Genomic DNA, 56,998 nt, shown 5'->3' with positions numbered 1-56,998 from the left:
GGCATCCGGGCCGGGAAGAGCGGCCTCGGTGCTCTTCTGGGCGAGTCCGCCACCCACGTTCAGCCACAGCGCGCCGTAGTTGTACAGCTGGTGGCTGGACGCGACGCGGTAGGTGCCGGTCGGAGCGACGTACATGCTCTCGAACTGCTCACGTGCGGCGCCGACCGCCGTGTCGGGCAGCGGAGTCGCTGCAGGGACGCCGACGCCCGCCTGCACCACGGAGATCGCGGAGGCGGTCGCCGGGTTCACCTGCGTCTGGCCGAAGTACTCGCTCACGGGGCCCGTGACCGAGACGAGGTCGCCGATCGCGAGCGTCGGGGTGAGAGCGTTCAGGAACACGAAGACGCCGTCGGATGCTCCGGGCGTCGCGTCGTTCGCGCCGCCAGAGCCCTGCGTCTGGATCGTGACGCCCTTGTAGCCGCCGGTGCGGTAGTCGGCGGTGACGACGCCCTCGACCGTGACGGTCTTGCCGTTCAGCGGCGAGACGTCGGTCGTGCCCTGGACCTCGGCGATGGTGGCCTTGGTGGGCTGCGTGCCGGGGTCGGTGCCCGGATCGGTGCCGCCGGAGCCCTGCGGCGTGACCGACGCCGAGAGGGTGAAGTCGACGCTGTTGTTGTCGGTGTCCGCGCCGCCGGTGCGGTTCAGCGACTTCACGTCGGTGTTCCCGGCCGGCGCGGTCGCCGCCGCGGTCTCGAAGGTGTTCGAGGTTCCGTAGCCGAGGACGTCGATGACGCCGGCGGCGCCCGCGGTCGAACCGGGGGCGAGGTTCACCGCGGCGGTTCCGTCGACGAGTGCGATCGTGCCGGAGGAGCCGCTCGGGTTGAGGGTGCTGACGGCATCCGCCTTGGGGAGCGCCGCGCCGTTCGCGCCGTTGCTGCCTCCCTGCACGAGGTAGTAGCCGCCGGCCGGGATCGTGCCGGTGAGGGCGGCGACGCCGGAGAAGGCGGCCGTGCCGGTCGCCGAGCGGTACTGCAGCGACTTGCCGTCGAGCGTGATCGGCGCGGAGGTCGGGTTGTAGAGCTCGACGAACTTGTTGGTGAAGGCCGCGCCGGCGCTGCCGCCGGAGAGGTAGGCCTCGTTGATCACCACCCCTGTTCCGTCGGTGCTGGCGAAGGCGGGCGTCGCGACCAGGGAGCCGAGGCTCAGGGCGGCGATGCAGGTCGCAGCGAGAGCGCCGATGCGCCCCCGCTTCCGGTGCGCAGACGAAGCGAGGCCCTCTCGGGCGCCGTCGTCGGGGGCGAAGTTCATTCGGCAGGTCTCCTCGGCATTGCGGATCTCGTATGCGGAGGACTCTTGTGGAGCCTCCGATCGTGCTCGCCGGTCTCCCAGCCAACACATATGTGTGGGAGCTTACGGACGGGCCCGGACATCCTCAACGCTGTTTGCCGATTCGTCATGCATTGCTCATCCGATCGACAAAACCGTTCGGAGAGAGCCCACAATCATCGCGCAGATGCGCGCGAGCGGGTGCGCGGATGCGCGGAGTTCACGCGGATGCCGCGTCTTCGAACTCCTCGACCTCTCGCTCCCAGGCGTCCTTCGCGAGGCGGTACCAGAGGTAGAACGCGAAGCCGGCGAAGATCGCCCACTCGACCGCGTAGAAGATGTTCAGCCAGTTCACCGAGGAGCCCTCCTCCGGCGCCGGCGACGAGATGTCGACCAGTCCGTCGACGGCCGAGATCGACGCGAGATACGGGCGGTACACGCTCAGCTGGTCCACGTCGTGCCAGCGGCTCAGCAGCGCGGCCGGGGACATGCGGTCCAGCCTGTCCGGTTCGTCGCGGGGCGGGACGACCGGCCCTTCATCGGAGATGATGCGCCCTGTGACCGAGACCTCGGAGCCGTCGGCATCCGCTTCCAGATCCGCGACGGCGGCATCGGCCGACTCCCGATCCGGCGCCCAGCCGATCGCGACGGCGATCGACGTGCGCTCGGCGACGCGCAGCTGACCGGTCACCCAGTAGCCCTGCGCGCCGTCGTTGAAGCGGGTCGACACGACGATGAAGTCCTCGGGGATCCAGTGCCCCGTCGTCTTCACGCGCTGCCCCACGAGCGGCTCGTTCAGATACTCCCCCGGCTCCACGACATCCGTGAGCGGACGGACCTGCTCGGTGGCTCCTGGGGCCTGCGGCGACGTGTCGATCGCGCGCCCGAGCTGCCACTGCCCGAGCCAGGCGAACACGCCGGCGACGACGAGGCAGAGCAGCAGCATGCCGATCCAGCGTCCCCGGAGCATCACCTCACGCAGGGTGGGCGGGAACAGCGCAGGGGTGGTCACGGTGAAGCGCGGGCCCTCAGGCCTCGTAGGGCGCCAGGACGACCTCGACCCGCTGGAACTCCTTGAGATCGGAGTATCCGGTGGTCGCCATCGACTTGCGGAGCGCCCCGATGAGGTTCGCCGTGCCGTCCGCCACCGGGGCGGGACCGTACAGGACCTCTTCGAGCGTGCCGATGCCGCCGACCTCGACGCGACGGCCGCGCGGGAGCTTCGGGTGGTGCGCCTCAGGGCCCCAGTGGAACCCGCGGCCGGGAGCATCGGTGGCACGGGCCAGCGCGACGCCGAGCATGACCGCGTCGGCGCCCATGGCGAGAGCCTTGACGATGTCGCCCGACGTGCCGACGCCGCCGTCGGCGATCACGTGCACGTAGCGCCCGCCCGACTCGTCGAGGTAGTCGCGGCGGGCCGCGGCCACGTCGGACACGGCCGTCGCCATCGGGGCGTGGATGCCGAGGGTCGCGCGCGTCGTCGACGCCGCTCCCCCGCCGAACCCGACGAGGACGCCGGCGGCTCCGGTGCGCATGAGGTGCAGGGCCGCCGTGTAGGTCGCGGCGCCGCCGACGATCACGGGGACGTCGAGGTCGTAGATGAACTTCTTGAGGTTGAGCGGCTGGTCGACGCTCGACACGTGCTCTGCCGACACCGTGGTGCCGCGGATCACGAACAGGTCGACGCCGGCGGCGGCGACCGTGTCGTAGAACTCCTGGGTGCGCTGCGGCGTGAGGGAGCCTGCGACGGTGACGCCCGCGTCGCGGATCTCCGCAAGGCGGCGCGTGATGAGCTCGGGCTTGATCGGCTCGGAGTACAGCTCCTGCATCCGCGTCGTCGCGCTCTCGTCGCTCAGACCCGCGATCTCCGCGAGAAGGGGCTCCGGGTCCTCGTAGCGGGTCCAGACCCCTTCGAGGTCGAGCACGCCGAGGCCGCCCAGCTGACCGAGCATGATCGCGGTCTTCGGGCTCACGACCGAGTCCATCGGCGCGCCGAGTACCGGGATCTCGAAGCCGAAGGCGTCGATGGTCCATGCGGTGGACACGTCTTCGGGGTTGCGGGTGCGCCGCGAGGGCACCACCGCGATGTCGTCGAACGTGTACGCGCGTCGCGCGCGCTTTCCTCGGCCGAGATCGATCTCTGTGGTCACCAGACCAGACTACCCGGCACGCGGAGGCATCGACGGCTGGGAGACTGGAGCCGACCCTCAGGGAGGACGCATGAAGACGGATGCCGTGCAGATCGCGGTCGTGGGCGGCGGCGTGATGGGGCTGGCGACGGCGTGGGAACTCGCGCGCCGAGGCCTCAGACCCGTGGTGCTCGAGCGCTTCGCCCGCGGACACCACGAGGGGGCCTCCCACGGAGCCACCCGCAACTTCAACAACGCCTACGACGACGAGCACTACCTCGACCTCCTCGTGCGGGCCCGCGAGGGGTGGGATGCGCTCGGCGCCGTCGACGGCGAACCGCTGCTGCGTCTCCACGGCCTGGTCACCCACGGCCTCCTCGACCTCGACCCGATCGCCCGCCGCCTCGGCGAGCGCGGCATCCACGCCGTGATGCTGTCCGCCGCCGAGGCGACCCGTCGCTGGCCGGGCATGCGCTTCGACGACGACGTGCTGTACTCGCGCGACGCGGGCGTCGCCAGGGCGTCGGCCGCGCTGGTCGAGCTGGAGCGCCGCATCGTCGCCGCGGGCGGAGAGGTGCGGTGGGAGACGCCGGTGCTCCGCATCGACGACACGGATGCCGGGGTGCGGCTGACGCTGCCCTCGGGCACGCTGGACGCCGAGGTCGCCGTGGTCACGGTCGGCGCATGGACATCGCGGATGCTGCCGTCACTCGACCTGCCGCGGCTGACGGTCACGGAGGAGTCCCCCGCGCACTTCGCGCCGACCGGCGACGCCGCGTGGCCCTCGTTCAACCACTACGCGGACCCCGAGCGCCACCCGGCCACGGTGTACGGCATGCCGACGCCCGGTGAGGGCGTGAAGGTCGGTTTCCATCGCGTCGGCGACGTGGTCGACCCCGACGCGCGACCGCACCGCCCCGCCCATGCGGAGGCTCTCGCCGAGTACGTGCGGGAGTGGATGCCCGGCCTCGACCCGGCATCCGCCGCTCCGATCAGCTGCACCTACACCTCGACCGACGACTCGGCGTTCGTGCTCGACCGGCGTGGGCGGATCGTGGTCGGCGCCGGATTCTCCGGGCACGGCTTCAAGTTCGCCCCGGGCGTCGGCGCCGTGCTCGCCGACCTCGCCCTCGACCCGTCGGCGCGCGCAGCATCCCCGTTCCGCCTGCCCGACGGTCGGTGAGGGGTCGAGCAACGTCGAGTGCGTGCGGTCGGATGCCGCGCTTCTCGACCCCTCACCGCGCCCGTCAGCGCGCTCGCAGCACCCGCTTCTCGTCCCAGACCGGGGCGTCGGCCTCGTAGACCTCGCCGTCGGAGCCGAACACCAGGAAACGGTCGAACGAGCGGGCGAACCAGCGGTCGTGGGTCACTGCGAGCACCGTGCCCTCGAACCGCGCGAGAGCATCCTCGAGCGCCTCAGCGGACTCGAGGTCGAGGTTGTCCGTCGGCTCGTCGAGCAGCAGCAGGGTGGCCCCGGAGAGCTCCAGGAGCAGCACCTGGAAGCGCGCCTGCTGACCGCCCGACAGCGACTCGAAGGTCTGCTGGGCCTGCCGCACGAGGCCGTACCGGTCGAGCGCCGAGCTCGCCGCATCCCTCGGCATCCCCGATCTGCGCTCGTCTCCGCGGTGCAGGATCTCCAGCAGGGTGCGTCCGACGAACTCCGGATGCGCGTGCGTCTGCGCGAACAGCCCTGGGACGACGCGCGCGCCGAGCACCGCCTGCCCGGAGTGGGCGACCTCGCTCAGCTGCTCCCCCGTCGACGTCACATGGCCGAGCGTGGGATCGGGGTCGGTGCCCCCTCGGGCGAGCAGCCTCAGGAAGTGCGACTTGCCCGAGCCGTTCGAGCCCAGCACCGCGACCCTGTCGCCGTACCAGACCTCCGCGTCGAAGGGACGCATGAGGCCGGTGAGCTCGAGACCCGTCGCCACGACCGCGCGCTTGCCCGTCCGTGACCCCCGCAGCCGCATGTCGAAGTCCTGCGCCGGCGGGCGCTCCTCCGGAGGCCCCGCCTCCTCGAACTTGCGGAGTCTGGTCTGCGCCGCCTGGTACCTCGACGCGAAGCCGTCGTTCGCCGACGCCTTCACCTTGAGGTTCGCGACCAGGATCCGCAGCTTCTCGTGCTGCTCGTCCCACCGCCTGCGCAGCTCGTCGAGCCGGTCCATGCGGTCGCTCCGCGCCTGGTGGTAGGTCGCGAAGCCGCCTCCGTGCACCCACGCCGTCGCACCGGCGCCGCCCGGTTCGAGCGTGATGAGGCGATCGGCCGCCCGTGCCAGCAGCTCGCGGTCGTGCGACACGAGGAGCACCGTCTTGGGCGTCTGCCGCAGTTGCTCCTCGAGCCAGCGCTTGGCCGGCACGTCGAGGTAGTTGTCCGGCTCGTCGAGGAGCAGCACCTCGTCCGGCCCCCTGAGCAGGGCCTCGAGGGCGAGTCTCTTCTGCTCTCCGCCGGAGAGCGTCGTGAGCTCGCGGTACCGCGCCCGCTCGAAGGGCACGCCGAGCGCCGCGACGGTGCACTGGTCCCACACCGTCTCGTGCTCGTAGCCGCCGGCATCCGCGTACTCGGAGATCGCGGTCGCGTACGCCATCTGCGTGTCGTGCTCGTCGCGTTCGATGAGCGCGTTCTCGGCGGTCTCCAGGGCTTCGGCCGCCGCGCGGATGCGCCGAGGCGCCACGCGCACCAGCAGCTCGTGCACCGTCTGCCCCGGCTCGCCGTGGCCGACGAACTGGTCCATCACGCCGAGCCCGCCGTCGATCGTCACGACGCCGTCATCCGCCGCCTGATCACCGCGGATGATCCGCAGCATCGTCGTCTTGCCTGCGCCGTTCGGTCCGATCAGCGCGCTCGTCGAGCCTGATCCGACCCTGAATGTCGCTTCATCGAGAAGCGGTCTGCCGTCTGGGAGCGTCAATGAGACGCCGGAGACATCGATATACCCCACCGTGCGTGGCCGTCCTTCCGCCCGCATGGCGAGCCGACCAGGCTATCAGGACTCGGGGCGCACGGCGAACCGTCGCGGACGGCGGGTGCGGTGCGGGCGCACCCGTCATCCGCGACGGCTCGGTTCCGCGGCGACGATCAGACGAGAGCGCCCGAGGTCGGCACCGGGTTCGCGAACAGGTCGAGCACGGGGCAGTGCGCGTCGACGACCCGGCGCAGCTCCTCGTACTGCTCGGCCGTGTCGGGACCCGTGATGTCGACCCGCACGCGCACGTCGTGGAACCCCGCACGACCGGACTCGTCGATGCCGAACAGCTTGCGCACGTCGAGGTCGCCCTCGGCCGTGATCTCGATCTCGTCGATCGTGAGCCCGAGCGCCTGGGCGTACAGGCGGAAGACGACGACCTGACAGGAGACGAGCGCGCCCAGGGCGTACTCGACCGGGCTCGCCGCCGCGTCGTCTCCGGCGAGGGCACCCGGCTCGTCGACGAGGAAGCGGTGCTTCCCCGCGCGGATCTCGGTCGCCACGGATCCGATGCCGCGACCTGTGACCTTGTAGGTGAGAGCGGCCGCGCCCGCATCGGCGGCGATGCGCTCGTTCCACGCGGTGCCCGCGGAGGTGAGACGCTGAGCGCGCTCCTCGGCGGTGACGTCGGCGATGATCGAGAGCTGTTCCTGGAGAAGAGTCATGCGGCGAAGGTACCCGCGCACCGTGCGGCGCCGCACGGTCGGCGTCACCCGCGGTCACCCGCCGTCACGGCGCGACACACGGGGGCGGTGCCAGCGTCTCAGCCCAGGCGCAGCGCCTCGGTCCGGGGCGCGAGCGGCAGGGTGATGCGGAACTCCGTGCCGACCCCCTCCTGGCTGCTGACGTCCATCGATCCGCCGTGCGCGAGCACGATGGCACGCGTGATCGTGAGCCCGAGCCCGACGCCCGGCACCGCGTTCCTCGTCGCGCTGGACGCGCGGAAGAAGCGGGTGAAGAGCATGCCCTGCTCGTCCTCGGGGATGCCGATGCCGGTGTCGGCGACCGAGAGCCGGATCACGCCGTCCCCTCGCTCGACCCGCGCCGTCACCCTGCCGCCGCGCGGGGTGAACTTGATCGCGTTGGAGAGCAGGTTGTCGAGCGCCTGCCCGATGCGGCCGGCGTCGGCGTCGAGCCGGAAGGAGGAGTCCACGGGGATCTCCGCGGCGAGCTCGATGCCCTCGCGCTGCGCGTGCGGCCGCGCCGAGGCCACGGCGGAGACGACGAGGGCGCCGATGTCGGCATCCGCCTTCTCCAGAGGGAACCGGCCCGACTCCACCTGCGCGGTGAAGAGGAGGTCTCCGACGAGGTTCAGCAGCCGTTTCGCATTGCGCTCGATCACCGCGACGAACTCGGTCTGGTCGGCGGTCAGCGGCTGCCCCGGGTCGTTCTGCAGCAGATCGAGGAATCCGATGATCGCGCTGAGAGGGGTGCGCAGCTCGTGCGAGATCATCCCCACGAACTCGTCCTTCATGCGGGCGACCTCGACGGCCTTCGTCTCGTCGGTGATGACGAGCAGATACCCTCGTCGCACGCCGGAGCCGTCGCGGTGCGCCGTGACCGTCAGGCGGGCGGGGACCGACGAACCTCCGGCTGTCCTGACATCGAGGTCGGCCTCGACGAACTGGTCGGTGTCGGCCGCTGCGAAGAGGCGCCGCAGCCCCTCGGGGAGCTCGGGGGCGTGATCTGCCGGAGCCGTGGCCGGACAGTCCTCGAACGTCGAGAGCGCGGAGGCGGGGAAGAAGCGATCGACCCGGACGTCGGCCAGCTCCTCCGCGGGGGTCAACCCGAGCAGGCGCACCGCGCCGGGGTTCCATTCGACGATCTTCCCGTCGAGGTCTGTCGCGATGACGGCCTGGGCGGTGATCGACTGCCACAGGCTCTGAAAGGAGTCGAGAAGCGTGCGGTACTGGGCCTCGCTCGCACGGAGCTGCTCGACCATGGCGAGGTTCTCGGCGAGGGCTTCGGTGCGCTCGGCCACCAGACGCTCGGCCTGCGCGATGCGCAGCCGCTGCTGCCGCGACAGCTCGTTGACGAGGGCGCCGACCGCCGCGAAGACGAGGGGCCCGATCACGCCGCGCAGCCACGACACCGTGTCGGGCGGCGGCGAGGTCAGGTACGGCATGAGCAGGGCGATCGAGGTGAAGATCGCCACGATGAACACGTGGCGGATGCCGGGGGCCGCCGCGATCCAGACGACCGGCAGGAGCACGAACGACGAGAACAGGGAGCCCGACCCGCCCGTGCCCGTTCTCAGCAGGCCGATCCCGAGGATGTCGACGATCGGGATGAGAAGCACGACCCAGCCCTCGTGCACATGCCGGATGCTGAGGACGACGGCGAGAGCGGTCGTTGCCATCACGACCGCGACGCCCGCGACTGCGGCGGCGGCGCTGGTGATGGGGAAGCTCGGGATCGTGACCATGAGCACGGCCGCAACGAGGACCGCGATGGTCGTCGGCGCCTGCTTGACGAGCGGCGAGGGGTCGTCGAAGAACCGGCGCCACCCCTTCTCCGTCGTCGTCAGCTCGCTCACCGTCCGATCCTCCCGACGAGCTCGCGGAGATCGGCGCCGATGATCGGCTTCGGGAGCGCGGCGTCCGCCGGCGGGTAGTCCGCCGCGTCGAGGACCGAGCTGATCACGAGGAAGCACTCGGGGAAGCGCCGCTGCACTTGACGCGCGCACTCCTGACCGGAGATGCCGGGGAGAAGCAGGTCGAGGACGGCGATGACGGGCTCGATCTCGTCGAACGCGGCGATGGCGGTCTCGGCGTCCTTCGCCACGAAGACCTCGAACCCCTCGCGCTCCAGGTGCCGGCGCAGCAGTGCCGCCTGATCCTCGCTGTCCTCCACGACGAGCGCCAGACGTCGCGCGCTCATCGGAGGAACAGCTCTCTGACGATCACGATGACGACGACGATGCCCATTGCGATCAGCGCCTGCGGCACCAGCATCCGCTCCTTCTCGGCGTCGCGCGCGATCTCCTCGCGCTCGTCGTGCTCGTTCGGCATCCCGGTCATGAGTCGACCCGCCCGATCTTCTCGGTCTTGATCCAGGTGGCGTCGGCCCGGCGCCACTCCTTGAGATAGGAGTCCACGGTGACCGCGCACAGGAGCGATCCGTACCCGCAGATGTACACGAGCAGTCCGGCGAGGAACCGGCCGCCGGGCAGCGGCTCCACCGCGCGGGCGAGCCAGATGCCGAGCATCGAGATCGGCCCCCAGAGGAAGAAGACCACCGCCCAGGCGAAGCGGGTCTGCTCGGTGAGAGACCCGCCGAGCGCGCGGATCAGCGCGTCGAACGCCCAGGGGAACAGTGCGATCAGCATGAGCAGGAGCGCCCCGAGCCCCGGGAACATGATCGCCTCCCGCCAGGCGTGCCGTGATGTCTTCGGGTCGAGCTGCACCGAGAAGAGGATCGAGAACAGGTAGATGCACGCCGCCGCGATCCACATGAAGCGGAACACGAACTCGGCGATGTCGCTGTGCAGGATCAGGAGCACCAGGAGCGCCGCGGCCGCGAGGAGCATGAACGCGGGGAGCAGCAGGATCGTGAACCACGCGAGCCCGAAGGAGAAGCTGCCGAGCGCGTGCTCCCTGCTCGGCCGGAACCACAGCGAGCGGTAGATCGACGTGAGCTGCACGTTGCCGCGGGCCCAGCGCAGGCGCTGCTTCCAGAGGGCGTCGATGGAGCGCGGCTCCTCGGCGAGCACCCGAGCATGCGGCTCGAACACCGCACGACGGCCCTTGAGCTGGCCCTCGAAGGTGGTCATGGTGTCCTCGGCGAGGGTGCCAGCGGGGATCCGCCCGCCGATGGCCTCGAGGTTGGCCCTGGAGTGCAGCTGCGCGCCGCCCGCGAGGCAGGCCATCGCGCCCAGCACGTTCTGCGTCCGCCGGGCGGAGAGCTGCCCGATGATGTACTCGACCGCGATGAACCGCGTGAGGTAGTTGCGGTCGCGGCTGCCCTCGGCGATGTAGGCGGTCACCGCGCCGACCTTCTCGTCGGCGAGGTGCCGGGTGAGCTTGCGCAGCGAATCCCTCGCGAAGATCACGTCGGCGTCCATGATGAGCACCGCTTCGGTCCACTCGTCGGCGAGCACGACGTCGAGACCGTGGTTCAGGGTGTGGGCCTTGCCCTCTCCCCCGACCTGACGGCGCAGATGGACGACGCGTCCGGGGTGAGCGGCGGCCGTGGCGGCCACGACCTCCGGGGTGTCGTCGTCGGATGCGTCGTCGACGACGAACACGCGCAGGCGCTCGGCCGGGTACTCCAGCTGCAGCAGGCGCTCGATCGCGGGGCCGATGACCCTGCCCTCGTTCCACGCGGGGATCACGACCGCCACGTTCGGGTGGAAGGGCGCCGCCTTCCCGTAGTGGTTCCTGAACGCGTGCAGAGGCAGCGAGAGGAACTGCAGTCCGGTGTTGATGACGGGCAGGGTGCCGACGAGGACGCAGAGGAGGAGCAGGATCACGACGGCGGTCTGCAGCCAGGTCAGGTCGGCGGTCACTCCCACGCCTCCTCTGCCAGCAGACGACGCACCCGCTCGTAGCGCCCGACGGTCGCCGCCTCATGGCTGTCGGTGGAGGCCACGACCCTCGCCCCCGCCGCACGGAGGGCGCGCAGTGTCCGCGGTTCGGGGCATCCCCACTTCTCGTTGACCTCCACGAGCGTGTCCGTCCGCGCCGCGGTCTCGGCCCATGCCGCGAGAGCCTCCCCGCCGAGGTCCTCCTCGGAGAGGTCGATCTTGGGCAGCAGGGAGAAGCAGTGGGCGAGCTGGTTGCCGGGGTGCCTCTCCATGGCCGCGATGAACGACGAGGTGAACTGGTCGAGCACGTCGCGGGGCGCCCATCCGCCGGAGATCCGCTCGCGCACCTCGCTCGGGCTCAGCGGTCCGTCGGCGCCGGGGTACTGATGGTCGGCGATGAGGATGCGGTCGACGCCGGTCGGGAGAACGGGGATGTCGAGGCGCCCGGACGCGTCGAGCACCTTCGCCTCCACGCCGGTGAGCACGGTGAGCCCCTCCGGCACGCGGAGCGCGTTGATCGCGGAGAGGTACTCGGGAACCCAGGTGGTGTCGCGGCGGACGTGGTCGACGAGGCGGAGGGTCGTGAGCCCCGCGGACACGGCCGCGGCGACGTTCTCCTCCGGGGTGGAGACCGCGTCATCCGAGAACGTCGAATGGACGTGATGGTCCCCCCGGAGCAGGGCGTCGCTCACAGCTCCTCCTGGTGCCCCGCGTGATCGGAGACCAGCACCTCGTCGATCTCCACGATGATGTCCTCGAGGAATCTCACGAACGCGACCTCGCGGAACGGCACGCTCGCCGGCAGCTCGCGGCCGAGGAACAGGTCGACGACGAGCGACGGGATGTCGACGCCCGCGGCGATCGTCAGCGGCAGCGCTCCGGGGAACCTCGGGTTGACCTCGAGCAGCATGGCGCGCCCGTCGCGGCCTCGGCGCAGCTGCACGTTGGCGACGCCGACGAGTCCGATCGCCTTCGCGATGGCCGACGCGGTCTCCTCCAGCTCCGGGTCGTGCACCGTGCGGCCGGCGATCGCGACCCCGGAGTCGACGCGGGCCCTGGTGCGCGGCACCGCGGCCACGACCTGCCCCGCGGCATCCGCGATCACGTCGACGGAGTACTCCTCCCCGGGGAGGAAGTCCTGCACGATGAGCCCCTCGTCGACGGGGAGCGCATCGAGCGCCGCCCGGTCGGGGACGAGCCGGATGCCGCGGCTGCCTGCGCCCTGGCGGGGCTTCGCGAAGACGGGGAACTCCCAATCAACGGCCTGCGCCGCGGGGCCTGCGAGCACGGTCCGGGGAGCGCGCCCCGTGTCTGCGCATCTCTCGGCGAGCAGCAGCTTGTCGAGGGAGACGTCCAGCGTGTCGGCGGACGGCGCCGCCAGGACTGCGGGGGCCAGCTCATCGCGGCGCTCGGAGAGGGCGATGAGCTCGACGTCCACGGTCGACACGACCACGTCGATCGCGTCCTCCTCGACCAGTCGCGCGAGGGTCGGCACGAACTCCTCCGCCCTGCCGGGGGGCACCAGTCGCCGCTGCTCGGCGGGGACGAGGTAGAGCCCTGCGGCCCAGCCGTCCATGTCGGCCGCGAAGACGGTCAGCTCCGGGCGCTTCAGGAGCGAGCGGATCACCACCACTCCCGCCGGCCCTCCGGCTCCCGTCACGAGTACACGGGGCATGTCAGCCTTCCTGTCGCACGAATTCGTGGGCGCCCACGAAGGCCGCGGTCTCCCGGACGATCTCCAGCGGCTCGACCGCCAGTCCGCCGCCGAACCGCGACCAGTACCGCGCCGTCGCGCGGACGAAGTCCGGTGCGAGGTAGTCGCGGTTCGCCGTCTGCGAGTCGAAGCACGCCAGCAGACGCAGCTTCTGCTCCACGTATCCGTCGATGCGGACGAACCGCGTCGGACGGAAGTCGATCGTCGATGAGGGGCTCTGGTAGCAGGCGACGGTCCCCACGGCGCGGGTCGCGACGGCAGTCGCCTCGTTCACCGCGCGGTGGTCCTGGTGCCGATCGTGCGGCGAGTGGGTGTACACGATGGTGGGCTGGATCTCCTGGACCACCTCTTCGATGAGGCGCACCGTCGATCCTCCGCCCGACATCTCGGTGTCGACGAGGTCGTGCAGGAACAGCCGGGCGCCGAGGATGTCCGCGGCTGCCAGCGACTCCCGCTGGCGGCTGTCGGCATCCCCTCCCCGTGCTCCGCGCGAGAGCGTGAGGATCGTGATCTCGTCTCCGGCCGCGGCGTGCGCGGCGAGGAGTCCTCCGATGCCGATCTCGACGTCGTCGGGGTGCGCGCCGACGGCGAGCACGACCTCCCTGCGCCGCTCGGCCTCACGCCGGCGACGACCTTCGACGGCCAGGCGCTGGACCGACTCGACGAGGCGGACGTTGTCGAGGGGCTTGGTGAGGAACTCGTCGGCCTGTGCGCGGAGCGCCGAGACCGCGTACTCGACGGACACGTGCGCGGTCATCACCAGCACGGGGATCGCGGGAGCGGAGCGGCGCAGTTCCGCGAGGAGCTCCAGTCCGTTGAGTCCGGGCATCTCGATGTCGGTCACGACCACGTCGGGGCGTATCGTCGCGACGCGTTCGACGGCCTCACGGCCATCGGCGGCGAGGTCGACGATGCAGCCGGCTCGTCGTTCGAGCACGGTCTTGACGAGCAGCGCGACGTCGGGGTCGTCATCGACGACGAGGACGCGAGTGGGGGTCTCGGTTGTCATTCAGCTCTCCTTGGGGAGATTCCCTGCCGTGGGGAACGGCGCTGCATCCTGGTGCCTTCATCACCGTGACGCGGGAAAGGGCGAGCGGGGTATGACGATTCTGGCATACGGGCATATGGGAGGGATGCTCGGCGCGCGAGCCGCTCGCACGAACCGGTGGTGGTCCGTTCCGCGCAGTCGCTACGCTCGGGCTGACGGATTTTCCACCCCAGATCAAGGAGCGATCCATGTCGACCCCGGACCCGCAGAACCAGCCGCCCTCCTCCACGCCGCCGCCCGCTCAGGACGGCGGATTCCCCGCGCCTCCCGCACCCGGCCCGGCCGGGTACGCGGCCCCCGCCGCACCGGCCGCACCGGGGTACTCCGCTCCCGGCTACCCCGCCGCACCCCAGGGCTACCCCGCCACGGCGCCGGTCCCCGGCCGCACCCTGTCGATCGTCGGACTCATCCTCGCCTTCGTCCTGCCGCTCGTCGGCATGATCCTGAGCCTCGTGGCCCGCTCGAAGCTGAAGAAGGCCGGCGCGCCGACGGGTCTCGCGACCGCGGGGTTCTGGGTCGGACTCATCCTCACCATCGTCGAGATCATCGGCTTCATCGTGATCGTGATGCTGTTCTCGAGCCTGTTCTCGATGTGCTCCGACCTCGGCCCCGGAGTGTGGGACGTCAACGGAGTCACCTACACCTGCGGCTGACGCGTCGCTACGAGAAGCGGGGACGGATGCCATGGCATCCGTCCCCGCTTCTCGTCTGTGCGGAGCCTGGGGCTACCAGCGCTCGGCGCCGCGCGGGAGCACGTCGAGCACGTGCGGCAGCTCGCTCGGGAAGCAGGAGCGGAACAGCTCGGTGATCTGGGGGTCGGATCCGTAGTCGTCGACGATGCGGAGCCCGATCATGGTGCTGATGAGCATGCCCTCGGCGAAGAACGCCCTCGCCTCGTCGGCATCGAGCCCCACCTCGTCGCGGAAGAAACGCCAGACCTGTGCGAACCCTCGGCGCGCGGCCGGACCGATCACGGGGTGGCTGCCGAGCAGGTACGAGTGCGCGAGGGTCTGGTGGAGTCCGCGCACCTCGATGAGATCGACGTACGCCTCGCCGATGCGCTTGCCCGCGGGGAGGTCGTCGTCTTCGCGGGCGAGGGCGGCGCGGAACGACGTCAGCAGTCGGGCGAGCGCCTCCTCCACCGCGGCGAGGAAGAGGTTCTCCTTCGAGCCGAAGAGGCGGACGACGTAGGGCTGGCTCACGCCGGCCGCCCGAGCGACCTCGTCGGTCTTCGCGCCTTCGTAGCCACGCGCGCCGAACACCGCGAGCGCCGCCTGGACGATCTGCGCGCGCCGCTCCTCCGAGGAGAGTCGCCTGCCCGAGTCGTCGGAGAGGACGTCGGATGCGGCGGCTGAGGTCATGTCGAAAGGCTATCAGCGAATCACTTGACTTTGTAATCATTCGATTACTACATTGCTTCCAGGACAAGTAATCATTCAATTACAACTGGAGCATCATGTCTCAGCCCACCTCCGCGATCAGGCGTCGCCCGGTCGCGCTCGTCATCGCCGCGGCATCCCTCCCGATGTTCATGGCCACGCTCGACAACCTCGTCATGACCAACGCCCTTCCCGTGCTGCACCAGGAGATGGGCGCGAGCGTCGAGGAGCTGCAGTGGTTCGTCAACGCCTACGCCCTCGCGTTCGCCGGCGCGATCCTCATCGCCTCCGCTCTCGGCGACCGGTTCGGCCGCCGCACCGTCTTCGCGATCGGCATCGCCCTCTTCGGCGTCGGCTCCCTGTTCGCCGCCCTCAGCTCCGACCCCGGCCAGCTCATCTCCGCCCGTGCCGTCCAGGGGCTCGGAGCCGCAGCGGTGATGCCCCTCTCGCTCGCGCTCCTCACCGGGGCCGTCCCCGCATCGCGTCGCCCGCTCGCCATCGGGATCTGGGGCGGCGTCTCCGGACTCGGAGTCGCGGTCGGGCCGCTCGTCGGCGGCGCCATCATGGAGGGCTGGAACTGGCAGGCGATCTTCTGGATCAACATCCCCGTCGCGATCGTCGCCATCCCGCTCGCTCTGCTCGTGCTCCGCAACGACTTCGGCGCCCGCTCCCGCATCGACATCCCCGGAGCCGTGCTCGCGGCATCCGGCGTCCTCGCTCTCGTCCACGCGATCGTGCGCGGCAACGACGACGGCTGGGACTCCCTCGGCGTGATCCTCGAGCTGGTGCTCGGCGCGGTGCTGCTCGTGGCCTTCGTGATCTGGCAGATGCGCGCGAAGGCCCCTCTGGTGCCGCTGCGCCTGTTCCGCGACCGCTCCTTCTCGATCACGAACGTGGTCGGCTTCGCCTTCAGCTTCGGCACCTTCGGCTCGGTGTTCATCCTCATCCAGTACCTGCAGGTCGTGCAGGGGTCGACCCCTCTGGAGGCCGCGGTGCAGACCACGCCGTGGACACTGGCCCCGATGTTCGTCGCTCCGCTCGCCGGCATGATCGCCCCGCGCGTCGGCACGCGCGCACTGCTCGTGCCCGGCCTGCTGCTGCAGGGCGTCGCCCTCGCGTGGATCGCGCAGATCACCGCCCCCGACCTGCAGTACCCGAACCTGATCGCCCCGTTCATCCTCGCGGGCATCGGGATGGGACTCGTCTTCGCCCCGTCGGCGACGGCGCTGCTCGCGACCCTCGGACTCGTCGACCACGCCAAGGCATCGGGCGTCAACTCGACCATCCGCGAGCTCGGCGTCGCACTCGGCACCGCGGTGATGACCGCGATCTTCGTCGGAGCGGGCGGCCAGCTCACTCCCGACCTCTACGTGGACGCCGCGAAGCCCGCCGTGTTCACGGGAGCCGCCGTGCTGTTCGCGGCGACGGTGATCGCACTGTGGCTCCCGTCCGGGAAGTCGACGGATGCCGCCGTGTCCGAGGCCGTCGAGACGGAGCCGGCGCTCGCGCACTGAGCCGGGGATGCAAAAGGGGGCGGATGCCGCAGCATCCGCCCCCCTTCTCTCGCCTACGCCGGGCTCACTTCTTGTAGTTCGGCGCCTCGACGACGATCTGCACGTCGTGCGGGTGCGACTCCTTGAGGCCGGCCGCGGTGATGCGGACGAAACGGCCACGGGCCTTGAGCTCCTCGATCGTGCGCGCACCGACGTAGAACATCGACTGACGCAGGCCGCCGACCAGCTGGTAGGCGACGGCCGAGAGCGGCCCGCGGTACGGGACCTGACCCTCGATGCCCTCGGGGATGAGCTTGTCGTCGCTGGGCACGTCGGCCTGGAAGTAGCGGTCCTTCGAGTACGAGGTCTGCTTGCCGCGGGTCTGCATCGCTCCGAGCGAGCCCATGCCGCGGTACTGCTTGAACTGCTTGCCCGACTGGAAGACGATCTCGCCCGGCGACTCGTCGGTGCCCGCGAGCAGCGAGCCCAGCATCACGGCGTCCGCACCGGCCACGAGGGCCTTCGCGATGTCGCCCGAGTACTGCAGGCCTCCGTCGGCGATCACCGGGACGCCCGCGGGGCGCGCGGCGAGCGACGCCTCGTACACCGCGGTGACCTGCGGGACGCCGACGCCGGCGACGACGCGCGTGGTGCAGATCGACCCGGGGCCCACGCCGACCTTGACCGCATCCACCCCTGCGTCGACGAGCGCCTGAGCGCCCTCGCGGGTGGCGACGTTGCCGCCGATGACGTCGATGTGCGCGAACGACTCGTCCGCCTTCAGGCGGCGGACCAGGTCGATGACGCCCTGGGACTGGCCGTTGGCGGTGTCGACCACGAGCACGTCGACTCCCGCGTCGCGCAGCGCCTCTGCGCGCTCCCACGCGTCGCCGAAGAATCCGATCGCGGCGCCGACGCGCAGCCGGCCCTGGTCGTCCTTGGTCGCGAGCGGGTACTTTTCGCTCTTGTCGAAGTCCTTGATGGTGATGAGACCGGCGAGCCTTCCGTCCGCGTGGATGAGCGGCAGCTTCTCCACCCGGTGACGGGCGAACAGCGCGATGACCTCGCCCGCCGCGACGCCGACCGGAGCGGTGACGAGGTTCTCGCTGGTCATGACGTCCTTGACGAAGGTCGTCTGACGCTCGAAGCCGGAGACGAACCGCATGTCGCGGTTGGTGATGATGCCGACGAGCTTGCCGTCGGGGTCGACCACGGGGAGGCCCGAGATGCGGTACTTCGCGCACAGCGCGTCGACCTCTTCGACCGTCGCGTCCGGAGTCGTGGTGATCGGGTCGGTGATCATGCCCGATTCGCTGCGCTTGACGCGGTCGACGTGCGCGGCCTGGTCGGCGATCGACAGGTTGCGGTGCAGGATGCCGATGCCTCCCTCGCGCGCCATCGCGATCGCCATGCGCGACTCCGTCACGGTGTCCATCGCGCTGGAGAGCAGCGGGGTCGCGACCGAGATCCGGCGCGTGATGCGCGAGGAGGTGTCGGCCTCGCTCGGGATCACATCGGTGTGCCCCGGGAGGAGCAGCACATCGTCGTAGGTGAGTCCGACGAAACCGAAGGGATCGTGCTGGTCCATGGATTGTCCTCCTGCGGGGCGCGTGGTGGGGCGGCGGCGTGTACCAATTCTAAGCGTGTCGCGGCTGGAGATATTCCCCGCTTCTCCGCAGGAGGACGGGGATTCCGAGGCCGCAGCCGCATCGTCGGACGACACGGGCGGCGCGCCGTGAGCAGATCGTGCCTTGGCTGAAACAGAACCGACACATTACGCTCATACCGTCGTACATCAAGGCTGATGAACAACTCCGTCATCGCCTGCGTACTGGGGCTGGAGGATCTGTGAGTCTGACGATCACGGCGAGACGGAGCGGAACCCGATGGATCGTGGTGGTGCTCGGCGCACTCCTCGCCATCGCGTTCCTCTGGTTGCAGCCTCCGGCCACGGCATCAGCCGACACGACGGACGACGGCCAGGAGATCACAGACTTCTACTTCGCCGGCGTCATCACCTTCGATGACAAGCCCGTACCCGATGTGGTCATGACCATCAAGGGCAAGGGCTTCGACGGAGAGACCAAGACGGATGCCGACGGCAAGTGGCGGCTGTACGTGCCCGAGAAGGCCACCTACACGCTCACCGTCGACGAGGACACGCTGCCGAAAGGCGTGATCGTCGACGCCGCGCAACTCCCCGAGGGCACGCAGCCCATCGCGGGGACGACGGCGTCGTTCGAGGTCGAGTTCGGGTTGACCGGCACGAAGATCATGAACCTCTTCCTCGGCGAGGGAGAGCGGATCACGGTCTCCTTCTGGGATCAGCTCTTCTCCCGTCTCGTCGGCGGGCTCAACTTCGGGCTGCTGCTCGCGCTGGCTTCGATGGGTGCGGCGCTGATCTACGGCACCACGCGCATGTCGAACTTCACGCACGGCGAGATGGTCACCTGGGGCGGACTGCTCGCCATGGTCACGACCACCTTCTGGCACCTCCCCCTGTGGGCGGGACTCATCGCCGCTGTCGTCGGAGGCGGCCTGTTCGGCTGGGGCATGGATGCCGCGGTCTGGCGCCCGCTCCGCCATCGCGGTCTCGGCACCGTCCAGCTGATGATCGTCAGCATCGGCCTGTCCCTGGCACTGCGGTACGTCTTCCAGTACTTCGTCGGGGGCGGCACCTACCAGCTCCCCGGCGCGAGCCCCACACCGATCCAGCTCGGGCCGATCTCGCTGTCGTACATCGACATGATCGCGATGGGCGTGAGCATCATCGTCATCCTCGCGGTGGCCTACTTCCTCACCCGCACCCGCATCGGCAAGGCGACCAGAGCCATCTCCGACAACCCGCAGCTGGCCGCCGCCTCCGGCATCGACGTCGACCGGGTGGTCCGGATCGTCTGGGTCGTCGCCGGTGTGCTGGCCGCGATCTCCGGCATCCTGTGGGCGTACTTCCGCCCCGGCGTGAAGTGGGACATGGGCACCCAGATGCTGCTGCTCATGTTCGCCGCGATCACGCTCGGCGGACTCGGCACCGCGTTCGGCGCGCTCATCGGCTCGCTGATCGTCGGCATCGCGGTCGAGGTCTCCACCCTGTGGATCCCCTCCGACCTGAAGTACGCGAGCGCCCTCGTCGTGCTGATCGTGATCCTCCTGGTCAGGCCGCAGGGTCTGCTCGGACGCAAGGAAAGGTTGGGCTGATCATGGACTTCGGAAGCATCTTCTCCAACACCGCCGTCTACCTCATCAGCCCGGTCACGATCGCGTACGCCCTGGCGGCGACGGGCCTGGCCGTGCACTTCGGCTACGCGGGCCTGCTGAACTTCGGCATGGCGGCGTTCATGGCGATCGGCGGCTACGGCTACGCCATCTCCGTGCTCTCGTTCGGGCTCCCCTGGTGGCTCGGCATGCTGATCGGCATGGCCGGCGGCGCCCTGTTCGCCGTGCTCCTCGGCATCCCGACCCTGCGGTTGCGCGCCGACTACCTCGCCATCGCGACGATCGCGGCGGGAGAGATCGTGCGACTGCTGTTCACCACTCAGCTGTTCGACGAGTGGACGAACTCCGCAGACGGACTCGCCCAGTACAACGGCGGCTTCCGCGACGCGAACCCCTTCCCCGAGGGCACCTACGGGTTCGGCCCGTGGACGTTCTCGGCCGACGACCTGTGGAACCGAGTGTTCGGCATCCTGCTGCTGGCCGTGTCGATCCTGCTGGTCTGGTCTCTGATGCGCAGCCCCTGGGGTCGCGTGCTCAAGGGCATCCGCGAAGACGAGGACGCGGTGCGCTCGCTCGGCAAGAACGTGTTCGCCTACAAGATGCAGGCGCTCGTCGTAGGCGGGGTGATCGGCGCCGCCGGCGGCATCGTGTTCGTGCTCCCCTCGGCCGTCGTGCCAGGCAACTACACGACCTCGCTCACCTTCTTCCTGTGGACGATCCTGCTGCTCGGCGGCGCCGCCACGGTGTTCGGGCCGACGCTCGGGGCCGTGCTGTTCTGGGTCGTGTTCGCATTCCTCGCGAACCTGCTGCCCGGCATGGCGAAGGCCGGCGTGCTTCCGATGTCCGACAGCCAGGCCTCGACACTCGTGTTCATCTTCGTCGGCGTCGCACTCATGCTGCTCGTGATCTTCCGCCCGCAGGGCATCCTCGGAGACAAGAGGGAGATGACCTTTGTCAAGTGAACTGAACCCCGAGGGCTCCGCGGAGTCCGCCGCCCCCGCGACGGGAAGCATCCGCCGTCCGAAGACGACGGGCCTCGCGAAGGGACCTGCGGCGCCCGGCGTTGCGAAGGTCGATCCGATCCTGGTGGTCGACGCGGTGCAGCGTCGCTTCGGCGGTCTCACCGCGGTCGACGTGGACCACGTGGAGATCCCCCGTGGCGCCATCACGGCCCTGATCGGGCCGAACGGCGCCGGCAAGACGACACTCTTCAATCTGCTGTGCGGGTTCGACCGCCCCAACAGCGGCTCCTGGTCGTTCGACGGGAACAACCTCGCGGGAGTGCCCTCGTTCAAGGTCGCGCGGATGGGCCAGGTCCGCACGTTCCAGCTGACGAAATCCCTGTCGCTGCTGACCGTGCTCGAGAACATGAAGCTCGGCGCCCCGCACCAGAAGGGCGAGGGCTTCTGGGCCTCGCTCTTCCCGTTCCTCTGGCGCTCGCAGGACACCGAGATCGAGACGAAGGCGCGCGAGCTGCTCGCGCGCTTCAAGCTCGACGCCAAGGAGAAGGACTTCGCGGCAGCGCTCTCCGGAGGTCAGCGCAAGCTGCTCGAGATGGCTCGGGCGCTGATGAGCGACCCCACGCTGGTGATGCTCGACGAACCGATGGCCGGCGTCAACCCGGCCCTCACCCAGTCTCTGCTCGACCACATCCTCGACCTCAAGGACCAGGGGATGACCGTGCTCTTCGTCGAGCACGACATGCACATGGTCAGGCACATCGCCGACTGGGTCGTCGTCATGGCCGAGGGGCGCGTGGTGGCGGAGGGTCCGCCGGAGGACGTCATGGAGGACCCCGCGGTCGTCGACGCCTACCTCGGCGCGCACCAGGACCTCGACCTCGGAGCCGTCACCGGTCGCATCCCCGTGCTGGAGGACGCCGCGGCCGCACGACTGCGCGAGAAGATCGAGGCCGAAGCCGAGGCGGAGCTCGCCGCGGAAGAGACCGATTCCCCCGAGGAGGGTCGCGCATGAGCGATGAGAAGGTGATCGTCGAGCTGAAGGACGTCCATGCCGGGTACCTGCCGGGCGTGAACATCCTCAACGGGGCGAATCTGGTGGCCAGGCAGGGCGAATTGATCGGGATCATCGGCCCGAACGGCGCCGGCAAGTCGACCCTGCTGAAGTCGATCTTCGGCATGGTGAACGTGCGCTCCGGCGACATCACCGTGAACGGCGAGAGCATCGTCGGCCTCAAGGCCGACAAGCTCGTCAAGCGCGGAGTGGCGTTCGTCCCGCAGACGAACAACGTCTTCCCCTCGCTGACCATCGAGGAGAACCTGCAGATGGGGCTCTTCCAGAACCCCAAGATCTACGCCGAGCGGCTCGAGTTCGTCAGCGGCATCTTCGCGGAGCTCGGCAAGCGGCTCAAGCAGCGCGCCGGCTCTCTGTCGGGTGGAGAGCGCCAGATGGTCGCGATGTCGCGCGCTCTGATGATGGACCCGTCGGTGCTCCTGCTCGACGAGCCGTCCGCGGGCCTCTCCCCCGTGCGGCAGGATGACGCGTTCATCCGCGTCTCCGACATCAACAAGGCCGGCGTGACCACGATCATGGTCGAGCAGAACGCCCGTCGCTGCCTGCAGATCTGCGACCGCGGGTACGTCCTCGACCAGGGCAAGGACGCGTACGAGGGCACGGGGCGCGACCTGCTGAACGATCCCAAGGTCATCGGGCTCTACCTCGGCACGCTGGGCACCGACGCCGCCTGAGACGCGTTCCGTCTCGTCACTGCGCTCCTCGTTCTACGAGCGAGACGAACGCGCAGGACACGGAGAAGGCCCCGGATGCGAGCATCCGGGGCCTTCTCAGCGATATCAGTTGGTGCGGGTGATGGTGTTGTCCGCGCCGTACTTGTAGATGCCGATCGTGGCGCCCTGCGGGTCGCCGTTCTCGTCGAAGGTGACCTCGCCGGAGTATCCGTCGTAGTCGGCCACCTTGCCGGAGTTGATGATCTTGGCGCAGTCGGCGAAGGTCGTGCACTTCTCGCCGTCGCCGGAGCCGCCCGAGACCTCCTGCATCTTCGCCGCGATGTCGGCGCCCTTGGTGGAGCCGGCAGCGAGCGACGCGAGAGCCACGAGCACGACAGCGTCGTACGCCTCACCCGCGTAGGTGAAGTCCTTCACCTCGGCGTTGCCCTCGCCCGTCCAGAAGGTCTGCAGACGCTTCGTGAAGTCGTCGGCGAGCTTGGGGCCGGCCTTGGTGCCCTGGGCGCCCTCGAGCGAGACGGGGATGTCGGTGCCGTAGTCGGACAGGTTCCCGTCGACCATGTAGAACTTGTCGGCCGTGATGCCGGCGTTCACCAGCAGCGGGGCGATCGTCTTGAACTGGTCGAACGAGACGATGGCGACGGCGTCCGGGTTCTGCGCCTTGATGGTCTCGACCTGCGCGTCGAACTGCGCGTCGCCGACGTTGAACGACGCCTCGGCGACGACCTTGCCGCCGGTGCCCTCGAACGTCTTCTTGATGGCGTCGTTGAGGCCGGTGCCGTACGCGTCGTTCTGGTAGATGATGCCGAGGGTCTTGTGACCGTCTTCGGCGATCAGGTTGCCGAGCACCTCGCCCTGCAGCAGGTCGCTGGGGGCGGTGCGGAAGTACAGGCCCTTGTCGTCCCACGTGGTGAAGTCGGGAGAGGTGTTCGAGGCCGAGATCTGGAGGATGCCCGCGGCGACGTTGCCGTCGAGGATGAGCTTCGAGACGCCGGACGCCGCGGCGCCGACGATGGCGGACACGCCTGCACCCTGCAGCTTGGTGATCGAGGTCTCATAGGCCTTCGTGTCGGTGTCGCCTTCGTCCTCGGCAGTGAGGTCGATGGTGATTCCGGCCTTGGCGTCGTTGATCTCCTTGACCGCGAGGCCGACGCCCGACTCCATGGGCGGGCCGAGGAAGGCCAGAGCGCCGGTCTGCGGCAGCAGCGACCCGAGCTTGAGAGTGAGGTCGGCGGACGGCTTGCTGCCGCCGTCGCCGGAGTCGGACGGCGTGCTGCTCGCACAGCCCGAGATGACGAGTGCCGACGCGCTGACCAGCGCGACCCCGGCGAGGACCTTCGCTGCGCGCGAGCCCTTCAGTGCGTTCATGTTGCTCCCTTGGATATCTGAGCGTGGAATGCGACCACGATCGGGTGCTCTAACCCTAGAGCGTGGCAGGAGCGCGTAGTGGGTGCTTAGGTTTCGGTGCGTTAACGATCCGGCACCGGGTTCCGCCGTCGATGCACCCGAGGTTCAGACGAGTTCTGCAGGGCCGCTTCCACGGCTCCGCCGCCCCGCGAGGAGAAGGTCGGCCACGAACACGCCGATCGCGATCCAGACGAGGATGAAGCCCGCCCAGCGTGCGGGAGGCATCTCCTCATGCAGGAAGGCGACGCCGATCACGAACTGCATGATCGGGGTGATGAACTGGATCATCCCGATGATGGTGAGGTCGATCCGTCGTGTCCCCGCCGCGAACAGCAGCAGCGGCACCGCCGTCGCGACGCCGGCGAAGCCCAGCAGCAGTGCGTGGGGGACGCCGTTCGCCCCCATGGTGATGCCTGCGGGGGTGAAGGCCACCAGGATGAGCTGCACGATCGCGATGGGGATGAGCCAGAAGGACTCGAGGGTCAGACCGCTCACGGCATCCACCGCCGGTCCGATCTTCTTCTTGATGAGTCCGTAGATGCCGAAGGACGCGGTGAGCGAGAGCGCGATCCAGGGGAACTCCCCGTAGGCGACGACGATCACGATCACCGCGACGGCGGCGATGCCGATGGCCGCCCACTGCATCCGGCGGATCCGCTCGTGCAGCACGAAGACGCCCAGCAGCACCGTGGTGATCGGATTGATGAAGTAGCCGAGGCTCGTCTCCACCACCCGGTCGTTCAGGGTGCCGAGGACGAACACCTGCCAGTTCACGTAGATCAGCAGGCCCGCGAGCGCCGTGAGGCCGAGCAGCTTCGGCTGCCGGATGATGACGCCGAAGGCCTTCCATCCGCGTGTGACGGTGAGCAGGATCAGGCAGAAGACGAAAGACAGCAGCACACGCCAGGCGACGACCTCCCACGCGCCCGTGGGCACCAGCAGCAGGAAGTACAGCGGCAGCACGCCCCAGAGCAGGTAGGCGGCGACGGCGTAGACGGCCCCCGCGGTCTGGCCGGTGCGGGCGGGGGCGTCAGGGGTCACCGCACAACCCTATGCCCGTGGGCGGAGGCTGAGCGCGTGTTCACCCGCCACGACCGCGGTTCGGCAGGAATCGATCGCCGCGTGACTGCTCCGGACATGCAGAAGGGGTTCGGATGCCGAAGCATCCGAACCCCTTCTGCGATGTGCGCTGGATCAGCGGACGACGACCGCGAGGACGTCGCGAGCCGACAGGACGAGGAACTCGTCTGCGCCGAACTTCACCTCGGTGCCGCCGTACTTGCTGTAGAGCACGCGGTCGCCCACGGCGACGTCGAGCGGGACGCGGTTGCCGTTGTCATCGATGCGGCCGGGGCCCACGGCCACGACCTCGCCCTCCTGGGGCTTCTCCTTGGCGGTGTCGGGGATGACCAGGCCACTCGCGGTGGTCTGCTCGGCCTCGACCTGCTTGATGACGATGCGGTCCTCGAGCGGCTTGATGGAAACCGACACGGTCTACCTCTTCTTTCTTGACGCTGACACGAAAGACTTGTTCGCACTCTCAACCCGAGAGTGCTAATCCAGTCTAAGCGCTCAGCTGGCACTCATGCAATGCGAGTGCCAGCCGGGCACGACCTAAGCTGAACGGGTGGAGATGTCCGAGCTGCGCGCCCTGCTCACCCCCGACGGACTCGAGCTCCTCGACGCCCTCGGGCCGATCGAGTCGACGGGCGAGGTCGCCAGGGCCGTGTCGCGACTGCGCGCTGCGGGCCACTCCCCCGAACTCGTCTCGGCGGTCGTGGGTCAGGCCCACCTGCGCGCCAGGGCACGGGCGAAGTTCGGCGACTTCGCCGAGCGGATGCTGTTCACCCGCGCCGGCCTCGAGCAGGCGACGAGGCTGGGGGTCGCCGCACGGCACGCCCAGCGCATCCGCAGCGCCGGTCTGACGAGCGTCGCCGATCTCGGCTGCGGAATCGGCGGCGACGCCCTCGCCTTCGCCGGGGCAGGACTCGAGGTGACGGCCGTCGACGCCGACGAGGTCACAGCCGCGATCGCCGCGTACAACCTCGCGCCGTTCGGATCGGACGTGCGCCACAGCACGGCGGAGGATGCGTACCGGGAGCTGAGCACGGCGACCGCGCCCGCCGCTCGCGCGATCTGGATGGACCCCGCGCGACGCACCTCCGGGCACAGCGAGACCCGCCGCGTCTCGGCCGACGACTACTCACCGTCGCTGGACTGGGCCTTCGACGTGGCATCGCGCACGCCGACCGGCATCAAGCTCGGACCCGCGCACGATCGCGACAGCCTCCCCGCCGACGCAGAGGCACAGTGGGTGAGCGCGGACGGCAGCGTCGTGGAGCTCGTGGTCTGGACCGGTGTCCTCGCCAGAGAGGGCGTTCGCAGAGCGGCGCTCCTCATCCGCGGCGAGCGCTCCTACGAGCTCACCGCGGGCGCCGACGCCGAGGACGCGCCGGTGCGCCCGCTCGGCGCCTTCCTGCACGAACCGGACGGAGCCGTCATCCGCGCGCGGCTCATCGGCGACGTCGCCCGCAGCCTGGAGGCGGGCATGCTCGACGAGCGCATCGCATACCTCACCTCGGATGCGGCGCTCACGAGTCCGTTCGTGCAGTCGTTCCGCGTGCGCGAGACGATGCCCGCCAATCCCAAGGCGATCAGCGCGGTGCTCAAGAGGAACGGCATCGGCACCCTGGAGATCAAGAAGCGCGGCATGGACGTCGACCCTGCGGCCTTCCGCAGGAAGCTCGTGCTGAAGGGCGCGGAGTCGGCGACGCTGATCCTCACCCGCATCGGCGACGAGCGTCTGGCGATCCTCGCCGACCGGGTGTCTGCGGCCTAGTCAGCCGGCAGGGTCCACGGGGACCTGGACCTCGATCGGATCCCCCGACTCGGTGTCGATCACCACGAGCGATCCGCCGGTCGGACCCTCGGTGATCGTCAGGTAGGGCATGCCCCAGCCGGTGAACTCCACGGTCAGGGACCACGGCGAGTCATCCGCGTCTCCGGAGCTCAGCCGGATCGGCGCCTGCTTCCCGCTGTTGTCCGGCGCGGCGCATTTCGATGCATCCACGACATCGACGATCAGGCATCTCTCCATCGAGCCCGTGTCGGTGAAGCGGTCGGCGACCCACACGGGCTCTCCGCGGAAGTGTCCGATCAGGGACATCCCCGGCTGGTACCCCTCGTCGATGAGCGCCTGGGCACGCACCTTCTCCTCGCCCTCGAACTGATCGAGCATGGAGTCGTCGTAGTTCCAGCGGTTGATCGCGACCATCACCTCGCCGGCGGTGGTCAGCATGCCCGTGGCGTTCACACTGCTCCCACCCATCGAACCGCCCTCGTCAGAAGGCACCGAGATCGACGCGTTCAACGGGAACGTGGCGAACTCGTCATCGGTGACGCAGTTGATGGAGGACTGCTCCCCCACATCGAGCGTCAGGCACGACTGCGGCTCCGGCGCGCTCTTGGTGGCGAACCAGACGAGGGCGTCTCCATCGCGCGCGACGGCGCGCAGCGAGCCGTCGTCGAACTTCTGCGCCGTGTAGAGCTCCAGCTTGCGCTCCACCTCCTCCGCGCTGAGCGGGATGTCGCTCGCACGCGGAGAGAACAGCGCCCAACCCGCGCCGAGTCCGATCGCCAGCAGGACGGCGGACGCAACGGCCACGGGCTTCCCGTGCGACCGCAGAGTCCTCCAGATGCCCGGCGCCGCCTCGTCTGCCGCGCTCTCGGTCATGGGCTCTTCGGCCACGGACGCCGCTGCGGTGCTCTCCTCGTCGAGGACTCCCCGCGTGACGGGAGGCTGCACCTCGCCCGCCCGCATGCCGTCCAGGCGGGCTCCGTCCACCGGCCCCGTGTCGCGGACCGCCGTCCGCGCGGAACGCTCCGCCGTGGCCTCGGGGCGGGCGCTCTCGCGGAGGGCGTGCTCGAGCTCGTGCAGACGCCGAGCCTCGGCATCCGTGAGCGACGCCTCGCGGCCATACGCCTTGCGTTGGAGCGCACGACGCTCCTCGCCGTCATGATCGTGCGGCATCGGCCCCCCTGATGACATCGATGTCCGGTCGGCGTCGAGCATCCGCTACCCGAACCTCTCGAACTGCAGACCGGCCCACACCAGCCAGCCCAGACTGTACGTCGTCGCCGCGAGGCCGAGCACGAGAGCCCACGTCGCGACGGCTCTGCTCTCGGCCGGACGCCGCAGCGACATGATCGCCGCGATCACGGCCACCACCGCGACCGGGATCACCCAGCCGACGAAGAACGAGGCGCACAGCGAGACGATCGCGGCGAGCAGCGCCCAGGGCGCGAGCCGCGTCTCGTCGACGGATGCGGGCGCTGCCGAGGGCTCCCACCCGTCGTATTCGTCGTCGTCTTCGAGGTGCGGCCCGCTGGCGACGACCGGCTCCACGGTCACCGGCCCGGTGGGCAGCTTCGTGTACGCGTCGCGTCTGGCGCCGGGGAGACGAGCAGACCCCGCCGGGCGCTCGACCTCGCCGCTGGGTCCTTCGATGCGGGCGCGCAGCCCGTCGTCCGGTGTGGTCATGAGCGCTCGGCCACCTGGATCTCCGTGACGGGGAGGGTCGAGTCGGCGCCGAAGGCGAGGGTCGACGGCCGCCGACCAGAGGAGATCAGCTCTGCGGCGAGCGCCGCGATCATGGCGCCGTTGTCGGTGCACAGCGACAGCGGCGGGATGCGCACCGTCACCCCCGCCTTCTCGGCACGGGCGAGCGCGACCTCGCGCAGCCTGCGGTTCGCGATGACGCCTCCGCCGAGCAGCAGTCGCGGGACTCCGAGATCCTCGCACGCCGCCAGCGCCTTCGTCACGAGCACGTCGACGACGGCCTCGCGGAAGCTCGCCGCCACATCGGCCACCGGCACCTCGACGCCATCGGCCTCGCAGCGCTCGACCCAGCGGGCGACGGCGGTCTTGAGTCCGGAGAAGGAGAAGTCGTAGCGGTGCTTCGCCAGATCGGACGCCTTGGACAGGCCACGGGGGAAGCGGATCGCGTTCGGGTCGCCGTCGGCCGCAGCCCTGTCGATCTCGGGCCCGCCGGGGTAGGGCAGAGAGAGGAGCCTTGCGACCTTGTCGAAGGCCTCGCCCGCGGCATCGTCCATGGTCTCGCCGAGCAGCTCGACGTCGGTCGTGAGGTCGCGGACGTGCAGGAGCGAGGTGTGCCCACCCGAGACGAGGAGCGCGATGGTCGGGTACTCCAGCGGCGCGGAGTCCGCCGTGAGGATGTCGGCCGCGATGTGCCCCACCAGGTGGTTGACCGCGTACAGGGGCTTGTCGATCGACACCGCGAGGCCCTTGGCCGCACCGACGCCGACCATGAGCGCCCCCGCGAGTCCCGGGCCGCTGGTGACCGCCACCGCGTCGAGATCCTGCAGACGGATGCCGGCCTCGTCGAGAGCCGCGTCGATCGACGGCTGCAGCGCCTCCAGATGAGCGCGCGCGGCCACCTCCGGAACGACGCCGCCATAGCGGGCGTGCTCGTCCATGCTCGAAGCGATCGTGTTCGAGAGCAGGGTGCGTCCGCGGACGATGCCGATACCGGTCTCGTCGCAGCTCGTCTCGATGCCGAGCACAAGGGGGGCGGCGGTCATGCGGTCTGCTCCTTCGGCGTCGCGGTGCGCCGCGCATCCCACGCGCGCAGGTCGAGGCGCATCACGATCGCATCCACATCGTCCGGCTGATAGTAGCGGGGGCGGCGGCCGATCTCCTCGAAACCCTCCGAGACGTACAGCCCCGCCGCGGCGGGGTTGTCGTCGCGCACCTCGAGGAACACCTCTCGTGCGCCCCGCCCCACTGCCGCCTCGAGCAGCGCGCGCAGCAGGGCCCGTCCTCGGCCCTCACCGCGACGATCGGCGTCGAACGCGATGGTCTGGATGTCGGCATCCGACCCGCCCTGCAGCGCCCGCACACCGCCGTAGCCGATCATCACGCCGTCGACCTCGTCGACGAGGTAGCGGGCGTGCGGGCTGGCGAGCTCGGACGCCATCGACTCGGCGCTCCACGCGTCGGTCGGGAACGCGCGGTTCTCGATCGCCATGATCCCGTCGAGATCGGCCGGAGTCGCGGGACGCAGCGTCATGATCCCACCCGCTTCGGCGCTCCGGGGAGCACGACGTCGGGGTGCCGCAGGTACAGCGGCTCGTCGTCGGCCAGGACGCGTCCTGCCGCGAGTGCACGCGCCGCGACCCGCGCCAGGTCGGCGCCGGACAGTTCAGACACGTCGATCCGCCGGATGCCGCCCAGGTGCGCATCGGCCTCGACCGCGGGCACGAGAACAGTGTCGGCGACGACGGTGGGGATGCCGGCAGCATCCGTCCCGTCGAACACCGTGACCGCGACCTCTCGACGACGCGCGTCGGTGACGATGGCGAACGGACCGTCGGCGGACACCGAGAGCGCCGCCGCGAGATGGCTCGGCACCGGGACCACGGGGATGCCACGCCCGAGGGCGAAGGCACGAGCCGCCGCGATGCCGATGCGCAGGCCGGTGAAGGGCCCGGGGCCCATGCCGGACACGACGTGGGTGATCTCCCCCGCCCCCGCGCCCTTCAGGACATCGGCGAGCAGATCGCCGATCACCTCGGCGTGCCCGAGCGGGTCGGCGGTCGCCGCCTCGGCGCGGAGGGCGCCGTCGGCGTCGATGAGGGCCACGGCGGTACCGAGGGAGGTGTCGACGGCGAGGATCACGCTTCCAGGGTAGCCGGGGATGCTGAGCCGTTCTCCTCCGCGCGCTTCCAGCGGTCGCCGCCATCGGCGCGGGCGGACGCCGATGCCGTGCCGGCCGCTGCCGCCAGCGCGTCGTAGTCGTGCCCCCAGGCCGATGCGCTCGCCCAGCCGATGCTCGCCGACACCCGGATCCCGGAGGCGCCCGCATCGTGCTCGATCGCCGAGATCCGCTGCAGCAGAGCGCGGATGTGGTGCCGGATCTCCTCTTCGCTCCCGCGGATGACGATGATCGAGTGGGAGTCGTCGACGCGATCGGCGTCGGCACTCGCGGGGAGCACCTCCTCGATGTCGGAGTGGAAGCGCTCGACGATCGCCGCATATCCGGTGCTCGTCGACGCCTCCCTGAGGTCCAGCGGATCGTCCAGCCGCACGTCGAGGACGGACCAGGAGTGGTCGTTCTGGGCCTCCGCCTTGCGCAGCCTGCGCGCCGCACGCCCGGCCGCATCGCCCGTGGCCGGAGCGACCCGATCGGACCGCACGAGGAGCACGAGGGTGAACGCCGCGCAGATGCTGGTCACCACGGTGCCCACGCTGTTGACGCCGCGGAGCACGCTCAGCTGCTCGCCCGAGCTCACGCCGTTGTCCAGCAGCACGGAGACGGCGCCGGCGATCGCGACGACGACGAACGAGCACGCGGCCAGGAGAAGCGGCATCGTGATGTCGCGCGACACCGTCTTCAGTCGGATCAGCTCCCACGCGACGAGCCCGGCGAAGACGCTCGCACTGAGGAACGAGAGGCGGAACGTCACCTGGAACGCCGGTGTCCCCGCCGCGAGCACGAGCACGGTCGGGATGAGCACCATGAAGCCGAGAGACGGCCACCAGAGCGGGCGCGCGCCCCTGTGCATCCGCAGTCCCAGCCAGAGGAGCGGCTCGAAGCAGAGCAGCAGACCGGAGGCTCCGGCCGTCAGACGCGGCTCATGCAGCTGGAGACCGCCGACCCACAGGTAGGTGCCGAGCATCCCCAGTGCGAACGCCGCCCCCCAGGTGATCGTCGCCCTGCTCGGCCGCGCGAGCGTCGCGAGCCCGATCACGACCACCGTCACAACCGTCACCACCGCGACCATGCTGGTCATGACGTCGACGCTGATCGCGGTGTGCGTCAGCTCCCTCATGATCCGTCCTCCTCGGTCAGCGGGAACCGCACCGTGACACGGGTTCCCGCGCCGGGAGCGCTGCCCACCTCGATGCTCCCGTCGTGGTCGGACACGATGTCGCGGGCGATGCCCATGCCCAGCCCGGTGCCGGGGGCGCCCCCGACCACGGCCCGCGCGGTGCGGAAGTAGGGGTCGAAGACCCGCGCGACCTCGTCGGCCGTCATCCCGTCGCCCGTGTCGGCGATCGTGAGCACCGCCCCGCCGTCGTCCGCACCGAGACTCACCCGGATGCCGCCACCGCCCGGGGTGTACTTGACCGCGTTGCTCAGCAGATTGTCGAGCACCTGGCGCAGACGGAAGGCGTCTCCGCGCACCACGAGCCTGTCGAGTCCCTCCACGACGAGCTCCTGCCGGTTGCTCCTCGCGATCGCCGAGTACGACGCCGCCGACGCATCGACGACCTGGCGGAGATCGACCGGTTCCGGCAGCGACTCCGACGCGCGCCTCGCTTCGTCCTGCGTGCTCTCCACCAGCCGCTGCATCCGTTCGCTGGCGTTGGAGATGACCTCCAGCTGCGCGACGACGGAGCCGGGCAGGTCGTGCCGCTCCCGCAGGAGGTCGACGTGGCCGAGGATCGCCATCAACGGGTTGCGCAGCTCGTGCGACACGATCGCGGTGAGGGTGCGCCGCTCTTCGGCGGCCTCGATCAGCGCGGTGACGTCGTCGATGATGAGCAGGGTGCTGCGGTCGCGAGCCGTCGCGTCGGCGAGGCGCTGCGTGCTCGCCTGCAGTGCGCGCCACCGCCCCTCCTGATCGAAGAGCCAGATCCGCTCGCTCCTGAGCTCCTCGGCACGTGCCGCGAGCGACAGGGTCGTCCGCTCTGGTGACAGCGGCGCACCCCTGCGCTCGTCGTACTCCACGGCCGTCGACGGCAGAGCGGCCCCGAATCGATCACGCCCGTACAGCGTGCGATAGGCGTCGTTCATCTTCAGGATCCGACCGTCCGCGTTGACCACGACGAGCGCCACGTCCAGGGCGTCGATCACCTGCGTGACCCGCTGCTCCTGGGTCTGCGCACGATCGGCGGCCCTCTCCGCCTGCTCGGACTGCCGCTGCAGGAGCCGTCTCGCGGCCCGCGAGCGCTGTGCGCCGATGCGGATCGTCGTGCCGAGGAAGCTCAGCGTCAGCACGACGATGAGCACGCGCACGAGCACGTCGGCGGGTTCTCCGCTGCGGCTCGTGAAGAGGAGAAGACACGCGCTGATGAAGCCGATGCCCGCGAACACCCACGGCAGCGCGAAGTACGACGCGAGCCAGGCGACCGGGAACACCCAGAGGAGCTCGATGCGCATGCCGGGAGCGCTCGTCGCCAGACCAACGGCGAGCGCGTCGAGGAGGGGCACCGCGACGACGATCGACTGCGGGATGCGCGGCCACGGAACCATGAGCGTCGCCAGGGTGGTCGCGACGAGAACGACGAGCCCCAGCGCCACCAGCGGGTTGCCGAAGGTGTGCGGTGAGAAGGCGGCGATCACCACGACGACCGCGAGCATGCTGCCCGTGAAGATCAGCTGCCATCGCCAGATCGACAGCGTGCGGGACATCGTCGACCGCCTCTCCCTCGATCCTCAACGTTCTCGCAAGATTACTCAAAGAAGGCGGATGCTGCGTCCGCCGGGGGCGGCGCGGGCAATACGATCCTGATGGGGACGGAAACCGCGGCTGGGGAGCGCGGCTGGGGGCCGCGGTTGGGGAACCGCGGCCTCGACCGCCCGAGGCCTCCGGGACTCAGCCGGTCGGGAGATCAGCGGAGGTGAGGCGATAGCCCACACCGCGAACCGTCTCGATGAAGCGAGGGTCGGCGGGGGTGTCGCCGAGCTTGCGACGCAGATTCGTCATGTGCGCCTCGACGGTGCGCTTGTCGGGCTCGCCGACGTAGTCGGACACCCCTCCCACGGTGTCGCCGCGGAGGACGAGGGCCAGTTCGGCCTTGCTGCGCACACGGCGTCCCGAATCGAGCAGGGTCGCCAGGAGATCGAACTCGGTCGGGGTGAGCTCGACCTCTCCGCCCCCGACGAGCACCGTGTGCGTATCGGGATCGAGGGAGAGGTCGCGATGCGTCTGCAGGCCGGCCGGGAGCGACGGCATCGTGGCTCCGGTGGAGGAGGATCCGTGCGCGAGCGGCGCCTCGAAGCGCGGACGACGCATCACGGCCTCGATCCGGGCGCGCAGCTCGCGCGGGCGGACGGGCTTCACGAGATAGTCGTCGGCCCCCGCAGAGAGTCCGAGGACGACGTCCGGCTCCTCGGAGAGCGCGGAGAGCATGATGATGAACGTCGTGCTGACCTCGCGGATCCGTCGCGCGGCCTCGAAGCCGTCCATCCCCGGCAGATTCACGTCGAGCGTCGTGATCACGGGGTGGTGCGCGACGACGGCGGCGATGCCCTCGGGCGCAGAACCCGCCAGCACGGTCTCGAACCCTGCGGCGCGGAAGACCTCGTCCAGCAGCGTCTGCACGTCGACGTCGTCCTCGATGATGACGGCGACGCGCGCGGACTCCGAGACGATGCTCATCGACGCTCCTCTCGAGCGATCGTCACGATCCTGGGAGCGTCGGCGTCCAGCTCGGACGCGTCGAGGCCGTCCGCACGCCCGACTGGTCGCTCCAGCTCGACGTCCCACCACGCGTCGGCGAGATCCTCGGCCATGCCCCGGCCCCACTCGACGACCACGACGGACCGTGCGAGATCGAGATCGAGGTCTTCCAGCTCCGCACCGGAGCCGAGCCGGTAGGCATCGACGTGCACGAGCGGTGCGCGACCGACGAGCGACGGATGCGTGCGCGCTATGACGAACGTCGGGCTCTGCACGGGTCCGCGCACCCCGAGTCCCTCGGCCAGCCCCCTGGTGAAGGTGGTCTTTCCCGCACCGAGCGGACCGGTGAGGATCAGCAGGTCCCCAGCCTCCAGAGTCGCCCCGAGCGTCCGCCCGAGCTCCTCCATGTCGTCCGCGGTCTCGATCTCCCGACGTCCGAGGAGGGAGGGGTCGACGCTCACGTGGTCCTCCGCGGAACCCTGGCGCCGATGCGCGTGACGATCTCGTAGCCGATCGTATCCGCGGCATCCCCCCACTCCGCCGCCGACGGGACGCCGAGCGTGGGGTCGCCGAACAGCACGACCTCGTCGCCGATCGAGACGGGGGTGTCGCCGACGTCGACGACGAACTGGTCCATCGCGATGCGTCCCGCGTTCAGGAAACGGCGCCCCCCGATCGACACCGGAAGCCGGCCGGACGCGTTCCGCGGAACCCCGTCCGCGTACCCGAGCGGCACCAGAACCAGGGTCGTGTCCCGATCGGTGCGGTGGGCGTAGCCGTATGAGACGCCCGTGCCGGCCGGCACCCTGCGCACAGCCGCGATGGAACCGCGCAGGGTCATGGCCGGACGCAGGCCGAGCGACGCCGACGTGCGCTCCTCGAAGGGCGATACGCCGTAGATGCCGATGCCGATGCGCACCGCGTCGAGGCGCGTCTCCGGCAGGTCGATGGCGGCGGCGGTGGCCGCGATGTGCCGGATCTCTGGGCGGATGCCGAAGGAGGCCGCCGTCGCGACACCCTCCTCGAACCGGGCGAGAGCCGCCCTGTCGTCCTCGGGAGAGGTGTTGGAGAGATGGCTGAAGAGCCCCACGATCCGCAGACGTCCGATGCGCTCCAGCCGAGCGGCCTCCGCGAGCACGCGGCCCCAGTCGGCGGGGGCGATGCCGTTGCGCGACAGCCCGGTCTCGAACTTCAGATGCACGCCGACGGGATGGTCGACGTCAGCCGCCCTGGCAGCGGCCTCGAGCTGGTCGAACGACGAGATCCCCAGCTCGATGCCCTGCGCGGCCGCCTGCTCGAACCGCTCCCCCGGGGCATGCAGCCACGCCACGATCGGGGCCGTGATGCCCTGTCGTCGCAGATCGAGAGCCTCGGGGATCTCCGCGACCCCCAGTCGGGTCGCGCCCCCGGCCAGAGCCGCGACGGCCGCGGCCGCGGCGCCATGTCCGTAGGCGTTGGCCTTGACGACGGCGATGACCTGCACGCCGGTGAGCCTCGTGAAGTGGCGCACGTTCTCGCTGATGGCGCCGAGGTCGATGCTCGCCTCGCGGAACGGAACGGTCACAGCGGCTCTCCTTCGGCGACGACGAACGCGGCGGCGAGGCCTGCGTCGTGGGTGAGGGTCAGGTGCAGCGTGGTGATGCCGCGCTCGTCGACGACGGCGGCGGTCGTGCCGCTGAGCACGAACCGGGGTCGACCTGAGGCCTCGGATGCGATCTCGATCTCGGTCCAGTGCACGCCGTCCGAGCCGCCGAGCGCCTTGATGAGCGCCTCCTTGGCGGCGTAGCGCGCGGCCAGCGACGGCAGCCGCAGGGTCTGCTCGCTCGGCGTGAAGAGGCGCTGCAGCAGTCTGGGCGTGCGCTCGATGGTCCGCTCGAATCGCGGGATGTCCACGAGGTCGATGCCGGTCCCGATGATCACCCGTTCAGCCTAGTAGGCGCCGGTTCCGGCATCCCCTCCGTGTTCTTCGCGCCCTCCGTTCGTCGGCGCGAAGGCCTTGCTGTCGGCTGAGAGGCCCGGGTTCCGCAGACACTCCGTGATCTGAGCCGCCAGAGCGTCGCTCGACTCACCTTCCCCACGTCGCACGACTCGTCGTCCACAATCGCGAAGATCCCGGAATCCGTCCACAACGCCGCTCCGAGCCGCCACGGACACGGAAACGGACGGATGCTCGGAGGATGTTCGATCCTGCATACCTGCTTGAGCGCTTCGGCGGCATCAGCCACGGTTCCCGCATCCAGCAGTACGGATGCTCCAGAAGCGAGGTCAGAAGAGCAGCCGATGCCGGCCGCATCAATCGGGTCCGTCAGGGGGTGTACGCGCTCCCGGACCTCGACCCCGACATCGTCACTGCGGCGGCGCATGGAGGGGCGCTCACCTGCGCTTCCGCCCTGCGCGCGTGGGGAGTCTGGGTGCTGCCTGAGTCGGACCGATCGATCCACGTCTGGCTCGGCAAGGCCGGACGCGCGCATGCGCACCCCGACTGCGCCTGCAGCGTGCACTTCTCCGTCGGGAGATCGGCCCTCGGACTCGCGCCGGTCGCCGACTGCCTCATCCACGCCTATCGCTGCATCGACGGGGAGGCGTTCTTCGCCGCTTACGAATCGGCGTGGAACAAACGGCTGATCGACGCCCACGACCGCGCACGGATCCGCACCGCCCTGCCCCGCTCCGCCGAATGGATGCTCGATCTCGCACGCCCCGATGCGGAGAGCGGGCTCGAGTCGCTCCTACGGCTCCGACTGCACCTGCTCGGCATCCGACTCGACTGCCAAGTCGACATCGCCGGCGTCGGCCGGGTCGACTTCGTCGTCGGACGCCGGCTGATCCTCGAGGTCGACGGCAGAGAGAATCACGCCGGCGTCGACCGGAGGCACCGTGATCTGGTGAGGGATGCCGCAGCATCCGCCCTGGGATTCGAAACCCTGCGATTCGACTACGCGATGGTCGTGCACGAGTGGCCGAGCGTGGTCGCCGCCATCGAGCAGGCCCTCCTCCGCGCCGCGCGCTGATTCCGCGCCGCGCACGGTCCGCCCTGCGCGCCGTTCATACGCCGCTGACGCGTCGTTCTGTCGGCGCCGAGGCCACTCTGTCGGCGCGGTGGGCCCGGTCGGGCCGACAATCGGATCTCTGAGCCGACAAAGCAGCACGGGCCCGCGGCACGAAGCGACACGGACCCGGCCTCAGCATCGGACGAATCCCGCAGGAGGTCTACTCGACCGTGACCGACTTCGCGAGGTTGCGCGGCTGGTCGACGTCGAGGCCCTTCGCGGTGGCGAGAGCCATGGCGAAGATCTGCAGCGGGACGACCGACAGCAGCGGCTCGAACATCGCCCCGGCCAGCGGGATGCGGATGACCTCGTCGGCGAAGGGGAGCACGGCGGCATCCCCCTCTTCGGCGACCACGATCACCCGGGCGCCGCGAGCGCGGATCTCCTGGATGTTCGAGACGACCTTCGAGTGGATGAGCGCCGAGTGACGGGGCGAGGGCAGGAGCACGAACACGGGCTGCCCCGGTTCGATCAGTGCGATCGGGCCGTGCTTGAGCTCGCCGGCGGCGAAGCCCTCGGCGTGGATGTAGGAGATCTCCTTGAGCTTGAGCGCGCCCTCGAGCGCGATCGGGAAGCCCACGTGGCGGCCGAGGAAGAGCACCGAGCGGGTGTCGGCCATCCAGCCGGCGAGCTGCTGCACGTGGTCCTGCTCCTCCGCGAGGACACGGGCGATCTTCTCCGGAAGCGCCTGCAGCTCGGCGACGTCGACGGAGGCGTCGGCGACCGTTCCGCGGACGCGGCCCATGTGGAGGCCGAGCAGCAGCAGGGCGGTGATCTGCGCGGAGAACGCCTTGGTGGACGCGACCGCGACCTCCGGTCCGGCGTGCGTGTAGACGACGGCATCCGACTCGCGGGGAATCGTCGCACCCTGCGTGTTGCAGATCGAGAGCGTGCGCGCGCCGCGTTCGTTCGCGTACTTGACAGCCATGAGCGTGTCCATGGTCTCGCCGGACTGGCTGATCGAGACGACGAGCGTGTCGGCGCCGATCACCGGGTCGCGGTAGCGGAACTCGTGGGCGAGCTCGACGTCGACGGGGATCCGCGCCCACTGCTCGATCGCGTACTTGCCGACGAGAGCCGAGTAGGCGGCGGTGCCGCACGCCGTGATGATGATGCGGTTGATCCCCGCGAAGAGCTCATCGAGACCGTCGAGCTCGGGGATGACGACCTGGCCGTCGTGGATGCGACCGCGGATCGTGTTCGCGACGGCCTCCGGCTGTTCCGCGACCTCCTTGGCCATGAACGACGACCATCCGCCCTTCTCGGCGGCGGCGGCATCCCACGACACGTCGAAGGGCTCGGCCTCGACCGGGGTCCCGGCGAAGTCGGTGACGGTGACGGCATCCGGCGTGATCGACACGATCTGGTCCTGACCGATCGCGAGGGCCTTGCGCGTGTGCTCGACGAATGCGGCGACGTCGGAGCCGAGGAAGTTCTCTCCCTCGCCGAGGCCGATCACGAGGGGGGAGTTGCGGCGAGCGCCGACGACGAGTCCCGGGTGGTCCTGGTGCATCGCGAGGAGGGTGAACGCGCCCTCGAGGCGGTTCACGATGCTGCGGAAGGCGAGCTGCAGGTCTCCCCCGTTGCCCGCGTACTCGCGGCCGAGGAGCGCGGCGGCGACCTCGGTGTCGGTCTCGCTGCGGAAGACGACGCCGTCAGCCAGGAGCTCGTCACGGAGCGTGGCGAAGTTCTCGATGATGCCGTTGTGGATCAGGGCGAGCTTGTCGCCGTCCGCGAGGTGCGGGTGGGCGTTGACGTCGGTCGGTCCACCGTGCGTCGCCCAGCGGGTGTGCCCGATCCCGGTGCTGCCGTCGGGCAGGGCCGATTCGGCGAGCGAGTCGCGCAGGGCGCTGAGCTTGCCGGCCTTCTTGCGCATCCCGAGCGTCCCGGCGTCGTCGATGACGGCGACGCCCGCGGAGTCATAGCCGCGGTACTCGAGGCGAGCGAGTCCTGCGAGCAGGATGTCCTGGCTGGGGCGCGGGCCCACGTATCCGACGATTCCACACATACCCTCAAGGGTAAGCGCACACTTTTGGCAGGATTCCGAACGAATAGCGGATGTCGCGTGAGGCCGCGCTTCGACTCGCTGTGCTCGCTCAACGACCGGGAGGCGGATGCTCGACGACCGGAAAGGCGGAGGAAGAGTCGGTCAGAGCTTGCGCAGCAGCACGCTCTCGACGGAGTGGTCGACGCCCTTGTTCAGGACGAGCCGCGCTCGATGCTTCGTCGGCATCACGTTCTCGACGAGGTTCGGCATGTTGATCTCGTTCCAGTACCCGAGCGCCGTGGTGATCGCCTCGGTGTCGGTGAGGTGCGCGAACACGTTGAAGTACGAGGACGGATTCGAGAACGCCCCCTGGCGCAGCGCGAGGAAGCGGTCGACGTACCACTTCTCGATGTGCGCGGTGTCGGCGTCGACGAAGATCGAGAAGTCGAACAGGTCGCTCACGGCGACGTCGTTCGGCGCGGGCGGCGGCTGCAGGACGTTGAGGCCCTCGACGATCACCACGTCGGGGCGGCGCACCACGACGTGGGCGTCGGGGACGATGTCGTAGCGCATGTGCGAGTAGAAGGGCGCACGGACCTCAGGCGCACCGCTCTTCACCTCGGTGAGGAACTGGAGCAGCGATCTGCGGTCGTACGACTCGGGGAACCCCTTGCGGTCCATGAGGCCGCGGCGCTCGAGCTCGGCGTTCGGGTAGAGGAAGCCGTCGGTCGTGACGAGCTCGACGCGGGGCGTGCCCGGCCAGCGGCTCATCAGCTCGCGCAGCAGTCGGGCGATGGTCGACTTGCCCACGGCGACGGAGCCGGCGACGCCGACGACGAACGGCGTGGTGGAGTCGTCCTCCTGCAGGAAGGACGACGTCGCCGCGCCGAGCTTCTTGGTCGACGTCGCGTACAGGCTGAGCAGCCTGCTCAACGGGAGGTACACCTCGCGGACCTCGGTGAGGTCGAGCCGGTCGCCGATGCCGCGCAGCTCGACGACCTCGGTCTCGGTGAGCGGCTGATCGAGACCTGCCGCGAGCCGCGCCCACTCGGCGCGATCGATCTCCCGGTACGGAGACAGTGGCAGCGTGGGGTCGACGGTGGTCACGCATACATCGTAACGGGGCACCGGTAGTCTCTTCCCGTGCGCTTGGGAGTCCTCGATATCGGATCGAACACCGTCCATATGCTCGCGGCGGACGTCCGCCCCGGCGGGAGGCCTCTCGCGACGACGAGCGACCGCACCGTGCTGCGGCTCATGCGCTATCTCACCCCGGACGGCGCGATCTCCGAAGAGGGCGTCCTGGCACTCGAGGCCGCGGTCACGCAGGCGCGCAGGGTCGCCGCGGAGGAGCGGGTGGACGAGCTGCTCGCGACGGCCACCAGCGCGGTGCGCGACGCCCACAACGGCGCCGACGTGATCGCGCGCATCGAGAAGGCTCTCGGCCAGCCGCTGCAGGTGCTCGACGGAGAGACCGAGGCCGAGCTGACCTTCCTCGCCGTCCGACGGTGGTTCGGCTGGTCGGCCGGGCAGCTCCTGCTGCTCGACATCGGCGGCGGCTCTCTCGAGATCGCGGCCGGTGGCGACGAGATGCCGGATGCTGCGGCATCCGTCCCCCTGGGCGCCGGTCGGATGACCGTGCAGTTCCTTCCGAACGACCCGCCGGGCGAAGACGACGTCGAGCGTCTGCGCGAGCACGCCAGGGCGACGCTCGCCGAGATCCTCCCCCGGTTCGCGTCGCTCCCCCGCCCCGACCACGTGGTCGGCTCCTCGAAGGCGATCCGCTCGCTCGCGCGGCTCGTCGGCTACCCGGTACCCGGCTGGTCGGGGATCGAGCGGATGCTGCTGCCCCGCGCATCCCTCGGGTCCTGGATCCCCCGGCTGGCGCGCCTCCCCGCATCCGCTCGTCAGGAGCTGCCCGGCATCACGCCCGACCGCACGTTCCAGATCGTCGCTGCCGCCGTCTCCCTGCACACCGCGATGACGGTGCTCGACATCGACGAGCTGGAGGTCTCGCCGTGGGCGCTGCGCGAAGGCGTGCTGCTGCGCTACATCGAGCAGCTCAACTGGAGCAGCGGCGCGGGGCGATGAAGGATCTCGACTCCTTCGACGCGCGGGCGGACCGGAGCGCGCCGCGGGCGCTCGACCGGTCCTCCGATGCGTCGGCGGACTCCGGGACGCCCGTGATCCTCACCGTCTGCACGGGCAACATCTGCCGGTCCCCCCTGGCGGAGACCGTGCTCCGCGCCCGCCTGCACGGGGTCGACGCGACCGTGCACAGCGCAGGCACGCACGCGCCGGTCGGCGCCGAGATGACGGGCATGTCGCAGGAGATCGCCGTGGCGCACGGAGCCTCCCCCGATGACGTCGTGACCCACCGCGCGCGGTGGCTGACCGAGCCGATCGTCGCGGGAGCCGACCTCGTCCTCGCCATGTCCCGCGAGCACCGGACCGCGTCCGTCGAGCTCGCTCCCTCGGCTCTGCGGCGCGCGTTCACCGTGCGGGAGTTCGCCGCGCTCTCCACTGCTCTGGACGACGACGCCATCCGCCGGACCGCGGATGCCGCGGGCACGGCCCCGCGTGCGCGCCTCGCGGCCGTGCTCGCGCTCGTCGCTGGGCGACGAGGGCAGATGCCCCCCGCCAGAACGCAGGACGACGATGTGATCGACCCGTATCGTCGCGATCGCGCCGTGTACGAGGAGTCCGCGTCGCAGCTGATCCCCGCCGTGGACGAGGTCGCCAGAGTCCTGCGAGCCGCGCTGCTCTGAGTGGCCGGTCAGCCGAGCAGCGTCCCGGCGACGATCAACCCGACCCCGCTCAGGTTGAACACGATGTGCACCAGCACCGCGGGCCAGATCCGCCCGGTGAGCACGACGAGCGCGCCGGTCGCGATGCCGAGGAGCGTCAGCGCGACCGCGGCATCCGGCGTCAGAGCCGACACGAGCTGATGCGTCAGGACGAAGAGCACGGTGGTGACGGCGACCGATACGACGCCGGCCCTCCGGATGCCGGCGCCCCGACGATCCGGCGATGCTCTCCGCGCGCTCCGCCTCACCACGCTGAACAGGGCGACGAGGAGAACCCCGCGGAAGAAGAGCTCCTCGATCACGGGGGCCACGATCCCCCCGGCCAGGAGGTCCTCCGCCCACCAGAGCCTCGGCAGCGAGCCGTCCAGGGATGCGTAGGACGGGAGGGCGCCGGAGCCTCCGAACGCGACCGCCGACCATCCCTGCACGATCCGCAGCACGAGGCCGAGGACGACGCCGTAGAGCAGGTCCACAGGGCGGACGGCGAGCAGCCCCCGGGGGATCCCCCTCCGGAACGCGAGGATGACCGGTGTCAGCAGCGCCGCCCACAGCGCGGCCTGGCCCCACACGCCCCCGAAGAGCATCCCGAGCCACGCCCCCAGGAGCATGCCTGCGCCGAGGCCGATCACGCTCCAGCCGAGGAGCTCCCCGTTCCATGCGCGCACGGTCGAGCCGCCGCTCCACCACGCCCTCCGTCGAGGCGCGCGCGAGCGATGCGACGGGTCAACGGCGGAGTCGGTCATCGGGATCCACCGTAGCGCCAACCGGAATATCAGAATGCTGTTCCTATGCGACAATGAACCGCCAAGGGGAACCGACGAGAGGCGACATGGAGCTCAGCGACTACATCCGCATCCTGCGCAAGAGCTGGCTCGCGATCGTGATCGCGACGCTGCTCGGACTCGCCGCCGCCGCCGGATACTCCCTCACCCGCACGCCGATGTACGAGTCGCAGAGCGTGGTCTTCGTGCAGTCGCAGGCGGGCAGCACCGTGACCGAGCTGCAGCAGGGGTCGTCCTTCGCGCAGTCCCGCATCACGACGTACGTCAGCCTGGTGCGCGAACCCGTCGTGATGAACCCCGTGATCACCCAGCTCGGCCTCGACACCTCGGCCGACGACCTGGCCGAGAACGTGAGGTCGTCGAGCCCGCTGAACAGCACGCTGATCCAGATCACGGTGCAGGACCCCGATCCCGTCATGGCGGCCGACATCGCCAACGCGCTCGGTGCGAGCCTCGCCGCGGCTGTGGAGCGCATCGACACCCCCGCCGGCCAGGACCAGAGCGCCATCAAGCTCACCCGGGTGCGGGATGCCGCCGCCGCGTACGCCCCCGTCAGCCCCAACATCCCGCTGAACCTCGCCCTCGGCCTGCTCGTCGGCCTCGCGATCGGCATCGGCATCGCCGTGCTGCGCTCGGTGCTGGACAACCGCGTCCGCTCCCCTCGCGACGTGGAGGAGCTCACCGATCGACCGCTGATCGGCGCCATCCCGCTCGACCCGAAGGCGAAGGAGCGGCCGCTCATCATCCAGGCCGATCCGCTCAACCCTCGCTCCGAGGCGTTCCGCTCGCTGCGCACGAACCTGCAGTTCCTGGAGATGGACGGCGGCCACACGTTCGTCATCACCTCCAGCATCCCCACGGAGGGCAAGTCCACGACGACGCTCAACCTGGCGATCGCGCTCGCCGACAGCGGCAAGCGCGTGGCCCTGGTGGACACGGACCTGCGCAAGCCGAAGGTCGCCGAGTACCTGGGCATCGAGGGCGGCACCGGCCTCACCGACGTCCTGATCGGCCGCGCCAAGGTGTCGGACGTGCTGCTGCCCTGGGGCAACCGCTCGATGTACGTGCTCCCCGCGGGCAAGATCCCGCCGAACCCGAGCGAGCTGCTCGGCTCCGCCCGGATGAAGAAGCTCCTCGACGCGCTGGCCGAGGAGTTCGACGTCGTGCTGTGCGATGCTCCTCCCCTGCTGCCGGTGACGGATGCCGCTGTGCTGTCCCGGGTGACGTCGGGGGCGATCATGGCGGTCGCCGTCGGCAGGACGACGACGCACCAGCTCCAGGGGGCTCTCGACGCCCTCGCGACCGTGGGCGCGAAGGTCGCCGGAGTGGTCCTGACGATGGTCCCGACGAAGGGCGCCGACGCGTACACCTACGGGTACGGGTACGGCTATGGATACGGGTACGGTCACGGCCACAAGGCGGGCGCCTCGTCGGCGTCCTCGGCGGCGAAGAGGCGCTCGACCGGCAAGGCCGTGATGCCTGCGGAGTCGGACTCCGCCGACGCGTTCGACGACCTGCTCAAGCGCGGCTGAGCCGCCAGCACCCCGAGCCCCGGGCGGTTTGTTACATCCGCGTGAAATCCGCGACCTCGAGCACCTTCCGGCATCCCCCGCTCTGCTACTGTTCACGCGGGGGAAATACCAGAATATTACGAGGTCACAGTGACGTCGACACACGACATCGACGCGACGAAGAAGACGCAGGAAGAGAGTGACACCGGGGCGGGCGCAGACAGGAGAGCGCTCGGTTCCGCAGCCGGCAGCACGCGGGCCGGCTTCGACTGGCGCGCGCGCTACGCACGCAACCTCCGGATCACCGATCTCCTCGCGCTCATCTGGGTCGTGTACGGCACGCAGATCGCCTGGCTGGGATTCGGCAACACCTCGGTGCCGACCGACAACCTGCTGGGCGTGGGCAACATCTCCTACTGGCTCTTCTCCGCGGGGCTCGTCATCGCCTGGGCCTGCGCGCTCGGCCTCGCCGACTCCCGCAGCCATCGCGTGATCGGCACCGGAACGACGGAGTACGTCCGGGTCGCGCGCGCCAGCCTCGGCGTCTTCGGCATGATCGCGATCGTCGCCTTCCTGACCAAGTCGGAGGTCGCACGCGGCTACCTGCTGATCAGTCTCCCCGCGGGCATCGTCACGCTCGCGCTCGTCCGGTGGCTCTGGCGCCAGTGGCTGGTGTCCAACCGTCGCGCCGGAGGCTACTCGGCACGCGTCCTCCTCGTGGGATCCGGCGAGTCGGTGACGGCGATCGCCAACGAGCTCCGCCGAGTGTCCGACGCTGGTTACACGGTCGTCGGGGCGTGCATCCCCGGCGCGCGGATCGGGGACCTCGTCCCCGGCACGGACGTCCCCGTCGTCGGCTCCGTCGACGACGTCGAGCTCGGCCTCGTCCGCACGGGCGCCGACACCGTCGCGGTCACCAGCACCGGCGACCTGCCGCCCTCGCGGCTGAAGCAGATCTCCTGGTCTCTGGAGGCCGGGCGACAGCACCTCGTGCTCGCTCCGAGCATCACCGACATCGCGGGGCCGCGCATCCACTCGCGCCCCGTCGCCGGCCTCCCCCTCATCCACGTCGAGATCCCCCGGTTCAGCTCGGGGCAGCGCATCGTCAAACGCACCATGGACATCATCGGCGCGCTCGCGCTCATCGCGCTCTCCTCGCCGCTCCTCCTCGGCGTCGCGATCGCCGTGAAGGCCACGAGCCCCGGCCCCCTCCTCTTCGCCCAGGAGCGGATCGGGCTGAAGGGCACCCCGTTCAGGATGCTGAAGTTCCGATCCATGCGCGTGGGAGCCGACGCCGAGCTCCGCGCCCTGCTCGATGCCCAGGGCACGAGCGAGACGCCGCTGTTCAAGGTGAAGGACGACCCGCGGATCACACCGGTCGGACGGTTCATCCGCAAGTACTCGCTCGACGAGCTGCCGCAGTTCTTCAACGTGCTCGGCGGATCGATGAGCCTCGTCGGCCCCCGCCCCCAGGTGGCCGCCGAGGTCGCCCTGTACTCCGATGCCGCGCGGCGGCGGCTCCTCGCCAGGCCCGGCGTCTCCGGCCTCTGGCAGGTCAGCGGCCGCTCGACCACGACGTGGGAGGAGACGGTCCGCCTCGACCTGTACTACGTGGAGAACTGGTCGCTCCTAGGAGACATCGGCATCCTGCTCAAGACGCTGAGAGCGGTGATCCTGCCGGGGAACAGCGCCCACTAGCGTGCGGCGATCGACCCCGTCAGACGCCCGTCACCGCGACCACGACGCCCGCGACGGCGAGCAGGGCGACGCAGGCGGCCACCGGGAGCGCGATCCTGCGGAGCATCAGCCTGGTGGCGTCCCGCGTGACCGGGTCGGGGTTGAACGAACCCAGCACGGCGGCGACCGCGGCCAGCGTCACGGGAGCGATCGCGTAGACCCAGGACAGCCCCTGAAGGGTGTCCGGTCGCATCACGACGGTCGCGAGCGCCCACAGCACCACAGCGCCGCCTGACGCGGTGAGCAGCCTGATCGCGGAGCCGGTCCGGAGCTGGATGGCCGACGAGGAGTAGTACACGGCGAGCGCCGGCACGGTGAGGCCCAGCGGCGCGGCTACCGCGAGGGGCACGGCGACGCCCGACACCATCGGGAGCACGAGATAGAAGATCAGGGTGATCACGGTGCTCGTCAGCGCGAGGGCGCCGTAGCCGACCGACGAGGCCCGCACAGCCGCGGTCAGCGCGGGGTCGTCGGCCATCTGCATCCGCACCGAGAGCAGCGCGTGGACGGAGTTGATCAGGACGCTGACCATCGTGACGCCGAGGGCGGCCAGATGAGCCTGCTCCAGCAGAGCGGGGGCGCCGGCGACGATGGCCGAGAGCCGGATGCCCTGCATGAGCACGGCGAACAGTGCCAGATGCGGCACCAGCACGGTCGCCATCGCGAGCGTCCTCCCAGCCTCTCCCCCCGGCGCGGACGGATGCGCGGACAGCAGCCCTCGCATCCCGAACCAGATCCCGGCGCACAGCACGGTCATCACGGCGACGGTCGCCGTCGCGGCGAGGTCGAGCGGAAGCCCGAGTCCGGCGAAGAGCATCCACGCCAGCGGCAGGATCGGGTTGAGCAGGCCACCCGCGGCCATCAGGAGAGTCGACTCGCGGATGCGGGCGACTTGCGCCGCGATCAGCCACGTCCCCATCCCCGCCGCATAGGACGCGGTCAGCGCTCCCGTCTCCACGGGGAGGCCCGCGATGCCGACGATGGAGAGCACGATCCCGACCCCGAGCGCGACGGCGAGGATGCCGCAGACGATCCGCAGAGGCACCGCCCACGCGCCTGGGCGCAGATGGCTCCCGTCCGCCCCACGGCGGAACGCGTTGGGGAGCGTAACCGGTATACCGATAGTCAGGGGCAACGCTAGGATGGGGCCCAGCGCGAAGGCCACGATCGCGGGCCCCTGTTCCATCCCACTCGCGATGCGCGGAAGGACCATCCACGCGACCATCCCCGCTCCCGCGGAGGCCAGCTGGATCGCCGCGAAGCGCAGCCTGTGCCACGCAGGACCGACGGTCGCCGATTCGCCCATAGCAGGCCCTTCCCGGAAGGAACGAAGCTTGACCCTCGCACTCCACTGGTGGCGGCCACTCGGCAATCCTCGCACAGCCGCCGGGGAGCTCCTGCGACACGGGTCGGCTTGGGCGCACGCCGTCAGGATGGGTGGTGCTCCCCTCAACTTCGGCGACGAGGCCAGCCGCGTGGCCCTCGGCGAGCTCAGCGGACGCCCGATCAGACGCAGCGGAATCGGCTCCGCGGATGTGCTGGGCGTCGGGTCGATCCTCAACAGGGCGTGGAAGGCGCAGCCCGACGCGACGGTGTTCGGAAGCGGACTCCGCGAGCCCGACCACAGGCCGCTCCCTATGGCCGCCGACCGCATCCTCGCCGTCAGAGGGACCCTGACCCGTGACGCCCTTGGCCTGCCCTCGACGCAGCCCCTCGGCGATCCCGCCCTGGTCGTCGGCGACGTCTACGGAGGCGGCCCGACGATCAGGAAGAGCGCCCCGCTGTTCATCCCCCACTTCACGATGCTCGCCGAGCGCGCCGGTCGCGCTCATCTCTCCGGCATCCGCGCCCGCGGGTGGGACGTGCAGCTGCCGACCACCACCCCTCTCGCCGTGGCGGAGGCCATCCGGAGCGCCCCGGTCGTCGCGACGAACAGCCTCCACGGGGTCGTCTTCGCTCATGCACTGGGCACGCCGGTGGTCGCGGTCGACGTGGCCGGGCACGCCGAACCCGACTTCAAGTACGACGACTACCTGTCGGTGTTCGGGCTGCGGCATCGTCCCACCGACGTCACGGTCGTCGCAGACCTCTCGTCCGCCGCGCTGATCGATCAGGTCGCCGCGCAGACCGAGATCGTACGGGCGGCCCTCCCCGCGCTCGTGACGGGCCTGCACAGGGCGGCGGCGCCGTTGCGGAGCACGTCATGAGCATCGAGGCCGTCGTCGCCCTCGGGATCTGCGCGGTCGTGGCCGCCGCGATCGTCACGACGAGGATAGGACTCGTCGCCACCGTGGCGTACGCCGCCTTCTTCTCCCTCGCCCTCGTGCCGGTGTCGCTGATCTCCGACTCCGGCGCCTTCCACGTGGGGATCGCCGGCTCCTCCCCCGACCTGCGCACCTTCACCCTCGTCATCGCCGTCGGCGCCGTGCTCCTCACCTTCATCGCGAAACCCCCTCTCGTGGGGATCTTCGTCCCGCTGCTGCTCTGGATCGCGATCGGCGCCCTCTTCATCTGGCCCTCCGACCCGCCGGGCATCGCCGGCATCGTGCAGCTCTGCATCGCCGTCCTCGCCTGGGGGATCGGGATGCGCGCGGCCCGCTCCGACCCGGACTCGAGGCTGCGCCGCGGCCTGATCGTCCTGATCGTCATCGTGGTGCTCGCGCACTCCGGAGTCGCCGTGCTGCAGGCGCTGGGTCTGAACATCAACGCCGTGGCCGCCGCCGACCAGGAGATCCTCGGCTCCCGCGTGAACGGGCTCTCGAACCACCCCAACAACCTCGGGAAGATCCTGGTCATCTCGATCGCGCTCCTGCTGAGTCTGCTGAACTCCGCGAAGGACCGCGCCCGGCTCATCTGGATCACGATCGGCATCGCCTTCGTCCCGCTCGTGCTCGCTCAGGGCCGGGCGAACCTCGCCGCGGCCGCGGCGCTCGTGACCGGCTGGGTCCTGCTGCAGCCGTCCCTGCACCTCTCCCGCAAGCTCTCGGTGATCCTGGGCCTCGGCGTCGCAGGTCTCGCCGCCTCCGGTGTGATCATCACCCGGTTCGAGGAGGACCCCACGGGCGGCGTCCGCGGCGAGATCCTCTCGTACGCGGCCCGCATCGTGTCGACGTTCTTCTGGACGGGCACGGGCCCGAACCGCTACACGATCGAGAACGCCCCGCTGACGGGCTCGTTCATCCCCGTCCACAACTCGTTCGTGCTCGCCCTCGCCGAGCTCGGCATCGTCGGCTTCGTCATGCTCTTCGCACCGATCGTCGTCATGACCGTCGCCGCGTGGAGGCGACGCAACCTGGTGTCGGCGAACGGGGACGCCGCCCGCGCGATCGTCGCCAGCGCCCTGCCGATGGTGATGATCGCCTACACGGGCTGGGGGATGCTCGCGACGTCAGTGCTGTCGCTGGGGATGTTCTGCTTCGGGTTCATGTGGGGCCAGGTCACGTCGCGCCCTCCCGTCGGCGAGCGCGATGCGCAGGCTCTCTCCGATGGCGCGGCTGTCGTACGCGTCCGCCGCCCACGCCTGCGCGCGCACGCCTAGCTCCGCTCGCAGCTGCGGCGATCCGTGCAGGCGCTGCACGGCATCCGCCCATTCCGTCGGCGACTCCGCGACGAGGCAGTGGATGCCGTCGACCAGGCCGGCGCGTTCCGCCGAGATCCTCGTCGTCACGATCGCCCTGCCCAGCACGGCCGCCTCGATCAGCTTCATCTGCACGCCCGTGGCCATCTGGATCGGGACGATGCACACGTCCGCGGCGGCGTAGTAGGGCGCCACCTCGTCGACCGCGCCGATCAGCTCGACCCCGTCGGCGACGAGCGCACGGACATCGGGGCCGGCGCCGCGCCCGACGATGTACAGCGTTCCCGCCGCACCGCGCCTGCGCAGTTCGGGGACCACGTGCTGGACGTACCACGCGAGCGCCTCGCGATTCGCCCGGTACGACAGCCGTCCGACGAACAGCGCCGATGACGGAGCCAGCCTCACCTCCGCGCCGTCGCCCGGCGAGAGGTCGAGAGCGTGCGGCGAGCGCACGAGGCGGACGACCCCGTCCGGACGCAGCTCCGCGGGAGACGAGACGAGAACCGCGTCGGCTTCGTCGACGACCTGCTCCTCCGCGCGGCTCAGCCGGCCGGCCTCGATCCTCGCGATGACACGCCACAGCGGATTGCGGCCGGTGGCGAGCAGCTGGCGGTAGTAGTCGCTACGGAACTCGTCGAGGTCGACGACGCGCATCCCCCGCGCCAGCGGCAGGAAGTTCGCCGAGCGGATGACGTTGAAGAAGACGATGTCGGGCGCGGTGTCGGCGATGGCGCGTCTGATCGCGGCGTCGGCTTTCCGCGCTCCGGTGAACGCCTGCTGCAGAGGCCGCCGCGAGAACACGGCGCATGCAGCGCGGGCGAGCCCGCCGATCCTGCCGAGACGCACGACGCGGATGTCGGTGTGCTCGGGGAGGAGGGCGATCAGTTCGTGCACGTCCGCGGAGTCCTGGGCCGACCAGACGAGGAGGAGCGCGGTGACGTCGTAGTCCTCGGCGAGCGCCTTCAAGATGCCGAGGCTGCGCGGGCGCTGCCGAGACGGCACCCACGGCGCGACGAAGAGGAGCCGCTCCCGTCCCTGCGATTCCCCATCGTCCACACCCGCTCCTTCGATGCCGAGGTCACTCACCCTGCGAGACTACGCGGTGCCGAGGCATCCGATATACCAATACGACTATCGTGTCCCTGTGACCTCCGCGCCCCGCACCTCCCGTCGCCGACGCCGGGCCGGGCGCATCTCCGCCTGGGTGTTCGGCGGCATCCTGCTCGCCGCCGCCGTGTGCGCGGTGTGGATCGGCATCCGCGGTTCCCTCGCCTACCAGCACTTGGAGAGCGCGAGCGAGGCGGCGGCCGAGGCACCCTCCGTGCTGGCGGATCCCTCGGCGGCGCCCGCCCTCATCCGACGCATCGCCGACGACACCTCTGCCGCACGCGCCCTCACGGGCGACGCGATATGGAAGGCCGGCGAGCACGTGCCCTGGATCGGGCCGCAGCTGGCCGCCGTGTCGACGGTGTCCGCAGCCCTCGACGACATCGCGTCGCACGCCCTGACCCCGCTCTCGCACATCGCGGCGACGTCCTCGCTCGACAGCATCCGCCCGAAGGAGGGAGTGATCGACCTCGCGCCCTTCACAGAGATCGCCCCCGCCGCGGCGACGAGTGCGGACGCGCTGGCCGCTGCACGCGAGACGATCGGCGACATCGATCCCGCCCCCCTGATCTCCCCCGTCCGCGCGGCCGTGGCACAGGTCTCCGATCTCGTCACCGGCGCCCACGAGGGCGTCGACGCCCTGCGTCGCGCCTCGGCTCTCGCACCGTCGATGCTCGGCGTCGACGGCCCGCGCGACTACCTGGTCGTCCTGCAGAACAACGCGGAGTGGCGCTCCCTCGGCGGGATCGCCGGAGCGATGCTGCAGCTGCACGTCGACGGCGGGCGCCTGACTCTCGTCACCCAGAGCTCCTCGTCCGACTTCCCGATCTACGCAGACCCCGTGCTCCCGCTCAGCGAGGAGGAGACGCAGCTCTTCGGCACGCAGCCGGGGCGCTTCGTGCAGAACGTCACTCAGATCCCCGATTTCACCCGCGGCGCCCCCGTCGCGCGGGAGATGTGGCTGCGGCAGACGGGCGTCGAGGTCGACGGGGTCATCGCACTCGATCCCGTCGCGCTGTCGTACCTGCTTGCGGCGACCGGCCCCGTGACGCTCCCGACCGGCGACGTGCTCACCGGCGAGAACGCGGTCGACCTGCTGCTCAGCGGGGTCTACGAGCGCTATCGAGAACCCCGGGAGCAGGATGCGTTCTTCGCCGCATCCGCCGGTGCGGTCTTCGATGCGCTCGCCTCGGGGGCGGGGTCGCCCGCGAGTCTCCTCGAGGCGCTGGCCCGCGCCGGGTCCGAGCATCGGGTGCTGGTGTGGAACCAGGATCCTGCGGAGCAGTCCGTCCTCGACGGCACGACGCTGCAGGGCGCCTTGCCCGAGACCGACGCGACGACGACCGCGTTCGGGGTCTACGTCAACGATGCGACCTCGTCGAAGATGGACATCCACCAGACGCTCGAGACGCAGACGACGTGGTGGTGCGGGGCGGACCAGGCGCAGACCACCGTGACGATCCGCAACACCGCGCCCGCCGATGCCGCCGACCTCCCGAGCTACGTCACAGGCGGCGGCAGCCACGGCGTCCCGCCCGGTCAGGTGAAGACCGCCGTCTATGTGTACCTGCCCCAGGGCTCGACCCTGCTGTCGACGGATGCGGCAGGAGACGCGGTCACCCCCGGCATCGGAAGCGGAGTGGATGCCGGCCGTGACGTGTTGTTGTGGAGCGTTCAGCTCGCTCCGGGACAGACCGCGACCTTGACGGTGCGCGTGCGGACTCCGCACACTCCCGTGCTCCTCATCCGAGTGACCCCGACGATCGGCCAGGCCTCTCAGACCATTGGCCAGAGGACTCCGACGAATGGCCAGGAGGAGTCCTCGGCCATTGCACAGGGTTGCGATATTCCGGGATAGTGATATTTAGGAGGGGGGCTTCTGGTGGGAGACCATCGCGGCTCCCCGCCTCGCTTAACGCTCGGAACCCTCACAGCCCTCCGAGTTCTTGCCCCACTCCCCAGAGAGGCCCCGCCATGAAGCGCAGTTTCATCAAGGCAGCCGCCACGACCGCTCTCGTCGCCGGCGCACTGCTCCTCACTCCGGCCTTCGCCGGCGCAACGTCGTACACCCCTCCGTCCACCGGAACCGTCAGTGCGGCCACCGTCGCACCTGGGGGCACGTTCACCTTCTCCGCCCCCGCGGAGATCTTCGCCCCCGGCGAGAGCGTCACCATCAGCCTCACCGGCGAGAACGCCCTGGGCGCCTCGCTCGGCTTCGTGAAGTTCGCGATCGAGACCAAGGCTCTCGGCACCGTGACCGCCGGCAGCAACGGCGGCCTCGGAGCGGTCAGCATCACGCTCCCCTCCAACGCCTCCGGCCGCTACTCGGTGCTGGCGACCTCGGAATCCAACCCGACCGGCATCGCCGCGTACGTCAGCACGGACGCGGGCGCGGGCACGGGGACCGGCGATGACGGCCTCGCCGCCACCGGAGCCGACAGCTCCGCGCTCCTGCCCATCTGGATCGGCGGAGGCGCGCTCGTCCTGGCCGGCGGCGGCCTCGCCGTCGCCGCGACGGTTCGCCGCAACCGCAAGCACGAAGCAGCCTGACCCGACGAAGAAAGGGGGTCCGGTCGAGAGACCGGACCCCCTCTTCTCGTCAGCGCCAGAAGTCAGAGAGCCCGCCTGCGAGCTCGAACCCCTGGGAGCGGCCGAGCAGCGCCGCTTCCGGGCGCAGGGTCAGGTCCATCGCCGATGCTCCGAACAGATGCACGGCGCCGTCACCGGGGACGATCACCTCGACGCGACTCCCCGTGGAGCGCAGCTCCTCGACCTGAGTGACGAGGTCGCTTCCCCACTCGATCGGATGCCGCGACCGCCCGCCGAACGGTGAGAGCACGAGGACGCGCTCGCACCCGGCTGCCAGATCGGCGTTCTCATTGCGACGATAGCCGCCGTCCAGATAGCGCTCCTCGCCGATCGCGTACGCGAACCCGCTCGAGCAGCTCGCCGCGACGGCATCCGCCAGCTCGACACCGCTCTCCCGCGTGAACACCACCGGCTCGCCCGTGCGCGCGTCGACAGCGGTGATGCGCAGCTCCCGATCAGGCCAGTCCTGGCGCGGGAGCCTCCTCGCGACCATCTCGCGCCACCGCGTGGAGCGCGACCCGTCCTGGTCCATCGCCAAAGCGGCCTCACCGAGCCTGCGGCGCAGATCCTCGATGTCGGCGGAGGCGGCGATGATGTCGGCCGTCCTCGCCATGCCCTCCGCTGCCGCCCTGGTCCGGTCGGGCCCAGTGCCCTGCGGGATCGGAACCAGCGATGCCGCGTACAGCTCTCCCACAGCGCCCGACAGCGCCTGGACGGCCGTCGTCGACCCCGCGGATGTGCCGACGACCACATCCGCGTCCGTGACGTCGAGCCCGCCGTCCGCGATGCCGGCGAGGACGCCGAGAGCCCAGGCGTTGCCCGTGGACCCGCCGCCTCCGATGACCAGCGCCGTTCCGCTCATATCCCCTCCGCACCGCCTCGGATACGACAAAGCGGACGGAGGCCTTCCGGCATCCGTCCGCTTCCTCTCATGATGTTCAGAGTGCGAGACGCTCGCGCACGACATCGGCGAGGCGCTCGGCGTAGGTCTGCACCGATTCGGCATCCGCCGCCTCGACCATGACCCGCACCAGCGGCTCCGTGCCGGACTTGCGCAGCAGGACGCGTCCGGTGTCGCCGAGTTCGGCCTCCACCTCGCGAACGGCCGCCTGCACGACCTCGTCGCCCTCCAGGGCGTCCTTGTCGACGCCCCGCACGTTGATGAGCACCTGAGGATAGACCTTCATGACGCTCGCGAGCTCGGCGATCGACTTCTTCTGCCGCGCCATCTCGCTCACCAGGTGCAGACCGGTCAGCAGGCCGTCTCCGGTGGTGGCGAACTCGCTCATGATCACGTGGCCCGACTGCTCGCCGCCGAGCGCGTATCCGCCCTCGTTCATGTCTTCGAGCACATAGCGGTCGCCGACGGCGGTCTGCCGCACGGTGATCCCCTGCTCGCGCATGGCGACGTGCAGACCGAGGTTGCTCATCACGGTCGCGACGAGGGTGTCGTCGGTGAGGTGCCCGCGCTCCTTCATCGACACCGCGAGGATCGCCATGATCTGATCGCCGTCGATGACGTTGCCCTGGGCGTCGACCGCGAGGCAGCGATCGGCGTCGCCGTCGTGGGCGATGCCGATGTCGGCGCCCAGCCGGACGACGGCCTCGGCGAGGTTGTCGAGGTGGGTCGAGCCCACGCCGTCGTTGATGTTCAGACCGTCGGGGTCGGCCCCGATGACGGTCACGTTCGCGCCCGCGTCTCGGAACGTCTCGGGTGAGACCCCCGCGGCCGCACCGTGCGCGCAGTCCAGCACCACGTGGATGCCGTCGAGCTGATGCGGCAGCGAACCGAGCAGGTGCACCACGTAGCGGTCCTCGGCATCCGCGAATCGGATGATGCGTCCGACGCCCGCGCCCGTCGGACGGAGCTTCTCGTCGGCCATCGCGGCCTCGATGCGCTCCTCCACGACGTCGGGGAGCTTGACCCCGCCTCGGGCGAAGATCTTGATCCCGTTGTCAGGAGCGGGGTTGTGCGACGCCGAGATCATGACGCCGAAGTCGGCATCCCTGTCGGCGACGAGGAATGCGAGTGCCGGAGTCGGGATGACCCCGGCCTCGAGCACGTCGACGCCGGAGGACGCGAGCCCCGCGGCGACCGCCGCGGTGAGGAAGTGGCCGGAGACCCGGGGGTCGCGTGCCACAACTGCGGTGAGTCGCTTGCCTTCGGCTTTGCGAGCCTCCGCAGTACGGCCCTGGCCCAGGACGACAGCAGTCGCCTGGGCCAGGGTGAGCGCCAGATCGGCGGTGAGGATGCCATTGGCAAGTCCTCGCACGCCGTCCGTGCCAAAGATCGGCATCGGTCGGATGGACCTTAACGCTTCGAGTACTGAGGCGCCTTGCGGGCCTTCTTGAGACCGGCCTTCTTGCGCTCCTTGACGCGAGCGTCACGGGAGAGGAAGCCGGCCTTCTTCAGGGTCGGGCGGTTGTTCTCGGCGTCGATCTCGTTCAGCGCACGGGCGATGCCGAGGCGGAGCGCACCGGCCTGACCCGAGGGGCCACCACCGGAGATGCGGGCGATGACGTCGTAGCCGCCGGCGAGGTTGAGGACCGTGAACGGGTCGTTGATCAGCTGCTGGTGCAGCTTGTTCGGGAAGTAGTCCTCGAGGGTACGGCCGTTGACCGTGATGGTGCCGGCGCCGGGGATCAGACGCACGCGGGCGATGGCCTGCTTGCGACGACCAACGGCGGCACCCGGGACGCTCAGCACGGGGCGGGGAGCCGCCTCGACTGCTTCGGTCTCGGGAGTCGACGTCGAGAAGTTCTGGAGGTTTTCGGTGGTGTCCTGGATGTCAGCCACGAGTATGTCCTTAAGTCTTTACGGCGCTTACTGGGCGACCTGGTCGAGGGTGTACGGCGTCGGCTGCTGCGCGGCGTGCGGGTGCTCTGCACCGACGTACACCTTGAGCTTCGACAGCTGCTGACGGCCCAGGCTGTTCTTGGGGAGCATGCCACGGATGGCCTTCTCCACAGCGCGGACCGGGTTCTTCTCGAGGAGCTCGGCGTAGGTGACCGACTTCAGGCCGCCCGGGTAACCCGAGTGGCGGTAGGCCAGCTTCTTCTGGAGCTTCTGACCGGTGAGCGCGACCTTGTCGGCGTTCACGATGATGACGAAGTCACCCGAGTCGATGTGGTTGGCGAAGGTCGGCTTGTGCTTGCCACGCAGGAGCGTAGCGGCGTGCGAAGCCAGACGGCCGAGAACGACGTCAGTGGCGTCGATGACGACCCAGTCACGCTGGACCTCGCCGGCCTTCGGGGTGTAAGTGCGCGTCACGATAGTGCTGCTTTCTTGTTCGAACGGAGAAGTTCGTGAATCCCACTCCGGGGTGGTTCTCTCCCCAGGGGGAGGAACACGCCAGTGGAGGGCTCACGTTCGCGGCACTCGGCAGTCGAGTACCAAAGTGACAGCTTACGTCATCGTAGCCGGTTCCCCAAAACCGCGCCTCCCTGCCGGAGAGCCCGTCTCCGTCAGGGAGGTCGGCGAGGCGCCTCGCCTCAGCCGATGGCGACGCGCTCACCCGGCGTGAGGATGCGCAGCCGACCGGCGCTCCCCGCGTGCTCGAACATGCCGATGAGACGCTCAC

54 protein-coding genes and 1 pseudogene (2 of these 55 only partly in view) are annotated in these 56,998 nt (G+C 70.0%); 17 read left to right on the top strand and 38 right to left on the bottom strand.

Annotated features, from left to right (window positions below):
* The 3 genes from CQ047_RS02640 to CQ047_RS02630 form a co-directional block, all read right to left on the bottom strand.
* On the bottom strand, positions 1-1,248 hold the beginning of the coding sequence (locus CQ047_RS02640) for an ExeM/NucH family extracellular endonuclease (protein ID WP_105672721.1). Its footprint begins 3,387 nt before the window's first position; the window shows 1,248 of its 4,635 coding nt (coding positions 1-1,248); it begins with the start codon at positions 1,246-1,248; its stop codon lies beyond the left edge, outside the window.
* A 238-nt stretch (positions 1,249-1,486) separates the two neighbouring features.
* Complete coding sequence (locus CQ047_RS02635) at positions 1,487-2,236, bottom strand: SURF1 family protein (RefSeq protein WP_105672788.1); 750 nt, start codon at positions 2,234-2,236, stop codon at positions 1,487-1,489.
* 58 nt (positions 2,237-2,294) lie between these two features.
* Entirely contained in the window at positions 2,295-3,416 is a 1,122-nt protein-coding gene (locus CQ047_RS02630; RefSeq protein WP_105672720.1) for a GuaB3 family IMP dehydrogenase-related protein, read from the bottom strand.
* A gap of 70 nt (positions 3,417-3,486) precedes the next feature.
* Here CQ047_RS02630 and CQ047_RS02625 point away from each other — a divergent pair, with 70 nt between their 5' ends.
* On the top strand, positions 3,487-4,578 hold the full coding sequence (locus CQ047_RS02625) for an FAD-dependent oxidoreductase (RefSeq protein WP_105672787.1): 1,092 nt from the start codon (positions 3,487-3,489) through the stop codon (positions 4,576-4,578).
* Positions 4,579-4,642: 64 nt separating this feature from the next.
* Here CQ047_RS02625 and CQ047_RS02620 read toward each other — a convergent pair whose 3' ends face one another.
* The 9 genes from CQ047_RS02620 to CQ047_RS02585 all read right to left on the bottom strand — a co-directional run bounded on the left by CQ047_RS02620 (position 4,643) and on the right by CQ047_RS02585 (position 13,603).
* Positions 4,643-6,331, bottom strand: a complete 1,689-nt coding sequence (locus CQ047_RS02620) for an ABC-F family ATP-binding cassette domain-containing protein (RefSeq protein WP_105672719.1) — start codon at positions 6,329-6,331, stop codon at positions 4,643-4,645.
* A 137-nt stretch (positions 6,332-6,468) separates the two neighbouring features.
* Positions 6,469-7,020, bottom strand: coding sequence for an OsmC family protein (locus CQ047_RS02615; protein WP_105672786.1), 552 nt, complete (start codon positions 7,018-7,020; stop codon positions 6,469-6,471).
* A gap of 98 nt (positions 7,021-7,118) precedes the next feature.
* Entirely contained in the window at positions 7,119-8,891 is a 1,773-nt protein-coding gene (locus tag CQ047_RS02610; protein WP_258132445.1) for an ATP-binding protein, read from the bottom strand.
* Positions 8,888-9,235 carry a response regulator gene (locus tag CQ047_RS02605; protein WP_105672718.1) on the bottom strand — a complete coding sequence of 116 codons (348 nt, stop codon included), beginning with the start codon at positions 9,233-9,235 and terminating at the stop codon, positions 8,888-8,890. Before CQ047_RS02605 ends, CQ047_RS02610 begins: the two co-directional genes overlap by 4 nt.
* Entirely contained in the window at positions 9,232-9,375 is a 144-nt protein-coding gene (locus CQ047_RS18790) for a hypothetical protein (protein WP_181155817.1), read from the bottom strand. The genes CQ047_RS02605 and CQ047_RS18790 overlap by 4 nt, the downstream gene beginning before the upstream one ends.
* Positions 9,372-10,862, bottom strand: coding sequence for a glycosyltransferase family 2 protein (locus tag CQ047_RS02600; protein WP_105672717.1), 1,491 nt, complete (start codon positions 10,860-10,862; stop codon positions 9,372-9,374). Before CQ047_RS02600 ends, CQ047_RS18790 begins: the two co-directional genes overlap by 4 nt.
* Entirely contained in the window at positions 10,859-11,572 is a 714-nt protein-coding gene (locus CQ047_RS02595; protein ID WP_105672716.1) for a PHP domain-containing protein, read from the bottom strand. The genes CQ047_RS02600 and CQ047_RS02595 overlap by 4 nt, the downstream gene beginning before the upstream one ends.
* Complete coding sequence (locus tag CQ047_RS02590; protein WP_105672715.1) at positions 11,569-12,555, bottom strand: ATP-grasp domain-containing protein; 987 nt, start codon at positions 12,553-12,555, stop codon at positions 11,569-11,571. Before CQ047_RS02590 ends, CQ047_RS02595 begins: the two co-directional genes overlap by 4 nt.
* Position 12,556: 1 nt before the next feature.
* Positions 12,557-13,603 (bottom strand): response regulator, encoded by a 1,047-nt coding sequence (locus CQ047_RS02585; RefSeq protein WP_105672714.1) that lies wholly within the window; start codon positions 13,601-13,603, stop codon positions 12,557-12,559.
* Positions 13,604-13,830: 227 nt separating this feature from the next.
* Here CQ047_RS02585 and CQ047_RS02580 point away from each other — a divergent pair, with 227 nt between their 5' ends.
* Positions 13,831-14,295 (top strand): DUF4190 domain-containing protein, encoded by a 465-nt coding sequence (locus tag CQ047_RS02580; protein WP_105672713.1) that lies wholly within the window; start codon positions 13,831-13,833, stop codon positions 14,293-14,295.
* A gap of 72 nt (positions 14,296-14,367) precedes the next feature.
* Here CQ047_RS02580 and CQ047_RS02575 read toward each other — a convergent pair whose 3' ends face one another.
* Positions 14,368-15,003 (bottom strand): TetR/AcrR family transcriptional regulator, encoded by a 636-nt coding sequence (locus tag CQ047_RS02575; RefSeq protein WP_105672712.1) that lies wholly within the window; start codon positions 15,001-15,003, stop codon positions 14,368-14,370.
* Positions 15,004-15,098: 95 nt separating this feature from the next.
* Between CQ047_RS02575 and CQ047_RS02570 the strand changes: the two genes are divergently transcribed.
* Complete coding sequence (locus tag CQ047_RS02570) at positions 15,099-16,535, top strand: DHA2 family efflux MFS transporter permease subunit (RefSeq protein ID WP_105672711.1); 1,437 nt, start codon at positions 15,099-15,101, stop codon at positions 16,533-16,535.
* A 64-nt stretch (positions 16,536-16,599) separates the two neighbouring features.
* Here the strand turns inward: CQ047_RS02570 and guaB are convergent, their stop codons facing one another.
* Positions 16,600-18,102: an IMP dehydrogenase gene (gene guaB / locus CQ047_RS02565; RefSeq protein ID WP_105672710.1), complete on the bottom strand. Its 1,503-nt coding sequence runs from the start codon at positions 18,100-18,102 to the stop codon at positions 16,600-16,602.
* 260 nt (positions 18,103-18,362) lie between these two features.
* On the opposite strand from guaB, the gene CQ047_RS02560 reads away from it, so the two are divergent.
* Genes CQ047_RS02560 through CQ047_RS02545 form a run of 4 tightly spaced genes read left to right on the top strand, consistent with a single transcriptional unit; the run spans position 18,363 to position 22,438 of the window.
* Entirely contained in the window at positions 18,363-19,712 is a 1,350-nt protein-coding gene (locus CQ047_RS02560) for a branched-chain amino acid ABC transporter permease (RefSeq protein ID WP_105672709.1), read from the top strand.
* A gap of 2 nt (positions 19,713-19,714) precedes the next feature.
* Complete coding sequence (locus CQ047_RS02555; RefSeq protein WP_105672708.1) at positions 19,715-20,692, top strand: branched-chain amino acid ABC transporter permease; 978 nt, start codon at positions 19,715-19,717, stop codon at positions 20,690-20,692.
* A 49-nt stretch (positions 20,693-20,741) separates the two neighbouring features.
* Entirely contained in the window at positions 20,742-21,704 is a 963-nt protein-coding gene (locus CQ047_RS02550) for an ABC transporter ATP-binding protein (protein ID WP_105672784.1), read from the top strand.
* Positions 21,701-22,438 (top strand): ABC transporter ATP-binding protein, encoded by a 738-nt coding sequence (locus CQ047_RS02545; RefSeq protein ID WP_105672707.1) that lies wholly within the window; start codon positions 21,701-21,703, stop codon positions 22,436-22,438. Before CQ047_RS02550 ends, CQ047_RS02545 begins: the two co-directional genes overlap by 4 nt.
* A gap of 105 nt (positions 22,439-22,543) precedes the next feature.
* Here the strand turns inward: CQ047_RS02545 and CQ047_RS02540 are convergent, their stop codons facing one another.
* The 3 genes from CQ047_RS02540 to groES form a co-directional block, all read right to left on the bottom strand.
* A complete protein-coding gene (locus CQ047_RS02540) occupies positions 22,544-23,803 on the bottom strand; it encodes an ABC transporter substrate-binding protein (RefSeq protein ID WP_105672706.1) in 1,260 nt (419 codons plus the stop codon).
* A 144-nt stretch (positions 23,804-23,947) separates the two neighbouring features.
* Entirely contained in the window at positions 23,948-24,883 is a 936-nt protein-coding gene (gene rarD / locus CQ047_RS02535; protein WP_105672705.1) for an EamA family transporter RarD, read from the bottom strand.
* 153 nt (positions 24,884-25,036) lie between these two features.
* Positions 25,037-25,333 carry a co-chaperone GroES gene (groES, locus tag CQ047_RS02530; RefSeq protein ID WP_017203655.1) on the bottom strand — a complete coding sequence of 99 codons (297 nt, stop codon included), beginning with the start codon at positions 25,331-25,333 and terminating at the stop codon, positions 25,037-25,039.
* 142 nt (positions 25,334-25,475) lie between these two features.
* Between groES and CQ047_RS02525 the strand changes: the two genes are divergently transcribed.
* Entirely contained in the window at positions 25,476-26,681 is a 1,206-nt protein-coding gene (locus CQ047_RS02525) for an SAM-dependent methyltransferase (RefSeq protein WP_374954049.1), read from the top strand.
* Here the strand turns inward: CQ047_RS02525 and CQ047_RS02520 are convergent, their stop codons facing one another.
* The 11 genes from CQ047_RS02520 to CQ047_RS02470 form a co-directional block, all read right to left on the bottom strand.
* Positions 26,682-27,872, bottom strand: a complete 1,191-nt coding sequence (locus CQ047_RS02520) for a hypothetical protein (RefSeq protein ID WP_105672703.1) — start codon at positions 27,870-27,872, stop codon at positions 26,682-26,684. It abuts the gene before it with no gap.
* Between the two features lie 45 nt (positions 27,873-27,917).
* Positions 27,918-28,382: a hypothetical protein gene (locus CQ047_RS02515; RefSeq protein ID WP_105672702.1), complete on the bottom strand. Its 465-nt coding sequence runs from the start codon at positions 28,380-28,382 to the stop codon at positions 27,918-27,920.
* Positions 28,379-29,443 (bottom strand): tRNA (adenosine(37)-N6)-threonylcarbamoyltransferase complex transferase subunit TsaD, encoded by a 1,065-nt coding sequence (tsaD, locus tag CQ047_RS02510; protein WP_105672701.1) that lies wholly within the window; start codon positions 29,441-29,443, stop codon positions 28,379-28,381. Before tsaD ends, CQ047_RS02515 begins: the two co-directional genes overlap by 4 nt.
* The gene (rimI, locus tag CQ047_RS02505; RefSeq protein ID WP_105672700.1) at positions 29,440-29,931 is read right to left on the bottom strand and encodes a ribosomal protein S18-alanine N-acetyltransferase; all 492 of its coding nucleotides are present in this window, start codon (positions 29,929-29,931) and stop codon (positions 29,440-29,442) included. Before rimI ends, tsaD begins: the two co-directional genes overlap by 4 nt.
* Positions 29,928-30,539 (bottom strand): tRNA (adenosine(37)-N6)-threonylcarbamoyltransferase complex dimerization subunit type 1 TsaB, encoded by a 612-nt coding sequence (gene tsaB / locus CQ047_RS02500; RefSeq protein ID WP_105672699.1) that lies wholly within the window; start codon positions 30,537-30,539, stop codon positions 29,928-29,930. The genes rimI and tsaB overlap by 4 nt, the downstream gene beginning before the upstream one ends.
* Positions 30,536-31,693, bottom strand: coding sequence for a hypothetical protein (locus tag CQ047_RS02495; RefSeq protein ID WP_105672698.1), 1,158 nt, complete (start codon positions 31,691-31,693; stop codon positions 30,536-30,538). Before CQ047_RS02495 ends, tsaB begins: the two co-directional genes overlap by 4 nt.
* Positions 31,690-33,279, bottom strand: coding sequence for a HAMP domain-containing sensor histidine kinase (locus CQ047_RS02490; protein ID WP_105672697.1), 1,590 nt, complete (start codon positions 33,277-33,279; stop codon positions 31,690-31,692). Before CQ047_RS02490 ends, CQ047_RS02495 begins: the two co-directional genes overlap by 4 nt.
* 184 nt (positions 33,280-33,463) lie before the next feature.
* Positions 33,464-34,249: a response regulator transcription factor gene (locus CQ047_RS02485; protein ID WP_105672696.1), complete on the bottom strand. Its 786-nt coding sequence runs from the start codon at positions 34,247-34,249 to the stop codon at positions 33,464-33,466.
* Positions 34,246-34,731, bottom strand: coding sequence for a tRNA (adenosine(37)-N6)-threonylcarbamoyltransferase complex ATPase subunit type 1 TsaE (gene tsaE, locus CQ047_RS02480; RefSeq protein WP_223586964.1), 486 nt, complete (start codon positions 34,729-34,731; stop codon positions 34,246-34,248). Before tsaE ends, CQ047_RS02485 begins: the two co-directional genes overlap by 4 nt.
* Positions 34,728-35,834, bottom strand: a complete 1,107-nt coding sequence (alr, locus tag CQ047_RS02475; RefSeq protein WP_105672695.1) for an alanine racemase — start codon at positions 35,832-35,834, stop codon at positions 34,728-34,730. Before alr ends, tsaE begins: the two co-directional genes overlap by 4 nt.
* Entirely contained in the window at positions 35,831-36,190 is a 360-nt protein-coding gene (locus tag CQ047_RS02470) for a holo-ACP synthase (RefSeq protein WP_105672694.1), read from the bottom strand. Before CQ047_RS02470 ends, alr begins: the two co-directional genes overlap by 4 nt.
* Before the next feature lie 257 nt (positions 36,191-36,447).
* Between CQ047_RS02470 and CQ047_RS02465 the strand changes: the two genes are divergently transcribed.
* Positions 36,448-37,281, top strand: a complete 834-nt coding sequence (locus tag CQ047_RS02465) for a DUF559 domain-containing protein (protein WP_105672693.1) — start codon at positions 36,448-36,450, stop codon at positions 37,279-37,281.
* A 199-nt stretch (positions 37,282-37,480) separates the two neighbouring features.
* Here CQ047_RS02465 and glmS read toward each other — a convergent pair whose 3' ends face one another.
* The gene (gene glmS, locus CQ047_RS02460) at positions 37,481-39,328 is read right to left on the bottom strand and encodes a glutamine--fructose-6-phosphate transaminase (isomerizing) (protein WP_105672692.1); all 1,848 of its coding nucleotides are present in this window, start codon (positions 39,326-39,328) and stop codon (positions 37,481-37,483) included.
* A 141-nt stretch (positions 39,329-39,469) separates the two neighbouring features.
* Positions 39,470-40,414: a type I pantothenate kinase gene (coaA, locus tag CQ047_RS02455; RefSeq protein WP_105672691.1), complete on the bottom strand. Its 945-nt coding sequence runs from the start codon at positions 40,412-40,414 to the stop codon at positions 39,470-39,472.
* A 36-nt stretch (positions 40,415-40,450) separates the two neighbouring features.
* Between coaA and CQ047_RS02450 the strand changes: the two genes are divergently transcribed.
* The gene (locus CQ047_RS02450) at positions 40,451-41,398 is read left to right on the top strand and encodes a Ppx/GppA phosphatase family protein (RefSeq protein ID WP_105672690.1); all 948 of its coding nucleotides are present in this window, start codon (positions 40,451-40,453) and stop codon (positions 41,396-41,398) included.
* The gene (locus tag CQ047_RS02445) at positions 41,395-42,075 is read left to right on the top strand and encodes a low molecular weight phosphatase family protein (RefSeq protein WP_105672689.1); all 681 of its coding nucleotides are present in this window, start codon (positions 41,395-41,397) and stop codon (positions 42,073-42,075) included. Before CQ047_RS02450 ends, CQ047_RS02445 begins: the two co-directional genes overlap by 4 nt.
* Positions 42,076-42,083: 8 nt before the next feature.
* On the opposite strand, the gene CQ047_RS02440 is transcribed toward CQ047_RS02445, so the two are convergent.
* Positions 42,084-42,857 (bottom strand): CPBP family intramembrane glutamic endopeptidase, encoded by a 774-nt coding sequence (locus CQ047_RS02440; RefSeq protein WP_105672688.1) that lies wholly within the window; start codon positions 42,855-42,857, stop codon positions 42,084-42,086.
* An 86-nt stretch (positions 42,858-42,943) separates the two neighbouring features.
* On the opposite strand from CQ047_RS02440, the gene CQ047_RS02435 reads away from it, so the two are divergent.
* Positions 42,944-44,428 (top strand): polysaccharide biosynthesis tyrosine autokinase, encoded by a 1,485-nt coding sequence (locus CQ047_RS02435; RefSeq protein WP_105672687.1) that lies wholly within the window; start codon positions 42,944-42,946, stop codon positions 44,426-44,428.
* Positions 44,429-44,557: 129 nt separating this feature from the next.
* Entirely contained in the window at positions 44,558-46,105 is a 1,548-nt protein-coding gene (locus CQ047_RS02430; protein ID WP_105672686.1) for a sugar transferase, read from the top strand.
* Between the two features lie 19 nt (positions 46,106-46,124).
* On the opposite strand, the gene CQ047_RS02425 is transcribed toward CQ047_RS02430, so the two are convergent.
* Positions 46,125-47,189, bottom strand: a complete 1,065-nt coding sequence (locus tag CQ047_RS02425) for a hypothetical protein (RefSeq protein ID WP_146114257.1) — start codon at positions 47,187-47,189, stop codon at positions 46,125-46,127.
* Between the two features lie 289 nt (positions 47,190-47,478).
* Here CQ047_RS02425 and CQ047_RS02420 point away from each other — a divergent pair, with 289 nt between their 5' ends.
* Together CQ047_RS02420 and CQ047_RS19210 are read left to right on the top strand one after the other, a co-directional pair.
* Positions 47,479-48,351 carry a polysaccharide pyruvyl transferase family protein gene (locus CQ047_RS02420; protein ID WP_181155812.1) on the top strand — a complete coding sequence of 291 codons (873 nt, stop codon included), beginning with the start codon at positions 47,479-47,481 and terminating at the stop codon, positions 48,349-48,351.
* Positions 48,348-49,682: an O-antigen ligase gene (locus CQ047_RS19210; protein WP_105672683.1), complete on the top strand. Its 1,335-nt coding sequence runs from the start codon at positions 48,348-48,350 to the stop codon at positions 49,680-49,682. The genes CQ047_RS02420 and CQ047_RS19210 overlap by 4 nt, the downstream gene beginning before the upstream one ends.
* A 12-nt stretch (positions 49,683-49,694) precedes the next feature.
* Here the strand turns inward: CQ047_RS19210 and CQ047_RS19205 are convergent.
* Positions 49,695-50,375 (bottom strand): annotated as a pseudogene (locus tag CQ047_RS19205) (glycosyltransferase family 4 protein); the annotation flags it as partial.
* A gap of 490 nt (positions 50,376-50,865) precedes the next feature.
* Here CQ047_RS19205 and CQ047_RS02405 point away from each other — a divergent pair.
* Complete coding sequence (locus tag CQ047_RS02405; protein ID WP_181155811.1) at positions 50,866-52,686, top strand: DUF4012 domain-containing protein; 1,821 nt, start codon at positions 50,866-50,868, stop codon at positions 52,684-52,686.
* 116 nt (positions 52,687-52,802) lie between these two features.
* Entirely contained in the window at positions 52,803-53,378 is a 576-nt protein-coding gene (locus tag CQ047_RS02400) for a cell wall protein (RefSeq protein WP_105672680.1), read from the top strand.
* Positions 53,379-53,427: 49 nt separating this feature from the next.
* Here the strand turns inward: CQ047_RS02400 and CQ047_RS02395 are convergent, their stop codons facing one another.
* From CQ047_RS02395 to CQ047_RS02375, 5 genes are all read right to left on the bottom strand, one after another.
* Positions 53,428-54,279, bottom strand: a complete 852-nt coding sequence (locus CQ047_RS02395) for a patatin-like phospholipase family protein (protein ID WP_105672679.1) — start codon at positions 54,277-54,279, stop codon at positions 53,428-53,430.
* Positions 54,280-54,355: 76 nt separating this feature from the next.
* Positions 54,356-55,714, bottom strand: coding sequence for a phosphoglucosamine mutase (glmM, locus tag CQ047_RS02390; protein WP_105672678.1), 1,359 nt, complete (start codon positions 55,712-55,714; stop codon positions 54,356-54,358).
* 14 nt (positions 55,715-55,728) lie between these two features.
* Positions 55,729-56,214, bottom strand: a complete 486-nt coding sequence (gene rpsI, locus CQ047_RS02385; protein ID WP_105672677.1) for a 30S ribosomal protein S9 — start codon at positions 56,212-56,214, stop codon at positions 55,729-55,731.
* A gap of 27 nt (positions 56,215-56,241) precedes the next feature.
* Positions 56,242-56,688: a 50S ribosomal protein L13 gene (gene rplM / locus CQ047_RS02380; RefSeq protein ID WP_105672676.1), complete on the bottom strand. Its 447-nt coding sequence runs from the start codon at positions 56,686-56,688 to the stop codon at positions 56,242-56,244.
* A 221-nt stretch (positions 56,689-56,909) separates the two neighbouring features.
* Positions 56,910-56,998 carry the final stretch of an MBL fold metallo-hydrolase gene (locus CQ047_RS02375; protein ID WP_258132444.1) on the bottom strand. Its footprint extends 664 nt past the window's final position, so the window shows 89 of its 753 coding nt (coding positions 665-753); its start codon lies off the right edge, out of view; it ends in the stop codon at positions 56,910-56,912.

This window comes from Microbacterium sp. MYb72, from assembly GCF_002979415.1.
GTDB lineage: Bacteria > Actinomycetota > Actinomycetes > Actinomycetales > Microbacteriaceae > Microbacterium > Microbacterium natoriense.
Note: the sequence above shows the minus strand (reverse complement) of the source record. Positions and strands in the feature narration are given on the sequence as shown.

Excerpts from the sequence above, each read along its gene's own strand:
- CQ047_RS02635 (WP_105672788.1), bottom strand. The coding sequence starts at position 2,236 with ATGCTCCGGGGACGCTGGATCGGCATGCTGCTGCTCTGCCTCGTCGTC.
- CQ047_RS02625 (WP_105672787.1), top strand. The coding sequence starts at position 3,487 with ATGAAGACGGATGCCGTGCAGATCGCGGTCGTGGGCGGCGGCGTGATG.
- CQ047_RS02615 (WP_105672786.1), bottom strand. The coding sequence starts at position 7,020 with ATGACTCTTCTCCAGGAACAGCTCTCGATCATCGCCGACGTCACCGCC.
- CQ047_RS02605 (WP_105672718.1), bottom strand. The coding sequence starts at position 9,235 with ATGAGCGCGCGACGTCTGGCGCTCGTCGTGGAGGACAGCGAGGATCAG.
- CQ047_RS18790 (WP_181155817.1), bottom strand. The coding sequence starts at position 9,375 with ATGACCGGGATGCCGAACGAGCACGACGAGCGCGAGGAGATCGCGCGC.
- CQ047_RS02590 (WP_105672715.1), bottom strand. The coding sequence starts at position 12,555 with ATGCCCCGTGTACTCGTGACGGGAGCCGGAGGGCCGGCGGGAGTGGTG.
- CQ047_RS02585 (WP_105672714.1), bottom strand. The coding sequence starts at position 13,603 with ATGACAACCGAGACCCCCACTCGCGTCCTCGTCGTCGATGACGACCCC.
- CQ047_RS02580 (WP_105672713.1), top strand. The coding sequence starts at position 13,831 with ATGTCGACCCCGGACCCGCAGAACCAGCCGCCCTCCTCCACGCCGCCG.
- CQ047_RS02575 (WP_105672712.1), bottom strand. The coding sequence starts at position 15,003 with ATGACCTCAGCCGCCGCATCCGACGTCCTCTCCGACGACTCGGGCAGG.
- CQ047_RS02570 (WP_105672711.1), top strand. The coding sequence starts at position 15,099 with ATGTCTCAGCCCACCTCCGCGATCAGGCGTCGCCCGGTCGCGCTCGTC.
- guaB (WP_105672710.1), bottom strand. The coding sequence starts at position 18,102 with ATGGACCAGCACGATCCCTTCGGTTTCGTCGGACTCACCTACGACGAT.
- CQ047_RS02555 (WP_105672708.1), top strand. The coding sequence starts at position 19,715 with ATGGACTTCGGAAGCATCTTCTCCAACACCGCCGTCTACCTCATCAGC.
- CQ047_RS02545 (WP_105672707.1), top strand. The coding sequence starts at position 21,701 with ATGAGCGATGAGAAGGTGATCGTCGAGCTGAAGGACGTCCATGCCGGG.
- CQ047_RS02540 (WP_105672706.1), bottom strand. The coding sequence starts at position 23,803 with ATGAACGCACTGAAGGGCTCGCGCGCAGCGAAGGTCCTCGCCGGGGTC.
- CQ047_RS02525 (WP_374954049.1), top strand. The coding sequence starts at position 25,476 with ATGTCCGAGCTGCGCGCCCTGCTCACCCCCGACGGACTCGAGCTCCTC.
- CQ047_RS02520 (WP_105672703.1), bottom strand. The coding sequence starts at position 27,872 with ATGCCGCACGATCATGACGGCGAGGAGCGTCGTGCGCTCCAACGCAAG.
- CQ047_RS02515 (WP_105672702.1), bottom strand. The coding sequence starts at position 28,382 with ATGACCACACCGGACGACGGGCTGCGCGCCCGCATCGAAGGACCCAGC.
- tsaD (WP_105672701.1), bottom strand. The coding sequence starts at position 29,443 with ATGACCGCCGCCCCCCTTGTGCTCGGCATCGAGACGAGCTGCGACGAG.
- rimI (WP_105672700.1), bottom strand. The coding sequence starts at position 29,931 with ATGACGCTGCGTCCCGCGACTCCGGCCGATCTCGACGGGATCATGGCG.
- CQ047_RS02495 (WP_105672698.1), bottom strand. The coding sequence starts at position 31,693 with ATGAGGGAGCTGACGCACACCGCGATCAGCGTCGACGTCATGACCAGC.
- CQ047_RS02490 (WP_105672697.1), bottom strand. The coding sequence starts at position 33,279 with ATGTCCCGCACGCTGTCGATCTGGCGATGGCAGCTGATCTTCACGGGC.
- CQ047_RS02485 (WP_105672696.1), bottom strand. The coding sequence starts at position 34,249 with ATGAGCATCGTCTCGGAGTCCGCGCGCGTCGCCGTCATCATCGAGGAC.
- CQ047_RS02465 (WP_105672693.1), top strand. The coding sequence starts at position 36,448 with ATGTTCGATCCTGCATACCTGCTTGAGCGCTTCGGCGGCATCAGCCAC.
- glmS (WP_105672692.1), bottom strand. The coding sequence starts at position 39,328 with ATGTGTGGAATCGTCGGATACGTGGGCCCGCGCCCCAGCCAGGACATC.
- CQ047_RS02445 (WP_105672689.1), top strand. The coding sequence starts at position 41,395 with ATGAAGGATCTCGACTCCTTCGACGCGCGGGCGGACCGGAGCGCGCCG.
- CQ047_RS02440 (WP_105672688.1), bottom strand. The coding sequence starts at position 42,857 with ATGACCGACTCCGCCGTTGACCCGTCGCATCGCTCGCGCGCGCCTCGA.
- CQ047_RS02435 (WP_105672687.1), top strand. The coding sequence starts at position 42,944 with ATGGAGCTCAGCGACTACATCCGCATCCTGCGCAAGAGCTGGCTCGCG.
- CQ047_RS19210 (WP_105672683.1), top strand. The coding sequence starts at position 48,348 with ATGAGCATCGAGGCCGTCGTCGCCCTCGGGATCTGCGCGGTCGTGGCC.
- CQ047_RS02400 (WP_105672680.1), top strand. The coding sequence starts at position 52,803 with ATGAAGCGCAGTTTCATCAAGGCAGCCGCCACGACCGCTCTCGTCGCC.
- CQ047_RS02395 (WP_105672679.1), bottom strand. The coding sequence starts at position 54,279 with ATGAGCGGAACGGCGCTGGTCATCGGAGGCGGCGGGTCCACGGGCAAC.
- glmM (WP_105672678.1), bottom strand. The coding sequence starts at position 55,714 with ATGCCGATCTTTGGCACGGACGGCGTGCGAGGACTTGCCAATGGCATC.